Source organism: Catenibacterium sp. GCM10023432, assembly GCF_042651925.1.
Lineage (GTDB): Bacteria > Bacillota_I > Bacilli_A > Erysipelotrichales > Coprobacillaceae > Catenibacterium > Catenibacterium mitsuoka.
Genome location: NZ_JBHSEB010000094.1, coordinates 1 through 47,528 on the forward strand (window position 1 = coordinate 1; position 47,528 = coordinate 47,528).

The following is a 47,528-nucleotide window of genomic DNA, read 5'->3' on the forward strand; positions in this document are numbered from 1 at the left end:
AAGTCAGAATAATATATCTGCTGATATATCATCTGACTTAAATTCTAGCATTATTAACTTAATGACATTGTCGAAAGCCTTTTTTATTTTTTTCTTACAATTTTATAATATGTACGACTTGTACAGAAATAAACAATAGTATAACAAATAGTAAGTACTATCACTGATACAACAGTACATGTAATAAATGTCTGAGGGGCACTAAGAATCATTACCTTAAACATCTTTAAGATCATATTATATGCCATGGACATATGAATCACAGCAACTACAAGAGGAAGAAAGAAGAAAATCAATACCTGTGAAGATACAGCCTGTCTGACTTCTTTTTTACTCAATCCTACGTTCTGCAGTATTTCATATCTTTTCTGATCTTCATAGCCTTCAGATAACTGCTTATAATACATAATCAATACTGCTGCCATCATAAAGAGTACACCTAGAAAGATTCCTAAGAATAATAATGAACCATACATCTGACTAAATTCCTGGTAGTTTTCATAGCGAGTCATATTAGAACAACTGATTTCACCATCATTCTTTTCACTGACTTTCAAAGTGAAGTTCTGTGTTGTTTTACGCATGACTTCTTCAGCCTTTGAATTGAAATAACCACCTTTATAATCCACTAATATTTCATAAACATAAGAAGGGGAAGAACGATGTTCAAATGTAAGTGCCTGTTTTAAGGCTGCATCATCCTTGAATACAAATGTGATACTATCTGAATCTACATTCGCAATATCATCCTTTACAAACCAAGGATCATTCTTAACCATCTTCAATGAATACAATTGATTATTCAACATCATTGAATCATGATTAAAATGATAATTAGAATTATAAAGCACTTCATGATCATTTAAAGTGACATGATGATTATAAATACGATTGTAATCAGCTAATGTCATTCCAAGAATTGTAAGAATCTTATTATTACCACCTTCTCCTGGCGCAGTGAAGACTGTACCATTTTGAGAAGCCAATACATGACAATACTTTAAAGAAGCCATTCGAGAAATATCGATATTTTTAGAAGCAAGAGATGTTTTAATGTCCTTTTCAAGGTTGATGATTTCTTCATCCATGTTCACCTTTTCCATATCCCCTACTTTATAACTATAGTCAGCACGAACACTTTTTTTCGCAGTATCAAAAATGCCACTATAAAGAGTATGTGTAGAAGAAATCATGACAAGAATACATGTACATAAAATACAGATACTAGCGAGTCCCACTGCATTCTGCTTCATACGATACATCATCTGAGACACACTGATGAAGTGATTTGTCTGATAGTAATACTTCTTATTCTTCTTTAATAGTTTTAAAATCACAATAGAACCAGCAGTAAAGAGTGCATATGTACCAATAATAACAAGTACAACTGCCACAAAGAATAAGACAAGTGCTGTGATTGGATCTTTAATTGTCAAAGCAATCGCATAACCAGCACCTAGTGTGATAACACCTATTAAAGTCATCAACCACTTTATCTTTGGTTCCTTTTCTCCAACCTGTCCACCCTTTAATAACTGGATTGGATTAGAGAAACGAATAGATGCTGCATTGATCATAAATGAGACAAAGAAAATAACACTAAAGAGAAGAGTTGTGTTCAAAATCGCATTCATATCAATACTAAATACAATCGATGTATGAATAGCCAATATCTTCACTAAAATAAGCATCATCAGCTTACTGAATAGAACACCTGTTAATACACCAAATCCTAAAGAAATCAAATAAACAATCAATGTTTCAAAAAAGATGATCAACATCACATGACGCTTTTCCATTCCTAATATATTATAGAGTCCAAGTTCCTTCTTACGATTCTTCATGAGGAAGCTATTTATATATAATAGGAATATGACTGAGAATATAATCACAACATACACGCCAAGACCCATCATCATGGCTGCTGATTCACTGTCTTTTCTTAGGCCATTATCTCCACCTAAGAATTTTACACAATAAAACATCATGACAGTAAAGATACTTGTAATAAGATATGGGAAATAGATTTTTCCATTCTTTTTAATATTTGTCAGAGCAAGTTTTAAATAAAACATAATTACTTACCTCCTGTCTGGAGTAGTGTAAGTGTATCACTGATTGCCTGATACATTTCTTCGTTTGTCTTATCTCCTTTATAGATCTGATGATAGACCTGTCCATCACGTATAAATAAGACACGTTTCGCAAAACTGGCTGCTTTGGTACTATGAGTAACCATCACAATGGTCTGTCCTTCTTTATTTACATGATCAAAGATATTCAATAAATCATCTGTTGATTTAGAATCCAAAGCACCTGTAGGTTCATCTGCTAAGATAATCTGAGGATGAGTAATTAAAGCTCTTGCAACAGCCGCTCTTTGTTTCTGTCCTCCTGATACTTCATAAGGGTATTTATCCAGTAGTGATTCAATACCTAGCTGTGGTGCTAAGTGATTCAATTTAGTTTCCATCACATCATAGTTTTCTTTAGACAAAACTAAAGGTAAAAAGATATTATCACGTAAAGAGAATGTATCTAATAAGTTGAAATCCTGAAATACAAATCCAAGATTTTTTCTTCTAAACTGTGAAATATGCTTTTCACTGATTTTAGTAATATCTTCTCCATTGAGTAATACTTCTCCACTTGTTGGTGTATCTAGAGATGCTAGAATATTTAAAAGTGTTGTCTTACCACTTCCTGATTCCCCCATAATCGCTACATACTCCCCTTCTTCTACTGAAAAAGAGACATTAGACAGAGCAGTGACCTGCTGAGATGAAAAACGTGTTGTATAGACTTTTTTCAAGTTTTTAACTTCTAATAATGACATATATGTTTTCCTCCTTCGTTACAACTATAGTTTAATTATTTTGAAACATATCTGCCATTGATTCACCTTACAGAATAAGTCTCTTATCTTACATTTCTGTAAGTTACTCTACGATAAGAGGTTTCTTCTCAAAACAGATGGAAACAGTGGTTCCTTGGTTGATTATAGATTCTATATGAATAGGATAACCTAGAGTATCACATATATTCTTAACAAGATATAAGCCTAATCCACTGGCCTTCTTATCAATACGTCCATTTGTACCGGTAAAGCCTTTTTCAAAGACACGAGGCAAGTCCTCTTTCTTGATACCAATTCCTGTATCTTCTATATATAATGTATATCCCTTCATATAAATATGAATAGAACCTTCTTTAGTATACTTCAAGGCATTGGATAAGATCTGTTCAATAATAAAAGAAGTCCACTTCTCATCCGTAACTATTTCTTCATCTAGCTCTTCTAGATTCAAAGATATTTTCTTATGAATAAAGAATAAAGATTGTTTCTTAACAACTCCATTTACTATATCCCCTATTTTATAATGACCAATCTTCAAATCCTGATTCATATGTCCCATCTTGACATAGTACATCATCATATCCACATACTGTTCAATACGTAATATCTGCATGGATAGTAGATGTGGTGATGACTCACCTGATTGTATGAGTAGTCGAAGTCCTGCAATGGGTGTCTTAATCTGATGAACCCAGAGTGTCATATAATCAGATAACTCATGATAATTTGTATCCTTTTGATTATTAAGGACAATATTAGCCTGGATAATCTTCTCTATAAGAGAATAATAAGAGTCTTCTAAAGCATTCTCTGGAGTCGAAATATTTTCCAAATAAATATGATCTAGATGCAAGGCATACTTAAGTGCTTTGATCTTGTTATTATATTTGTAATAGTCATAACTAAAATAAACAATCACAAAAAAGAAACATAAACAGGTAGGATAATAAAGCAATGAAATAGAAACATCGCATAATAAGAGAATCAGATCAAATAAGAAGATCATGACTAAATAGACAAGATAGAAACGATAATGGTCTTTAATATATGTCTTCATAATATAACTGATACCCTATCCCTTTCTTTGTATGAATAAGCTGTGGTAAAGAAAAAGTATCTAATTTCTTTCTTAAGCGATTAATATTTACACTTAATGTATTATCATCTACAAAAGCTTCACTTTGCCAAAGAGCTTCCATGATTGTATCTCTTGATACAATCTGCCCTGCATGTTCAAATAATATCTGCATGATCTTAAGTTCTGTTTTAGTGAGTTCTATAGAGTCTTCATGATAGCTAATGACACCTTTTAATAAATCAAGAGTCAGTGAGTGATAGTTCAAGACATTCTGTGTTTTATTAAATGAATAGGTACGTCTAAGTATTGCCTGTAACTTAGCCGTGAGTACCATTAAGTCAAAAGGCTTATTAATAAAATCATCTGCACCCATATTCATCGCCATAACGATATTCATATTCTCACTTGTAGAAGAAATAAAGATAATAGGTACTTCTGATTCTTTTCTTATTTCCTGACACCAATAATAACCATTATAGTAAGGCAGTGAGATATCTAATAAGATAAGTAATGGTTCATAGAGTCTAAAGTCTTCTAAGACATTTTCAAAATTATTGACTACAAACACATCATAATTCCACTTTTCTAGATGTTTCTTAATAGAAGATGCAATGATGTCATCATCTTCTACAATCATTATTTTCTGCATATATGACCACCTCTAGTTCATTATACACAAAAAAGAGACAAAATGTCTCTTTATAGTTGTTTGATCCATTCTTCAATTGTATCAAGAGAAGTAATAAGAGTATCTCCTCCATTTGAATCAAATTGAACTTCTATTGATGTAGGAATAATAGAATCCTTTAATTCTTTTTTCATATCCTTAATAACTTTTCCTGGCCATCCTCCATGAGTCATAAAAGGAATAACAGTTTTCCCTTTGAAATCATGCATATGAATAAATGTCTTCATCGCAGGAGCCATCGTATACCACCATGTAGGTGTTCCTAGAAAAATACGATCATAGTCTTCAATAGAGATTTCTTTAATAGGTGGTTCATAGCCTTTCTTTACTTCTTTAAGGCCTAAATCTACCACTTCATCATAATCATCACTATAAGGTTGAATTGTTTCTATTACCTTTAGATCAGCCCCAGTTTTCTTTTGAATCATTTTTGCAATATGTATTGTATTACCATGAGAATAACTGAATACAACGATTAAATCTTTCATAAAGTCCTCCTAAATAACACTAAATTGCGTCCATTTATCTGATTTATAACGAAGATGAAATATGATAGCACGCATTGACCAGTCAGCGCACATTGCTAAGGCAATACCAATCACACCTAGATTGAATGTGATACCAAATATAATAGAAAGTATTCCTCTTACGACGACTGTACTCAAGATTGATACAATCATTGTATATTTAACATCTCCAGTGGCGCGTAATCCATTAGAGAGTGGTCCAGAGAATGGAAACGCAATTGTATTAAAAATATTATGAATAATAACCAAAACAAAGACTAGATGCTTAGTTTCTGATGATAATTGATAATATTGCAGAAATAGAGGTGTAATAAGAAGAATGAATACATTCCATATAATAGAGAAGATAACTGTGATCTTCATCAGCTTCTTAAAGTAATAATGTGCATTATCTATATCCTTAGCTCCCATGCACTGTCCTATAACTGTAATAAAGACGGGTCCCATTGTAACACCCACTAGGGCTGCAAGTGACCAGATACTTTGGGCCACACCATTAGCTGCAATCTGATAAGTACCAAATAAAGCAACAACTGAACTCAAGGCTACTTTAACTAACTGAAAGATTCCTTGTTCAATCCCATTAGGAACCGCAATATTCAATACTCTTTTCAACATCTTAGCATCAAATACAAATATATGCTTCTTTTCATAATAAGTAGTCAGCGTCTTATTGAAGCATAAGAATGTGATCACTACTGCAGAAAAAACTCTAGCAATCAGAGAAGGATAAGCAACACCTGCGACACCAGCGTGTAAAACAAAGACACCTATGCAATTTCCAATACAGTTAATAATATTAGATGCAATAGAAATATACATAGTTGTAGATGTTTTAGCCATAGAGCGATATAAAGCAGCACCTGCATTATAAATAGCGAGGGCTGGATAAGAATAGGCTGATATCCTTAAATAAGTGATACAAGCCTGCATTACTGAGTTTTCTACACGGCCAAATAAGAGTCTTAAAAGTGATTCATTGAAAATCAAGACAAGAATCATCAGAACAAATGAAAAGATAATAGAAAACATCAATAATTGTCCTGATGCACGATTTGTATCATCATTTTCTTTACGTCCAATATATTGGCTGATAACAACTGCCCCACCTGATGCAAGAGCTGTAAACAAATAAATAAAGATTGTATTAAATGAGTTCACAAGAGAAACCCCTGATACCGCACTTTCTCCCACAAAGCTCACAATAAAAGTATCTATAATACCTACTAACATGACTAATAATTGTTCAAAGAACAATGGGATAATCATATTTTTTAAATCCTTGTTTGTGAATGTCATAATTTACCTCCATGACATCATTCTAAATAACAAAGAAATAAAAGTAAAATACCAATACTGGAGGGCACTATAACTAAATTGCATACTAAAAGGCAGTATTTCTACTGCCACATAGTTATTCTTCGTTATGTAATCCTAATTCTTCCATTCTCTTAGGTGCATAGTTTTCATACTTAGGATGAGGATGCTGATGATCCTTCCAATATTCTTCTGCAATAGGCGCCCATTCTTTTGCATAGTCTTCACACTTATCACATAAGTGGTCTGCTGTTTCAGGAGATTCCATATTTGTATCATGCGCACCTGTACGTTTCACCATTTCTCTTAATAATGATGGGTTTTCCAGCATTGGACAAGGTCTTAAATGATTTTCATTAAATGGCTGTCCTTCATGATAAGCCATGAATAAAGGTGACTGCAACATTTCAAGAATTGAGTTTTCATGAATATTTGTATTTGAATAATGAATAAATACACATGGTTCAGCATCACCATTAGAGTTGATATGGAAGTAGTTTCTACCACCTGCAATACATCCACCAACATATTCACCATCATTCTGGAAATCCATTGGATAGAAGTTAATATTACATTCATTAGATCGGATATATCTAATACGATCAATCATATATTTTCTCTGTTGGATTGTAGGAAGTAAGTCAGTGACTGCATTGTTTCCTACTGGCATATAGTGGAAGTAGAAACCAAAACGAGCCCCTTTATCAGTAATCATCTTAAAGAATTCATCACTTGTGACTGCTTCTACATTATATTTTGTATAACAGATAGATGTGCCAAAGACGATACCATATTTCTTTAATAGATCCATAGCCTTCATAACGGCTGCAAAATGACCATCACCACGTCTTGCATCATTTGTTTCTGGAGTTCCTTCAATAGATAATAAGAAAGTAATATTTCCAAGTCTAACTAACTCTTTACAGAATGCGTCATCAATCAAAGTAGAATTTGAGAAGATGGCGAATTCTACATCATTATGCTTTTCAGCCAGCTTAATGATTTCTTTCTTCTTTACAAGTGGTTCACCACCAGTTAATAAGTAAAGATAGACGCCTAATTCCTTACCCTGTGTAACAATCTTATCCATATCTTCAAAAGTTAAGTTGCTCTTATGTCCATAAGTACCACTCCAGCATCCTTCACAATGCATATTGCAGGCACTTGTTGGATCAAAAAGAATGAGCCAAGGAATATTACAGTTATATTTCTTTCTGTTTTCACGAATTGTTTTTGTACCTCTAAAGAATGCTTCATAACCTAAATTTAGAGCTGTCTTTTTAATGAATTCTGGATTTGCTTCATCAATCACACTATTAATATAGTTAACCCATTTATTGTTGGGATCCTGTACAGCAATTCTCGCAGCATCATAGCTTTCCTTAGTAAATCCTTTACCATAGAACTTTTCAGCCAAGTCAATGAGCTTCAAATATTCTCCTGTACGATCCTTATCCAAACCTTTCACAATATGGTCAATCACAACTTCCATTGCTTTTCTTTCAGCAGCATGTGATACTTTATCTAATGTATTCATAATAACATCCTCTCTCTTTCACTAAATCTCATTTTAGAATGTTACGGATAAAAGTCAATGAAACTGACCACTGTTCATTTAGGCATTTTTCTAAATTTGTACAAAAAATAAACTATATATCTTACAAAAGATATGAAATGAACAAATTTTACACTATCTTCACACAAACTTTATTCAAACTAAATCACACTATTATTAGTATAATGCTAGAATTAACGCTATAATGAATATATACGGGAGGATTAAGTGTGAAAATAAAATTTGTTATTAATCGAAAAAAATAAAGACATAGTAGATATTGCTTATGAAAAAAGTAAATCAAATAGTAATATCCTAAAAATATTTAGGTTAATGATAAATTAAAATTTTTATTGTATGTTTGTGTCCGACCGACGAAGGCGGACGGAAATGGAGGAAATTATGAATATATATAAAGATAACCGAGAATTATCTTGGTTAAAGTTTAATGACCGTGTTCTTATGCAGGCCAAAGATGAAAGCGTGCCGTTAGGTGAACGTCTGACTTTTATTTCTATTTTCCAGACGAACCTAGATGAATTCTTTAGAGTGCGTATGGGATTCTTATTTGATCAGGCTTTGTTTTATCCTGCTTTAAAAGAAAATAAGACAAATATGACTTCTTCTGAGCAGATTAAAGCCTGTGAGAGAAAAGTGAAGTACTTATATAAGAAAAGAGATAAGATCTATGCAACTAACCTTGAAAAAATGAAGGAATATGGTGTAGAAATTGTAAATTATAATGATATTAAGGATAAGGAAAATAAGAAATTCCTCGAACATTATTTCACTCAAGAAATGCTTCCACTTGTATCACCACAAGTTGTTTCTAAAAGACAGCCATTCCCTTTCCTTAATAACGGTGAACTCTATATAGTTACCCAGTTAGAAAGTAAAAAGGGGAAGAGAAAGATGGGGATTGTTTCATGTTCTGCTGCTTTTGATGAAAGATTAATTGCCCTACCAAGTACCCCTGGTAAATTCATTTTAGCGGAAGAAATTGTGAAAAAGTATCTTCCTGTGATTTTTCATGGACAAACAGTAAAGAATGCTTCTATAATTCGTATTATAAGAAGTGCTGATATTGAAGAGGATGATTATTCTTTACAGGAACATGAAGATTATCGTGAAATGATGGAAACTCTTATCAAACAGAGAAGAAAACTCGCTCCATTAAGAATGGAAATGTCTCCCGGTCTAGAAGAGATAGAAGTGGATATGTTGAGACATTTCTTGGATCTTTCTAGTAGTCAGGTGTTTGAAGTAGAGAGCCCATTAGAGTTCTCATTTGTATTTACTTTACAGGATTATTTAAAGTCAAGACATCCAGAATTATTCTATAAGCGATTAGAAGCGCGTAATTCTCCACTTGTAGAAAATACTGTACCAATGATTAAACAGGTATTAAAGCATGATATACTGCTTTCTTATCCATTTGAATCTATGGCACCATTCTTAAGATTCTTAGATGAAGCAAGTCGTGATCCACAGGTGATCAGTATTAAGATGACTCTTTATCGTGTTGCAAAGAATTCTAAGGTTGTTAAGAGTCTGATTCGTGCTGCAGAGAATGGCAAGGATGTCACAGTTCTTGTAGAACTTCGTGCACGTTTTGATGAGGAAAACAATATAGCCTGGTCTAAGCAATTAGAAAGTGCTGGATGTCATGTTATTTATGGTTTAAGTGAATTAAAGGTACACTCTAAATTATGTCTTGTCACTTATCGTACTGATGAAGGTATCAAGTATCTCACTCAGATTGGTACAGGTAACTATAATGAAAAGACTTCTAAGCTTTATACAGATTTCTGTTTGATGACTTCAGAACATGCTTTTGGTGAAGAAGCCAATGAACTTTTCACTCATTTATGCTTAGGTGAAACAGATCATAATGCGAATGTATTATTAGTTGCACCACATTGTATGATTTCAAGAATCTTTGAAAAGATTGATGACCAGATTGCCCTTGCGAAAGCTGGTAAACCTGCTTATGTAGGATTTAAGTGTAATGCAGTTACAAGTAAGAAGATGATTGAAAAGCTTGTAGAAGCCAGTCAGGCTGGTGTAAAAATTCAATTAATTGTGAGAGGTATATGCTGTATCATTCCTGGTATTAAGGGTTACACAGAAAATATACAAGTTATATCTATTGTAGGACGTTATTTGGAACATTCTCGTATTTATATCTTCGGCGATAAGAATCCAGATGTATATATTTCTTCTGCCGACCTAATGACACGTAACCTAGAAAGACGTGTAGAAGTGGGTGCACCAATTCATGATCCTCGTATTAAGAAGACTATTCTTAATATGTTTGATATTATGCTTCATGATAATGTAAAGGCATCACGTTTATTAAATGATGGTACCTATAAACGTGTAAAGAATAAACAGGAGAAAATCAATAGTCAGGAATACTTCTTTAAGAAAAAAAGTATAAAGGAGGCATAATATGCGCGTTGGTATTTTAACAAGCGGAGGAGACTGTCAGGCCCTTAACGCAACTATGCGTGGGTTGGCTTTAACTCTTTATAGAAATGTAAAAGATGTTGAAATCATCGGCTTCATCGATGGTTATAAAGGATTGATGTATGAAAAATACAAAAAAATGAAGCCTAAAGATTTTTATGATATTTTAAACGTAGGTGGTTCTATTCTTGGAAATTCAAGATGTCCTTTCAAGCGTATGCGTATTATTGAAAACGGTTTTGATAAAGTCAAAGCGATGAAGAATACTTATAAGAAACTTGAATTGGACTGCTTAGTTGTACTAGGTGGTAATGGTTCTATTAAAAGTGCTAATATGTTATCACAGGAAGGACTAAATGTAATTGCATTACCTAAGACAATTGATAATGATGCCTGGGGCACAGATTATACATTTGGTTATTCTTCTGCCACAGCCATTGCAACACGTTACTTAGATGAAATCAAGACAACAGCCGCAAGTCATAGCCGTGTTTTCGTGATTGAAGTTATGGGTCATAAGGTAGGACATATCTGTTTATCTGCCGGTATTGCAGCAGGTGCTGATGTCATCCTCTTACCGGAGATTCCATATGATATTAAAGTTGTTGCGAAAAAGGTTAAAGAAACATTAAAGAACGAAAAGAACTATGCGATTATTGCCTGTGCTGAAGGGGCTATTTCTGAAGCCGATGCCTTAATGAAGCGAAAAGACTATAAAGCAAAAGTACTTGCAAGAAATGGTCGTTCTGTAGCTTATGAAGTAGCTGATGAATTAAGTCAGGAAATTGATGCTGAGATTCGTGTATCATGTATTGGTCATGCACAGCGTGGTGGTAATCCTGATAGTTATGATCGTGAAATCTCTACACGTTTTGGTGTAGAAGGTGCAAGACTCATCATCAAGAAACATTATGGTGAATATGTTGTATTACAAGGAAATCATGTCACACATATTCCATTAGAAGCCACTGCAGGTAAATTAAAATTTGTAGATACTGAAGGAGAAATCGTACAAAGCGCAAAGCTTGTAGGAATCTCATTTGGTGAGTAAACTGTTCGCAAGAACAGTTTTTTTGTGTATAATGTGAGTTAGGTGATACTATGCATAAACTAACATTTTGGAAAAAGATAGGACTTTCTTTTATTGTCCTTGTAGCTATACTTATACTGATCAATCATCAACTCAGTAAAGATACTGATACACCAAACAGACTCACTCTATCTAACCTATTTACTGTAGATATGAAGAAATCCCATGTCCCATGGATTACAACTGCAGATAATAATAAACAGGAGGCACTTGATGTAGTGAATCGTAAGATGGCGTCTACTATTAAGAATTTTATTTACAAAGAAGAAAAGAATGGTGGCTACTATTTTGTGACTCATAAAGTGATTTATAATACAGATCAGCTTTTTACTCTCAAACTTGAATTACATAAAACGCAAGCAGACAGTTATACAAAGAATGTTTATTATACAATCAACAAATCCACAGGAAAGAGTATCCCCCTTTCTGCTTATTTTAAGAATAGTGATTATAAAGATGTGATTTCTAAAGAAATCACAAGACAAATGAAAGAAGAAATGAAAAAAGACACCAATAAAGTATACTGGTGTCAAAAAAATGATAATCCTCGTTTTAAAGGTATTTCTAAGAATCAAAGCTACTATATTAATAAACAAGGTGAACTTGTTATCTGCTTTGATCAATTTGAAGTGGCTCCCGGTTATATGGGAAACCCTACATTCACAATTAAAAATGACTTACTAGACGACTACTTCAAATAGTCGTCTTTTATCTTGTGAAAACAAGATTGTGTTCTCTCTTGTAGAGATATCTTCTAAGTAATTCCTGAGCTAAAGAATCAGGCTTAATGATATTCATTGCATCTTTTAGATCATACCATTTTGCATAATCTATTTCTTCATTACATTGTAATAATTCATCTTCTACAACAACGATATATTTATTAATATATGTATTAGTACGTGCGTAGTATTCATTGTCATTGAATTCATAGGAAGAAATAGTAAGACCTGTTTCTTCTTTTATTTCTCTAAAAAGAGCCTGTTTCGCATTTTCTCCTTTTGTGACATATCCAGCTATTAAGATATTATCCTTATGTCCATATTGTTGGATGAGAAGGATTTTATCTTTTTTGGGATTGAGTACAAGCGCACTGACTGCACTATTAAACATTGGGAATCTGAATTCCTGACAGTTTGGACAATAAGGTACCATACCATCTATTCCATTTTCTTTTTCTATTAATTCATGACCACATTTCACACAATAACTCATTGATTTTCTTTTCTCCACTTCTTAATTTCATCTAATCTATTCTTATATTGTTTCTCTGCACCTTGAGTACCTGGAAGATAGTATTCCCTGTCTTTTAATGAATCGGGTAGACATTGCATATTCGTAATCTTCTCTTTTGTATCATGAGCATATTGATAGCCTTCCCCATAATGTAGTTCCTTCATAAGTTTTGTAGGAGCATTACGAATAACTAATGGTACAGGTTCAGATAATTCTTTTAAGGCATCTTTTTTAGCTGTTTCATAGGCAACATATAAAGAGTTGGATTTAGGTGCCATGGACATATAGACAACAGCCTGCGTTAATATCACTGAACATTCAGGCATACCAATATAATGACAGCTTGTATAAGCATCATTCGCAATAGATAAAGCACGAGGATCCGCTAAACCAATATCTTCACTCGCAAAACGAATCACTCTTCTTGCGACATAAAGAGGATCTTCTCCTGCCTCCAACATTCTAGCAAGCCAATATATAGCGGCATCTGGATCTGAATTACGCATTGATTTATGTAGAGCACTAATGAGATTATAATGTTCCTCACCCTTCTTATCATATAAAAGAGATTTCTTTTGTGTACATTGTTCAATAATGGTCTTAGTAACATGAATGATGCCATCCTGCTCATCACTATTATTAATAACCATTTCTAAAGTAGATAACGCATTTCTTGCATCACCATTACTAAAAGATGCAATAAGGTGTAAACAATCATCGGATATATCAATCTTCATGTTTCCAAATCCCTTAGGACTAGAAATGGCATGTTTGAGTAATGAAACAATATCCTCTTCTTCAAGTGCGTTGAGGACAAATACCTTACAACGTGATAAAAGAGCTCCATTGATTTCAAATGATGGGTTTTCAGTTGTGGCCCCTATAAGTATAATGCTTCCTTTTTCTACAAAAGGCAAAAAAGCATCCTGCTGGGATTTATTGAAACGATGTATTTCATCCACAAATAAAATTGTCTTTTCACCAAAGACACGATTGTTTTCTGCCTGCTTCATCACTTCTCTTATTTCTTTAATACCACTTGTCACAGCTGAGAAATCAATAAAAGAAGAATGTGTATGTGAAGCGATAATTCTTGCAAGTGTCGTTTTACCTACTCCTGGTGGTCCCCAGAAGATCATTGAAGAAATAGAATCAGTTTCTATGAGTCTTCTAAGTATTTTCCCTTTTCCTACTAGATGAGTCTGTCCAACAAATTCATCTAAATTATTAGGTCGCAGTCTTGAAGGAAGAGGTTCATTAAATGTTTCTTCAAAAAGTGATGTCATAAGAGTCCCCCTATGACAAAAATAGTATTACAGGATCAAGAAACTGTCAAATAAAGATATAGTTAACCATCCAATTGCTATAAAAGGACCAAAAGAAATCATCTTCTTTTGTTTTATAAAAGAGAAGATGATTCCTAAGAAACAGGCAATGGATAAGATACTTAATGTTTGATAAATACCTAAAGAAAGACTGCAGACACCTAACATCTTAATATCTCCCCCACCGAGTCCTTCTTTTCCACTTATTTTATAAAATAGATAAACAAATAGTATAAGAAATAATATGAGAATGAGAGATTCTTTGAGATATATAGTCTTAAAGCTACATAACAAGCTAATAAGAAGATATATATCAGGTATTTCATAGATATGTAAGTCAATAATAGAAATGATATAAAAGCATGTAAGAGACACGATATGAGATAAATAAAGAATACTTAACCCATCATGAATATAAAATAAGATAAATAAAAAGCCTGCAGTCAGTTCATGAACAAGCAGACTCTTATTGAGTTTATGATGACAATAACGACATTGCCCTTTAAGTAATATATAAGATAATACTGGAATTAAATCTAATACATGTAATGTATGGCCACAATAATCACAATGACTTCTTCCAAGTATTGATTCATGAGTAATATAACGATGTGACATACAAGATATAAAACTGCCAAAACAAGCACCTATCATAAATATAAGTAGTGGCATAATTTTTCTCCTTAACGATGTATAAGTGATTCAATCAATTTACTAGAGGCAATGCTTTGTGATTTATTAGGATCCTTCACTAAGCAGACCTTACGATGTGGTAATGATTGAAACAACGGGATTTCATAGACTTCTCCCTTATCTAAGTATTGTTGGGCTAGCTTTCTAGGATAGAATGCAATACCTAAATTATGAATAATAAGAGGTATAATCTGATCAGTTGTAGAGACTTCTATATCAGGATGGAAAGAAACGCCATTATCTAAGAAATATTGGTTATAGAAGTTTCTTGTTCCTGTCTGACTTGTAAGCGAAACAAAAGGTGTATCCTTGAATTCATCTAAAGAATGACGTTTTAATGAGAGTTCTTTATACTTCTTCCCACAAATAAGAATATCTTCAAAATGATCAAGTACTGAGACCTGTAATAAATGTGGTAGATCTATTGGTGTTGTAACAACAGAGAAGTCACATAAATCATTTTTTAATGATTCTAATGCTTCTGGTGTAGTATGGTTCGTGATACGCAGGCGAACATGTGGGTATTGTTCATGGAAACGTTCCAGATGATCTAAAAGGAATATACGTAATGCATTCTCACTGACACCTAAAGTGATCAGACCGCTGTTTAATTCCTTTTCTTTCTGTAATTCGCTTTCTCCTAGTCTTAAATGTTCCTGGGCAATTGCCACATGTTCAAATAAGTTTTCTCCCTCCGGTGTTAATTTAACACCTCTATTTGAACGAATAAAAAGCTTGCAGCCTAATTCGCTTTCTAAGTTATTGATATAACGGGTGATATTAGGCTGGTTGTTTCTTAACATTTCTGCTGCCTTTGTGAAGCTCTGGTATTGTGCTACATAGTAGAATATTCTGTAATAATCATAGTTTGCCATAAGCATCCTCCCATATAATAATCATATCATCAGTATATCAAAAATACTTTTTACATATTTCTGTTCATTCAGTATAATGCATTTGATTTAAATTTACAATGGAGTATGTTATGAAAGACAAACTTATTCAATGGTTTTTACGTGAAAGACAGATGTCTGAAGCTTTTATAAATAGTATCTTCCTTGCCATGTCTGGTGGCTTTCAGGATGCTTATACTTATTTTGCGCGTGGTGGTGTTTATTCTAATGCCCAGACAGGCAACGTCGTATTATTAAGCAATCATATCATGAGTGGAGAATGGATGACTGCATTAAAATATTTATTACCTTTAATCGCCTTTGCATCCGGCATCTTTATTGCGGATATTGTGCATTCTCGCTTTAAATATGCACAAAAGATGCATTGGAGACAGGGTATACTTGTACTAGAAATAGTGATTCTATTCTTTGTCGGACTCATTCCCCATCATTTAGATAACTTAGCGACTATTCTCGTCTCATTCTCTTGTGCGCTTCAGGTACAGACATTTAGAAAAGTAAGTGGTTATTCTTATGCTTCTACAATGTGTATTGGGAATATTCGTAATGGGACAAGTGCTTTGGCTGATTATACAGAAACCCATAATAAGGCCTCTTTAAGGCGTGCATTCTACTATTATGGTATCATTTTCTTCTTTGGACTTGGTGCAGGACTAGGTGGTCTATTCTCTAGAGGAATGTCCATTCATGTCATCTGGGTATCAAGTATCCTACTTATTATCAGTTTCTTTATTATGAGCCTAGAAAAACTAAGAGAGTAGGGAGATTAATCTCCCTACTCTTTTTATACGCTTAAATCATCTTATTTTCTCAAACGATTGACTGAAATAAACTGTATACCTCCAGGAATCTCCTCTATCTCTTTAAGATAGTGAGTGATATCCTGTTTACCTACAAGTGGCTTAAGTTCTTCTAGATACTTATTTAATAGTTGTTCAGGATAGTCTAATAATTCATGATAATATTCTTCAAGAATATACAAGCCAGGTGTTTGAATGACAAGATTCAATAACTGATCATACATACCTTCTTCTAAATAAATCTTATCAAGTCTTGCACGAGGAGGTAGATTCTTAAGAAGTTCATCTCTTAAAGATTCCCATTCGTCATTTGAATATTGTCTTTTTAATTCACGGTAAAAATCAATCTGTCCATCCTCTTTCACAAGTGTCCATAAAATATCTAAATAAGATTCTCTATCATTATCTTTTAAGTATAAATCTTTCAAATAAGATTGATACATCTTTTTAATAGAAGGCTTATCTGTCTTTAATGATTTCACAAATGAAATAGCTTTTTTAATATCAAGTGTACTATAGTAATCAATCAAAGATTTAGATACGACCTTATCTTCCAAATAATTTTTAAATGTATGAATAAGTATATCTATATCCATATAATCGTCCATACATTTCACAATATAACCACGAGCTGATTTAACATCAGGATGATTTCTAAAAGCTTCTTCCACACTTTCTTTAATTTCTACTTTCTTTTCCACCTGTGGTAGTTGATCTAAATATTCTGGATGAACTTTTAATATTTTCTTTAATAGTTGTTTAGCCTGCTTCTCACTTAATGCATCAATAATTGTATGTTCATCATAAACAGGATGAGTGTCTAAATAATACAAAACAGCAGCCATATGTTTACAATGCGCTCCCTCTTTAGCATAGGGACAATCACAGAACATATCATTATCATCTATTTTTACATGATAATCCTCTGTCCCATGAACAGTAGCATAGATGACTTCTCCTACTTTACGTACATGATCCACTGCCCCTTCCTGGGCATATTCATAACCTCTTTCTAATATTAAATCATCAAATAATTCTTCTTTCATCCTATCAGCTCCTTACATCAAATTATAACATATCCTTAACATTCTATACAAACATATCATTATCGTATATTATATAGAACTATAATCAGTTCATATCATCTTATAATATCATTATTGTATATTTTGAAGTCTGTTTTTACGTAATGTCACCGTTTACATTTATTAAGTACATCACCTTCACTTGATAATTATTGTATCTTCTTTTATATATATCAATATCGTATATTTTTATTGATTAATACCTATTTTATACTTATAATAATATCACTATCGTTTATAAGGAGTTTTATCATGTTTCCTATCCATACCCAGCATATTGAAAATACAGAAAATGATATGATTTATCATGATCATGATTCTTTAGAGTTCATTTATTGTCTTCATGGAGAAGTATCCTATTTAATTAATGGAGAATCAATTACTATTCATAAAGGTGAAGCCTTTATGATTAATACTCATATTATTCATGCAAGACTTTCTTCTACAGCCCATTTAATGACTGTCTCTATCGAAAGAGAAACTTTTAGTATGCATGAATCACTTTTAAGTTATTTTGATTCTTTCTTTAATCATGAGCATGCTCCTTATCTCATTATTCTTGATCATACAATACATGTATTGATTACTAAGCTCTATGGTTTACTTAATATTCCAGAAATGAATCCCTTTTTAATTCTCTCTTCTGCATCAGAGCTTGTCCATTTAGTTAGTACAATTCTTCCAGAAAGTAAACCACTAGACGATTACGATAAGATGTTAGAAATGATTCATTATTTGAGAGATCATCTATCTCAAAAGATCACCATCCAGGATATGGCAGACGCAGTTTCTATTTGTCGTTCTAGATGCTGTAGTATTTTTTCTCAATACCTTCATACTTCTCCTATGGCTTATTTAAATGAACTGCGTTTAGTACATAGCACTGAATTATTATCTAAAGATTATTCTATTGTATCTATTTCAAAAATGTGTGGCTTTAGTCGTCCTAGCTATTTTAATACACAATTTAAAAAGAGGTATCATATGACACCTCTTGAATATCGTCATTCTTCTTGAATCTTTTTGAAACAATAACTAAAAGTAAATACACAATAGAGTGCTGCAACAATCCAGGATGTCTGATCAGCACAGCATATTGCGGTATAACCAGCTATTGGTACAAATACCAATGATACAAAACATCTCGCAATCATTTCAATGATACCAGAGAATATTGCGAGTCCGGAATAGCCAATTCCCTGAGTTGTCTGGCGGCATACATTGAGAATTGAAAGAACCCAATAAAAATATCCCATATAGGCAATATATTTTGCGGATGCATCAAGGACAGCGCTGTATTTTGATGAAATGAACAACATTGAGAATATTCTACCAAATAAAATCAGTAAGATTCCTACAATCACACCATAGATAATACCTACAACAACAGTTTGTATGACACCTTTTTTGATACGATCATATTTCTTTGCACCATAGTTCTGACTTGCGAAAGTAGAAGCTGCTGTGGCCAATGCATCAAATGGACAGATGGCAAGCTGTTTGATTTTAGCTGCTGCCGCAAAGGCAGACATATAAGTTGCACCTAAAGAGTTATTGGCTCCCTGCATGACCATAGATCCAATCGCAGTAATAGAGTACTGTAATCCCATTGGAAGTCCCATACCAAGTAAATTCTTAACGATGGAAGACTTCATTACTTTATTTTCTTTTTCCAGATGTAATACTGTGAAACGTTTCTTAATGAGTATAAGACATAATATGCCACTGATACATTGCGATACGATAGTCGCAAATGCAGCCCCTGCGACATCGAGTTTTAAAATAATAATACAAAATAAATCTAACACAATATTGAGACAAGCAGAAAAAGCAAGAAATAAGAATGGTGTACGGCTATCCCCTACAGCACGTAATATACTTGAACACAGATTATAGAGTAATGTACATGGTAATCCTATGAATATAATTAATAAATATATATAGGAACGTGATGCAATCTCAGCTGGTATCTGTAATATATGAATAATTGTCATACATAATAAACAGCATCCTACAGTTAATAAAGTACCGATAATAATAGTCAATACAATGCTATGATAGATAAAATCACGCATCTTAGATAAGTTATTTCCACCAAATGACTGCGCAATAGGTATACCGAATCCACAGCATATACCAATACAAAATCCCAATACTAAAAACTGTACACTAGTAGTAGAGCCTACTGCCGCAAGTGCATTGGCGCCTAGTGTCTGACCTACTATTGCAGTATCCACAATATTATAAGTTTGCTGGAATATATTTCCTAATAATAAAGGCAATGCGAACATCATAATGAGTTTTAATGGATGTCCTTCTGTCATATTCTTTGTCATATCGTAATCCCCCCAGTGTTGAAGTATAGCACCTTTGAGCATACAAAAAAATCCATTATAAGGATTTCTTCATATAGTCTACAATTGTTTTTCCTAACTGTTCATGTCCCTTTTGTGTAAGATGGATACCATCAAATGAAAGTTCTGTAATCACATCTTCTACATCAATAAAATCTGCATGAAAGCTATCTGCAAGTACTTTTAACTTCTTATTGAGTTCTTTGCTCCTTTGATATCTTTCTTCATCATTACGTAGATAAGGTGGTGCAAGAAGTAATATATGTTCGGCTTTAGACAGGGCACGTCTTAACATCACATGAAGTCCTACTTTGATATGGTCTATAGGTTCTAAATGATCCACATTATTTGTTCCTAGCATAATAATCAATAAACCAATCGGTGCATATTGTCGTAAAGTGACATCATATAAGAATTGTCTTGGTTCAGCAAGTCTTCCATTGAGTCCTGCATTGACGACAAAATCATCCTTATAATTCTCTCTTACTATATCCACCCAGTTTATTTCATAACGTCCCCCATCAAGAGGGTTAAATCCATAAGTATTAGAATCCCCATAACATACGATATTCATAAATTTATTCCCCTTTTTTCTTATTATACAAAAGCTTTTAAAATAAAAAAACATTGAATTTATAATAATCTCTGTTTATAATGTTTTCTTGTAAAAGAACGGATGATAGTAGCGAAAGAGATTCTTTGTAAGAACACCGAAGGATGGAAGATTTCAGGTAAAAGGATCGCTATTGGACGAATCACTGGAGAGACTCATAATGAGCACCGAAGGAGTAACACTCTCAGGTAAAAGGACAGTGACTTATACTTTTCACTATTAATTCCGTCTAATTTATTAGAAGGAGTTTTTTTATGACCAAATTTTTGACACAAGTCAACAATCTCGTATGGGGTATGCCCCTTATTCTGTTACTACTTGGAACAGGTATTTATTTTACTACTCATTTAAAGTTTATTCAGTTTGTAAGATTAAAGAAGGCTTTCTCTTTGATTTTCAAGAAGAATGAAAATCAGGAAGGCGATGTATCTAGTTTCCAGGCTTTATGTACTGCCTTAAGTTCTACGATTGGAACAGGTAATATTGTAGGGGTAGCGACTGCGATTTCTGCAGGTGGTCCTGGCGCATTATTCTGGATGTGGATTTCTGCTTTCTTTGGAATGGCTACTAAATATGCTGAAGGTGTTCTCGCTATCAAGTATCGTACAAAGGATGAAAACGGACAAATAGCTGGTGGACCGATGTACTATATTGAAAAAGGTTTACACAATAAGTTTCTCGCAAGTCTATTTGCATTCTTTGGTGTAGCTGTCGCTTATTTAGGTATTGGCACATTCACTCAGGTAAGATCTATTTCCGATGCATTGCATCTTTCTTTCCACGTTCCTTATTGGATCAGTGCGATTATTCTTACTCTTCTTGTTGGTTTTATCACAATTGGTGGTATTCATAGAATTGCGGCAGTCGCTGAAAAAGTGATTCCATTTATGTGCGTATTTTATATTGGTGGTGTTGTACTTATCCTAGTAACACATCTTCCAATGATTCCTTATGTATTAAAGATAGTACTTACCTCAGCTTTTGATATTAAAGCAGTCTTTGGTGCGGGAATGGGTGTTGCGATGAAGATGGGTATTAGTAGAGGAATCTTCTCAAACGAAAGTGGTTTAGGAAGTGCTCCTATTGCCGCAGCTGCTGCACAGACTGATTCATGTGTAGAACAGGGACTTGTATCCATGACAGGTACTTTTATTGATACAATGGTCATTTGTACAATGACTGGTCTTGCAATTCTAATCACTGGTGCAAATACAAGTGGCTTAGAAGGAGCTGCAGTTACTTCACTTGCCTTTAATAGAGGACTCATTATTCCATTTATTGGTGAATATATTGTAAATATTGGATTAATCTTCTTTGCGTTTACTACAATTATTGGATGGAACTACTACGGTGAAAGATGCATGTATTATCTTGCAGGTATTCGTTCTATCAAGATTTATAAGATCATCTTCATTATTCTTATTGCGATTGGTCCATTTATGTCATTACAGTTTATCTTTATTCTTGCAGATATCGTGAATGGCTGCATGGCAATCCCTAACCTCATCGGTTTGATTGGACTTAGAAAAGAAGTCATTGCAGAAACAGAAGAATACTTCAAAGAAGAAAACACTTGTAGTATAGAAGAATTAAGCATTTAACCTCTCTATTTGAGAGGTTTTTTCATGCAAAAAAACAGGCCGAAGCCTGTTAATCGAGAGGTTTTTGATAGAATCCACCGACAAAGTTTTCTGTTGGTAATATATTGATGATGACATGAGGGTCAATACTCTTCATGAGATCAACAATATCCTGTACTTCATAGCTTGACACGACAGTATGAATCATAGTAAGAGGATGACCACTATAGCCGCCTTCACCATGAAGCATAGTCAAACCATGACGATATTGTGCAATATAAGCCTGACGTAATTCTTCAGGATGAATTGTAGTGATTTCTAAAGTCACACGTTTATATCGCTTATAGAATGTGTCAATCGTTTTAGTTGAGAGGAATTGGAATAAAATAGAATATCCCGCATGAATCCAGCCAAACATGAATCCAAATACACATAACATCAATGCATTGAAAACAAATATATATTCGAAGATTGATTTATTCATTTTATTAGATACATATAAAGCGATAAAGTCAGTACCAGCAGTACTTGCATTACCTCTTAAGGCAATCGCAATCGCAAAGCCATAAAGGAATCCACCAAAACATACATTCAAGATCACATCATCAAATAATGGATCAAATGATAATACCCTTGTGAAAATACTAAAGAAGATAACTTGTAAGAAAGAGAAGAAAACAAATTTCTTACCTATTGTCTTATAACATACAATTGCGACAGGTAGATTGAGTACAATCACAAGTGTGGAAATAGATAATGAATATCCATAAAGCATGCTGATACGATTAATTAGAATCGCAATACCTGTAAAACCACTTGATAAAAGGTCAGAAGGATTCAAAAATGTCTGAATAACAAATGTCTGTAAGAGTGCCGAAAAGAACACCGCAAAGAAAGTAATAATATATCTTTTATTTGTTTTGTAGGCTGCTGACAAGTTTTTCGACATTTTCCTGGTCCACACTTTCATAATCATTGGCATGTGTGCCAGTATAATAGCTATAAGTGACAGACTTGCCTGAAGTTGTAGGATCTTCTTCATAATCCTTACAAGAAGAATGTACCTGGGAGATACCTGTATGTTCCATTAAAGAGGATGCATTATTATAGTTCACACCACTTCCTGCAAGAACTTCAATATCCTTACCATAATTTTCTTGTAATGATTTGATCTTATCTGCTCCATCTATCGCAGTAGGCTGACCACCGCTTGTCAAAACACGATCAATGCCAAGTTCAACCAATTGAGTCATAGCATGATCTAAATCATCACAGCAGTCAAAAGCACGATGGAATACAGCCGTACGATGGTATTTATGAATAAGTTCTACAAATTCTCTTGTACGCTTGACATCAATTGTATGATCACTCTTTAAGAAACCAAAAGCGAGACCATCTGCACCATTTTCTAATAGATCTTCTGCTTCTAATAACATCTGTTTATATTCTATTTCATCATAAGTAAAACCAGCACCACGAGGTCTAACCATACAAATAATAGTCAATGTTGTTTCTCTTTTTAAGAGTTTTAATGAAGCAACAGAAGGTGTTAAACCTCCTAAATATAGAGCACTGTTTAATTCAATGCGTGTGGCACCACCCTTATAAGCACGTAGGCCATCCTTATAACTTCCACAGCATACTTCAATCATAGTTCTGTTTCCTTTCTAGATAATTGATAAAGTGTTAAAGCATAAATCTTTGCATTGGTAATAAGATCCTCTCTTGTCATCCATTCATTGGGATTATGTCCAATACCTTTCTGTCCTGGGAAAGAAGGTCCAAATGGAACAATATGAGGCATCATTTTCGCATAAGTACCACCTGTTGTAGTAACTGGAGTTCCATCATTACCCGTTACATATTCATATGTCTCTTTCATGATTTCTACCATAGGTACCTTTTTATCAAAATAAACAGGTTTAAAATGAGACACGACTTCATACTCATACCCTTCAATACGATTGAGTTTATCAATTATTTCTTCTAGTGTAATTCCTGCAGGATAACTGATAGAAAAGCTGAAATCTTCTTTAGTCAAATGATAGTTACGGATTTCTAATTGTCCAAACTCATCATTCTTATAATCAATACCAAGTCTTTCACCTTTGTTTTGTGTATTTAAGATATAGTTATTCATAAAAGTAATCAAATGATCTAGATCAGCTTTCACTTTGATAACAGCACGTCCCCTTTCAGCATAAACAACAGGATATTTACAATCTGGTGTAAAGCCGGCAATAGGTGCTTTTTCATGATCTAAATAATATTTTAAATCCTCAAATCCTGATTCTTCATCACAGCCAAAGATGATACGTACTTCTCTTTCAGGCTTTATGCCAAGTCTCTTTAAAGCAGTAAGGGCATAAAGACATGAAAGAATAGGACCCTTGTTATCTAGAATACCACGGCTATAAATCACGCCGTCTTCTTCATAAGCACTAAATGGTGGATGTTTCCAGCCTTCACCTACTGGTACAACATCTAAATGACCACAGGCACATACATAATCATCACTTTTACCATAACGAGCATAACCGATATAATGATCAACATCCACTGTTTCAAATCCAAGATCACGAGATAACTGGAGTGTTTCATCAAGTGCATGGCGTACACCTTCTCCAAAAGGAGCATCATTCACAGCCTCAGATTCTACACTATCAATACGTACAATACGCTTGATGCCTTCAATCATCTCATCTGCAATCTCATCAACAGCCTTTAATATTTCTTCATTCATTATTTTCTTACCAATGGGGCTGTTCTTGTACGCATATAATCATCAAGCCATTCCTGACTTGCTTTTTCAAACACACTATGTTCACCTTCATGCTTTACTACAAATACAGTTGGTTCAAGTTCTGGAGTTGCAACTACAAATGAGAAACCTTCAATATTTGTGGCACATCCCCATTCACCTTTATTATTCATAGCGATTAAAGACATATCTCCTGCTTCACCACGACGTTTGATTAATTCTTTAGAGAATGTATTAACAGCCTTTTCACATGCAGCCTGTGGGTGCATACCTTCCTTCATCATTCTTACGATTTCATAAGAGACACATCCCTTCATTACATCTTCACCAAGTCCTGTTGCACTTGCACCACCGACTTCACTATCAACATAGAAACCTGATCCAGATACGGGTGAGTCACCTACTCTACCAGAACGCTTCATAAATAGACCACTTGTAGAAGTCGCAGAAGTCATCTTGTCATGTTCGTCTAAGCAGACCATACCAACTGTATCATGACCAGAATAAGGTTTAATTTCTTGAGTCATTTCTTTTAATCTATTATGATAATGAATTTCAGCACGTTCAGTGAGCATGTTCTTTCTTTCAAAGCCATTCTTAGATGCATATTTTTCAGCACCTGCACCAACTAAGAAGTTGTTGACCTTTTCATGAGATAATTTTCTTGCGATTTCTACAGGATTGGCAAAGTCTTTGATTGCCCCAACACATCCTACTGAAAGAGTATTTCCGTTCATATAAGCCGCATCTAATTCAACAATCATTTCCTCGTTAGGTAATCCCCCATAACCTACTGATTTATAATATGGGAAATCTTCTACAGCCTTAACAGCTTCAACGATTGCATCTCCTGCATCCCCATGATTCTTTAACATTTCATCTGCTTTTGTAATACCTTCTAAAGCCATTCTCCAAGTAGCAATAATACCGTACATATTAATATCCTCCTTTTATTGAAAGAGGATACGTCCTCACGTATCCTCAAGTTAATTTAGAAACAATATTTAGAAGCAACAATGTCTTCGTCTTTCTGCTCACACATTGCCTTAGAAAGCTGACAGATTCCTTCTAATGATTCATTTAAACCAGTACCACCCTTCTTAGGTGTCTTGATGATATGAACCTTGTCTTTATATTCATTAATTGTCTCTTCATTTTCGATACTCATTGCAGCTATAGCATGTGAATGAGTTTTTTCGTTAATATCATAAGCGACACGTGCAGCCATGCGCCCATAGCCAAGATAGTTGAAACATGGACCACAAACAACAACATCTGGTTTAATTTTTTCTACCATTGCGCAAAGTTTACGGCTGACTTCATCACTATATGCTTCATAGAATCCATCTCCACAATATAAACAACATACAACATGTCCATTTACCTGTTTTAAGAATGGTTCCATCATAATAGCAGGTCCACATGATTCTTTTACGAGTCCTAAAGGTACCATGTGATCATCTTTAATCCCTTTACCAGACTGGATCTGGTCATAAATCATTACGATTTTCATGTTTCATCCTCCTTCTTATAGATCGTCAAAAGATAAGTCGTCTAAATCAATGTCGTCTTCTTCTTTAGCAGCCTGAGCCTGAGCTTCTTCATTTAAGTACTGCTTATCAAGTACCTTGATGAATGGCATATAGATAACAACACCAATAACGATTAAGGCAGCCTGAAGCAGTGCACCTACCCAGTTAGTGGCTAAGAAACCTGAGATAATTGGTGGCATAGTCCAAGGGATGTTGATACCTGAACAGATTGGAACAATCTTAAGAGCCATACAGAAGTATGAGATAATGATGTTTACTGTTGGCACTAACATGAATGGAATAAGCATAGTTGGATTTAATACGATTGGTAAACCGAATACGATTGGTTCGTTGATACCAAAGATACCTGGAACTAAAGCAAGTTTACCTAAGTCTGTAATACGTTTAGATTTACAGAATAATAACATTGCGATTAATAATGATAATGTAGAACCACATCCACCAAATGTAGCGAATAAGTCCTGGAACTGCTGACAGATAATATGTCCTGTACCCTGTCCTTTAGTGAAGAAAAGAATGTTTTCAGCTGATAGAGTCTGAAGAATTGGGTTAAATACAGCACCTACTACAGATCCACCATTGATACCGAAGAACCAGAATAAGTGTAAGAAGATATAAGCAACAACCATTGCCCCTAATGTGTCACCAAGGTTAAGTAATGGTGTCTGTAAGAATTCGAAGATAATCTGGAATACGTTTGTTCCTAAGAAACCAAACATTAAGTTTACTAGGAAGAAGAAAGCCATTACGAATGTTGCTGGAATCAATGCTGAGAAAGATTCTACAACTGTTGGTGGAACACCAGCTGGCATCTTGATTGTCCAGCCTTTACCTTCTACCCAAGCATAGATATGTACGCTTAAGAATGCAGTAATGATACCTACGAAGATACCCTTAGCACCAACCCATCCTAATGGGATACCAGAAAGAGTTGCTTCAATAGTTTTAGATCCTACAGCAACATTACCAGTGATTGAATATGGCATGATTAGGAACCATGACATAAGTGCACAGGCAGCACCGAAGATCTTGTTTGTCTTCATCTGACCAGCAAATGAATAAGCGATACCCATTACCGCAAATACTGCCATGATAGTGAATGTTGCATCAGATGGCTTTGATAAGAATGCAGCAAGTGTCTCACCTGTTTTCTGATTGATAATTGTTGATTCTAAAACTTTTGTCCAAGCTGTAATTGGAAAGTTTGCGATTAATAAGAAAATTGATCCTGCAATAAGTAATGGTGTTGATACTAAGAAACCATCACGAATTGACATTAAGTATTTATTACGCCCAATTTTTTCTGCTAAAGGCATTAAATACTTTTCAAGTTGTTTCATCATACTTTAAGTACTCCCTTTAATTATTATTTATTGTTTTTTTTGATTAATAGAATAGCTTTTTTAAGTACTCTTTCACCGTTCATCATACCGTAATCATCTTGGTCGATCACAGAAATAGGTATGTTTAGGTGCCCGAAGTTAGCTACTGTTTCGTCATAAAGATATTCAACCTGTGGACCAAGTAAAATACAATCAGGACAATCAGAATTAACGATTTCTCCTAATTTGTTATGAGAGAAAGCAGCCACCTTGATTGGTAGGTTATGGCTATTTGCGACTTCCTGCATCTTACTTGCAAGAATACTAGTAGACATACCTGCACTACAGAATAAATAAACCTTTTTCATCCTATTCTCCTCCTTCTAATTTTTTAATTCTTTGAGATAGTTTGATAATCTCTTCAGCCATGATTTTTGTTGTTTCAGCATTCATAAGCTGATCTTCCGCATGCATAAGAAGAATTGTTGGAACTGTCTTTTCACCACATGCTTCCTTCTGGATAAGTGATGCATGTGCTTCGTGACCTTTCACAAAGCTTTCTTCTCCTTCTTTTATTTTTGCGCGAGCTTCATCAAAATCACCCTTCTCAGCAAGATACATTGCCTGTACATAGCGTGACTTTGCGGTACCCACGGCAGAAATAATGTTAAAACTTAATAATTCTAAATCTTCCATGTGATTTCCTCCATCTCACAATTCATAGTATAAACTTATATTTATTTTCAGGTAGTGAATGCGATTTCCTCTATTTAGGAAAAATTCACTACTTTAGTACGTGCTAGATAATCATGTAATGCTAGATGTTCTTTCTTATTCACTAAACATAAAATAGCACTCACGATTGTAATCGCAAAGCCAACATACATCATTGGCTTTACTAAACTAATACCTAAACTGATCTGTAATACCTGATGTAATATTGTACTTGCAGAATATAGAACTCCTTCAATAATAATGGCTCCTAATACTTCTCTTAGTAATAGTTCTTTAAGGCCAACATCTTTACCATCACTCTTTACAATCTTAATATGACATATTCTTTTACCGATTGTCTGTCCCTTATTAATAACTAAAGGAATCACAACATAGTAGATAATGGCGCCTAGTAATGCGAATAACCCACAAATCAGTCCTAATTGATGAGGGTATTCTAATAGATTCTGGTTCTTCATTGTGCCATAAATCTTCTGTGACACAATTGCGATAGGAAATGATGTAAAAAGAGCACCAATATACCAATCTAATAAGTATGCACCAAAACGTCTTGGTAATGATGCAATAGTCTGTTGTTGTTTTTTCATATGTTACCTCACGCTGTCATCAGCTTCATAAATTGTTGATAATTGTCTGCTTCGATAAACTGCATCAGCTGGTTATAATCAATAAGTACATTGGATAACCAGTCAAAGAATGTATGCAGCATCTGATTATCCTGTTCACTAATAGATAATAAGAGAATAAGACGTACTTCATACTTTCCCCACTTAACGGGATTCTTTAAGACCATGACGGATATAGTAGAACGTAATGGCTGTACTGTAATGGCATGAGGTACCGCAAAGCCCTGCACAAAGGCTGTTCCTGCCATCTCTTCTCTTTTAAAAACATCTTCTTTATATTCTTGTGTGGCATAGCCTAACTGAATCAGATTATCACATAAATAGTTAATGGCATCTTCCTTAGATGCGATGTCTTTTTTTATAAAGAATGTTTCTTGTCCAATCAGCTTCTTTACAATATGACAGAACTGATCATGATATTTTTCTCTATCTAATTGATTCAATGCCTGGAAGATCTGACTTTCATCCTCATAGTTCACAAATAAACTGATTGATACTGTCTTAATAGACAATTCATGCTGCAAAGGTACAACAGTCAAAATCAAGTCAGGATGAAGTGATGCAATCATATTATTTTCAAAGAATGGGAATACTTTAATAATTTCCATACGTTCTCTAAAACGTGTTTCAATCTTATCCATACATGCTTTCGCCAGCATCTGATTATGGGGAATAATCATGACTACACGATATTTCTGTGTATTGATATGTCTTTCATAGGCTGTTCCAAAATGTAAAGCAAGATAAGAAATTTCATCTTCTACTAAAGGTTTACCTGTAACTTTAGAAATGACATCACTGGCATGTATCGCCATTTCAAAGACTAGAGGATATTGTCTTTTAATCTCCTTTAAATAAGCTGTTGTATTAGGTTTATCTTCTTTAATACGATCAAGCAATGATTGCATATGAATGACTAAGCTATTGTAAAGTTCTTCATCATCTCTAAAATCAATATCAAAACAATCTTTAATGTCTAATAATACTTCTTCTACTAACTGTTGTGATTCTGCTTTTAAATCTACATGACTGCCTCTTCCTTCCAATAAGAAAGCAAACTTAACGACTTCTTCTTCAACATAAGGAATACCAAACTTTTGTGATAATTCTTCAAAGAAATCCTTTGAGACACGATATTCTAAATCAATACTTGTACAATCACTCTGTGTTTCATATAAATAATTCTTATTCCTGATACGTTCAATCGCAATACCCGCATGCATCATCAACATAGGAAGACTGACATTCTTGAACTTATAATGATTATTTGCGCAGACATTCTTAAAGATTTCTACTACATCAATGAGATTAAAATCCTTCCATAAATGAGACAAGGCACTGATATTTGTGAAGTTTCCTTTGATTTCTGATTCTAATAGATGCTTATATACAGAACGCTTCTCATTTTCATTACCTTCTAAACGAATGTGGTTCTTTACACGTATCACTTTTAAAGAAGGATATTCATTGAGTATACGTCTGATATTTCTTAAGTCATTATCAATCGTATAACCACTGACATAAATACGATCCTGTAATTCAATGAGATTGATTTCCTGTTTAAACAATAATTCCTTAATGATCCAAGATACACGTTCCTGAGATGTCTGAGGAATGACTGACTTTGTCGTAATTCCTTTGACACTTGTCAGCATCTCGTCTAAGTGATAACCTTTACGACGATTGGCTTCTATAAGAGTACATTCATACTCTTTATTAATATGCTCAATATCAGAACGGATTGTACGATCTGATACAGACAACATAGAAGCAAGCTCTTTGCCTGTCACCCATTCATCATAATCATGAAGGATATCTATAATACGCTGCTGTCTATTATTCATCCGTATAACCTCCTGTACCTTCATTGTAATGGTTTACTGTGCTTTATGCATTCAATTTTGCTTCCTAAGTGTTAGGAAATGAAAAAGAACCTTTCGGTTCTTATAAGTCAATAATATCTAGAATATCATAGGCTGCCTTCAACATCTTTGGATGAAAGTCCCCTTCTCCTGATTCATCCACAACTCTTTGAAGTTCTTTAGTAATCTCAATAAAGTCATCTTTCAGGAAAGGACCTCTTGTACATAATAAATCAAATGTCTGATTCCAATAGAATAAATGATACCCACTAGAACGGTAGCCATGACTCGCATAAAACTTAGTACGTCTTAAACGCTGTTCATAGTTATCTGCTTGATCATCTAAAGGTTCCATATCCAATACAATCTGCCTTTGATAAAGATCATCCATCAACTTTAAAGTACGTCCTCCATACCCACGAGAACGAAGTGATGAACAGATTGCAAGATAGAACAAATAAACACATGTATCAGATGTCATTGTCATAAAGAAACCTACAAATGTGTCTTCATCATAAACACCATAAAGATCGGATATACCTGTATGAGATAAATCAATCATTCTTTCTATAGAAACACGTTCTTCCTTAGGAAATGCTTCATTATTAAGATCTTCTAATTCCTTAAAGTTCTCTGTAATTCTTTTAGCCGTTAACGCCATAGATTATCCTCCATTAATATGACTATTCTATGCTGTTTTCTTCTTTTTTTCAAATGATTACGCTATAATGGTTAGAAAAGAAAGGATGTATCTATGCTTACATATAGTTTCGATGAAAATAACCATAAATCTCTCTACCAGCAATTATATACATTTATCAAAAATGATATTCTAGAGGGACATCTGACAGCAGATGAGAAGTTACCTTCTAAGCGTACATTTGCGAAAAATCTAGGTATTAGTATTATTACAATAGAGAATGCCTATGCGCAGTTAATGGCTGAAGGATATATTTATTCTTTACCTAAGAAAGGCTTTTATGTATCTCCTATTAATAATAAGACACCCCTTATTCCTGCCAAGATGATTCATAAACCTTCTATTAAGAAAGAATCCTATTGGTGTGATTTCTCTTCTAATCAGACACCAGCCCATTTGTTTCCTTTCACTACATGGTCTAAACTTATGAAGGACGTATTAAATGAACACCAATCAGAACTAATGGTTAATCCTCCAGTAGGTGGTATTTATGAATTAAGAGAAGCGATTTCTCATCATTTAAAAGAATTCAGAAATATGGATGTTGAACCTGAAAGAATCATTATCGGTGCGGGTACTGAATATTTATATGGACTACTCGTACAATTATTAGGTTTAGATCTTGTCTATGCCGTAGAGAATCCTGGTTATAATAAAATACTAGATGTTTATTCTAGTTTGGGAGCAAAATGTGTTCCTATAGATATGGATGAGCAGGGAATACTAGTTAACCAATTAGAAGATTTAGATGTAGATATTGCGCACATCTCTCCTTCTCATCATTTCCCAACTGGTATTATTATGCCTGTATCTCGACGTTATGAATTACTTGGATGGGCAAATAAGAAGGAACATCGCTATATTATAGAAGATGATTATGACAGTGAATTACGTTTAAGTGGACAGCCTATTCCTGCCCTGCAAAGTATTGATTTAAGTGAAAAAGTCATTTATATGAATACCTTTACTAAGACTCTTGCCTCTACAATTCGTATTAGCTATATGGTGCTTCCTCATCATTTATTAGAACGCTATAATAAGAAGCTCTCTTTTTATGCCTGTACAGTCTCTAACTTCGAACAATATACTCTTGCATCATTTATTAATGAACATTGTTTTGATAAGCATATTACTAAATTACGTAACCATTATCATAATAAGCGTGATGCGATTGTGAAGATGTTAGAAGAAAGTAGTTTAAAGGATATGATTACTATTTCCAAGGAAGATGCAGGTCTTCATTTCCTTATTACGATTCATACACATATGTCTGATGAAACACTTATCAATAAATTAAAAGAAGAAGGAATCCATCTAAGAGCTATTTCTCATTACTATCTTAAGAATATACCTCATACATCACATACCTTCATCATGAACTACTCTTCTATCGATTTAGATAAATTACCACAGGCTATAGAAATATTAGAAAAAATACTTTATTGACATATTTCTTAAAATATATTAAAGTAAGTCATGCAAAAAAAAGAATATTGATTTAGGGTATTATTGGAAACGCACAAGCATAGCTTGATAACGAACAACACTTATATTAAGTGTTGTTTTTTTGTGTAATTTCAAGAAAGGAGCATTTTTCCAATGCCTAAAACATTTAAACAAAATTTATTATTTACTGCGATGATGTCATTCTTAATGGTGTATGTCATGATTCTCTTCAACATCTCATTAAATATCGGAGTAATGACAAACCGGGTCTTTTTACTTGCCTTCCGCGAAATGATTATCATGCGGCCTGTCGCTTTCTTTTTAGAACTACTTGTTGTAGATTCTTTAGCTCATAAGCTTGCTTTCTGTTTTGTACAGCCTACAGATCGTCCTATTGTGATTACTCTTGCAATTTCATGTATGATTGTTTGTATCATGTGTCCATGCATGAGTCTAATCGCAACTGTATTATTCAAGAACATCAATGCTTCAGTCTATTTCCAGACAACATTCGTCAACTACCCACGACCTAAAGGTCATGGGCTTGTAACTGCCCAGTCGTACTAACGGTTTACACCTCCGACCTTTACCCCCAATAGATATTACTATCTAAAGTGGCGTTACATCATAGGGTGGTTGACAGCACCCTTTGCAGCAGAGTTTACTCTGCTACAACTGTATTAGGTACTTGGCTATCTGCAAGATAGTCTATTCCCATACGATACAGATTCATAGCTCCAATGCGGTCATCATTAGATTTATAGCCACATTTTTTGCAGGTAAACAGATGTATCTTCTTATTGCGGTTAGACTTTTCAACATGTCCACAGCAAGGGCAGCACTGGCTTGTATAGCGAGGGTCTACCTTAATAACAGAAGACTGATTCTGTTTTGCTTTGTAGATTAGTTTCTGCTCAAGGTCATAGAAAGACCATGACACAGAAACATAACGATATTTTGTTTTGACACGTTCTGTAGCATTACGAATACCTGACAAATCTTCCAATACAAAGAGAGTGTGCTTTGGGTTGTTTTCAACGAGTGCCTTCGATACCTGATGGTTAATATCCTGCATCCAACGGTTTTCTCGCTGATCGATAGCTTTTAGTCTTCGTCTTGAGGATGGCGTATGTCGCATTTGGAGTTCTTTACGAAGCTTGGAATAGTTAGCACGTTTCTGTTTAATAGCTTTGCCACTAACAAATCCAGACTTATGCTTGCTGTCATAAGTTGCAACAACAAAGTTAATACCTAGTCAATACCTACAACGTTGCAGATATCAGAAATATTACTTTCTTCAACCTCATAGGTAACTGGTATGTGCAGATAGTATTTACCATGCTTACTTATAAGTCTGGCAGTACCAAACTTATAAATCGTATGATCGAAATACTTAGACATTCCATCTGAAAAATAAGATAACTTTACACGACCATTAAGCGTATTGATTGAAAAACGGTTTTGTGTTAAGGAATAATCTCTGTTCCATACCAGGTCGTACTGAGGCTTTTTGAACGATGGTTTAATCCACTCATTCTGATTTTCAAGAATGGTCCTATATCTGGCGATAACAGTCTTCAGAACAGACTGCGCCATCTGCGATTTAAGGTTAAACTTTTCTCGTAAAGTAGAATACAAAGCTTTATTGAGTGAAAACTGCTTTAAGTCATGAGTGCGGAATACATAGTCTGAAACATAATTACAGGCATTACGATAAGCAGACATAGTCTCATCAAGCAAAAACTTATCTGTTTCAGCTGCGATTATTTGAATTTTAGCTGTAATAGTCATCTGTTCCATAGATGTACTCCTTTCATAGATATTTCACTATATGTTATATCTAAATTATATCTAATTTACAGCGAAATATCTATATTTTGAGGTGAACTGTGGATAGTAGATACAATCGTCATAACAGACGAAAATACAGTCTGAAAGTACATATAGTTCTAGTAACCAAATACCGTAAACAATTACTCAACGATTCTATCGCCGATGATATTAAACAAGAGATTCTCGATATAGCTAATACTCGTGGATACGAAATTATTGCGATAGAAACTGACAAAGACCATATACATTTCTTATTAAGTTACGATACAGCAGATAGAGTTTGCAATATTGTCAAAATTGTAAAGCAGGAAACAACATACCACTTATGGCAAAGGTATAGTTCGGTCTTATCAAAACAGTATTGGAAGGAAAAAACATTTTGGTCAGATGGTTATTTTGCTTGTAGCATTGGAGAAGTGACATCAGCAACTATAAAAAAATATATTGAAAGTCAGGGATAATAGATAACGATTTACGAAAGGATTTATTTATGAATAAGGTCAGTTTTAAAACTGACCTTATTTTTTTAGTCGATAACTGAGTATTTATATAATGTCAGAATGTATGTATAGTGTTATTCATCAAAGGGGGAATTTTATATGAAAGAAAATAAAACATTACAAATTGCAGTAACAGGATTGATGGCGGCTTTAGCTTATATCGCCTTCACATTCCTACAGATCAAGATTCCAACACCAGGAGGAACTACTTCATTCCATTTAGGGAATACATTCTGTGTATTGGCTGCATTATTATTAGGTGGTGTTCCTGGTGGAATTGCAGGCGCAGCTGGTATGGGTATTGGTGATTTACTTGATCCAACTTATGTAATAGTTGCACCAAAGACATTTATCTTAAAGTTTGGTATTGGGGTTATTACAGGTCTAGTTGCACATAGAGTATTCAAGATTCAAAAACTAGAAGGTAAGCAGTTAGTGATTGGTGTAGTCGCTTCTACATTTGCAGGTTTATTATTTAATGTGATTGCTGAACCACTATTCTCTTATTTCTATACTTCAGTATTACTTGGTGCACCTTCTAAAGCGGCTTTAGCTCTTGCATCTTGGAATGCAGTGACTACTATCACTAATGCAGTAATTGCGATTGTGATTTCTTCAGCACTTTATTTAGCTTTAGCACCTACATTTAAAAAGAGTGGTTTATTAGATAAATTACATACAGTTAAAAAAGATTAATTAAAAAAGGACTCCTATGAGTCCTTATTTTAGTTTAAGGCCATCTTTAAAAGCACGCCCAACAATCTTTCCTAAACCTACATATTGATTATTGAATGGATCAAATGTGATAGGCTTTACTTTAGATACATCTACTCTTCCTGTTTCATCTAAGACACGTTCATCTACAGATACATTAACAATTTCACCCTTCATAATTTCTGTATCTAAATCATAGTCCTTGAGACGACATTCTAGACATATAGGTAATTCATTGATAATAGGTGCATGTACTTTACTGGATGGCGTATAAGTAAAACCTGCTTTTTCTAGTTTATTGGGTTCCTTATGCCCTGATACAACGCCCACATAATCACACTCTACTACATGATCTTCATCTGCAATACTGACAGTAAAAGCCTGTGTTTTTAAGATGTTCTGGACTGTTTTATGTCCGCTAGAAAGACTCAATGAAATTTCCATTGTATCGCTAATACCACCCCATGCTGCATTCATTAAATCAGGATGATCATTCTTATCAAAACTCCCAATCATATAGACAGGCTGTGGATAAGTAAGTGCACGTGCACCAAAATCTTTTCTCATTTCTTTTTCCTCCTTTTTAATATTTTCATAGCAGTTTGATAAAGTGCATCATCAGAAAGATTATTGATTCTTTCAGCTTTTATATAAGTAGGATAATCATCAATATCAGGATCATCACCGCATATATCAATCCCAATTACTTCACAGTTTTTTAAGAAGTGAGCTAATACATCCTCTAACATCCCCAGTGACATCTCTCCTTGATTCCAGTTCGTCATAGCATATCTTTCATCTAAGACATCCTTATCTATAGAAATATAAACAGGATATTTCGTTTCAAGAGGAATAGTAACACCTTGCTCAAGTTCTTCTATACTGAAACTTAATACTTTATTCCGTTCCATTGATTTCAAATCATGTTTACTTGGTCCTATTAAATATAAACGATGAAGAGAAGGGTTTTGTAAAGCTTTTTTAGCCCAGTTTCCACAGCTGAGCATATCTCCTACAATAGAAGACTGCATGTCTGTATGGTGATCAATCAAAACAAGATCAAAAGGTTCATGAATAAAATCAGTCATCAATTTAGTGATGTAATGATAATCGCCTGAATCAATAAAATGAATACCAGAAATACCATTCTTGCTTATCATCTCTTTTAATTGTTTTTCTGCATGTTGATCACAGAATAAACGTGTTCCTTCAATGTCACTACAATCATAATAAGTTAACTGTGGATAATCCCCTTTATAGGAATGAGTAAAATCAAATACATAGTTATGCATCTTTATCACCTGTAGGTAATTATAATCTTTATTTAGCACTTGTCAAATCCGACTGCTAAAAAAGAGATAGCTGCAGCTATCTCTTGAGTATTATAATTCTTCACCGTTTGTTTCAATAACGTGTTTATACCAATAAAATGATTTCTTCTTACTTCTAGAGAAGTCCCCTTCATGGTTATTATTATAGTTAACATAGATGAAACCATAACGTTTATCATATTCACCAGTAGAAGCAGATACAATATCAAATGGAGACCACATAGTATAACCTAATAGGTCAACACCATCATAAGTGACTGCATCTCTCATTGCTTCAATATGTGCCTTTAAGTAATCAATACGATACTGGTCATCTATAGTACCATCTTCTTCTTTCTTATCATAAGCACCAAAACCGTTTTCTACAATCATCATTGGAAGTTCATAACGATCATAGAACCAGTTTAAGCACCAGCGTAATCCTAATGGGTCAATCTGCCATCCCCAGTCAGAAGCCTTTAAGTATTCATTTCTTACAAAGTCTTCACTAAAGTAATCAAATGTCTTTTCATTACGTCCCTGATACTTAGTTGCGAATGACATGTAATAAGAGAATCCAATGTAATCTACTTTACCTTCACTTAAGATCTTCTTATCCTCTTCAGTAATGAAATCATATCCTTTTCTTTCAAACTTCTTTAAGATATAGTTTGGATAATGTCCTCTTGCATGCACATCAGCAAACCAATATTTCTGATGCATAGCACCTAAGGCATTCATCATATCTTCTGGTTTTGGAGAAGCTGGATAAACACCATTCATACCAATCATACAACCAACCTTTAAGTCAGGATTGATTTCATGAGCCGCCTTAACTGCAAGTGCTGAAGCGACTAATTCATGATGTGCTGATAAATACATTAAATATTCAGCATCATCACCTTCTTTTAATAATACAGCACCTTCCTGGATTAAGTTATGCTGAGTCGGATCAGCCTGGTTATTGATTTCATTAAATGTCATCCAGTATTTTACTTTATGCTGATATCTTTCAAAACATACCTTTGCGAACTTCACAAACATATCAATGGCTTTACGATTTCTAAATCCTCCATATTCTTTTGCGAGTGCCCAAGGTAATTCAAAATGTGATAATGTGATGATTGGTTCAATACCATATTTTAATAATTCATCAAATACATCATCATAGAACTTTAAACCTTCTTCATTAGGTGTTTCTTCATCTCCTCTTGGGAAGATTCTTGTCCAGGCAATAGAAGTTCTAAATGCCTTGAATCCCATTTCAGCAAGTAATGCGATATCTTCCTTATAATGATGATAGAAGTCTACACCTACATGGTTTGGATAATCTTCTCCAGGAAGAACACCATCTGTTAAACGTCTAGGTGCTCCTGTTAAGTTGTCCCCCGCTGTTTCTACATCTGTACAGCTGATTCCTTTTCCGCCTTCCTGCCAGGCACCTTCACACTGATGAGCAGCTACTGCGCCACCCCATAAAAAGTCGTCTCTAAACATTGTCTTATCTCCTTTTCTCTTTCTAATAATTATAAATAGAAATGAAAATGATTTCTATAATTTTCAGAAATAGAGAACAAACTTTCGTAAAAATGTTTCATCTTTACATTGTTTGTTCAAAAATTCACAATAATTTTGTAACATTTTTTATGAAAGCGTTGCATTTTATTTATATAAGATGTAATATAGCACTATCAACCAAATAAAAAAAGGGGAGCTGACGCGACGGCTGAGAAGAAATACGATCGGATTTCGACCCATAAAACCTGATACGGATAATGCCGGCGTAGGAATTTTGTTTTTTTTAGGTATACATGCTCAGGTATACCTTTTTTTATTGTCAAAAGGAGGACTTATATGAGTTACACAACACAAATGGATGCTGCTAGACAGGGTATTATTACACCTGAAATGGAAATTGTAGCCGCAAAAGAATCTATGGATTTAGAAGTATTACGTGAACATATTGCGAAAGGACATGCTATTATTCCATGTAATAAGAATCATACTTCTATTGATCCGAGTGGTATTGGTTCAATGTTGAAGACTAAGATCAATGTGAACCTAGGTATTTCTAGAGACTGTAAAGACATGGATGTAGAAATTGAAAAAGTGAATAATGCAGTAAAGATGGGTGCTGAATCTATCATGGACTTAAGTTCTTATGGTGATACACGTACTTTTAGAAAGAGATTAACTAAAGAATGTCCTGCCATTATTGGTACTGTCCCTATTTATGATGCTGTTGTTTATTATCATAAGGCTTTAAAAGATATTACTGCAAAAGAATGGTTAGATATTGTTAGAATGCATGCTGAAGATGGTGTGGATTTCATGACTATTCATTGTGGTATTAATAGAGCTATGTATGAACGTTTTAAGAATAATAAGCGTTTAATGAATATTGTTTCTCGTGGTGGTTCTATTATGTTTGCCTGGATGGCTATGACTGGAGAAGAAAATCCATTTTATGAATATTATGATGAAGTCTTAGATATCTGCCGTGAGTATGATATTACTATGAGTTTAGGTGATGCATGTCGTGCTGGATGTTTGGCTGATGCAACTGATGTGGCTCAGATTGGTGAATTAGTGACTTTAGGAGAATTAACACAGCGTGCATGGGATAAAGATGTGCAGGTGATGATTGAAGGTCCTGGGCATATGCCTTTAAATCAGATTGCCGCTAATATGGAAATCCAGAAGACAATCTGTAAAGGTGCACCTTTCTACGTATTAGGCCCTTTAGTTACTGATATTGCCCCTGGTTATGATCATATTACTGCCGCCATCGGTGGTGCTATTGCAGCCACTTATGGTGCATCATTCTTATGCTATGTCACTCCTGCAGAACATCTTCGTCTGCCTAATCTAGACGATGTTAAAGAAGGTATTATTGCATCTAAGATTGCCGCACATGCGGCAGATATTGCGAAAGGTATTCCTGGTGCCATGGAATTAGATAATAAGATGGCATGTGCAAGAAAGAAGCTGGACTGGGAAGAAACATTTAAATACTCAATTGATCCAGAAAAAGCAAGACGTTATCGTGCTGAAGCAGCACCTGAAAAAGAAGATACATGTTCTATGTGTGGTAACTTCTGTGCTGTTAAGAATATGAATCGTATTCTTGATGGTGAAATTGTAAATATCTTTGATGAATAAGAAAAAAGGCGTAACTCGTATATATGAGCTACGTCTTTTATATTAGTCTAAATCAGCACCATTAGATTCGCAGACTTTCTTATACCAGAAGAATGAATCTTTCTTGCTTCTAGAGAAGTCCCCAGTTCCATCATCATGTCTATCTACATAGATGAAACCATAACGTTTTGCATACTGTCCAGTACCTGCAGATACTAAGTCGATTGGTCCCCAAGTTGTATAACCGATTAGTGGTACACCATCTTCGATAGCTTCATCCATTGCTTTAATATGATCTCTGAAGTAATCAATTCTATAAGTATCGTGTACAGAGCCATCTTCTTCTACCTTATCGAATGCACCAAAACCATTTTCTACAACCATTAATGGTGTATGAGGATAACGGTCATGTAGGATATTTAATGTATATCTTAATCCATCAGGGTCAATCTGCCATCCCCAGTCAGAAGCCTTTAAGTAAGGGTTCTTAGCACCTGTTGCAAGGTTACCATTTGTCTTTTCAGCATTTTCATCAACTGTTACACAGTTAGACATATAGTAAGAGAATGTATAGAAGTCTATGACACCTTCTTTAATGATCTTCTTATCTTCTTCAGTAATAAATGAAGTATCAATACCATGATCCTTGAAATATCTGAACATATATGTTGGATATTCACCACGAACTTGTACATCCCCACAGAAGTTATTCTTGAAGTTATCTTCATTAAATGCTGCAAGAATATCTTTTGGATTTGGTGTTAATGGATATAAAGTTGTATGAGCAATCATGTTACCAATCATGAAATCAGGATTGATCTTATGACCTTCTGTCACAACTAATGCACTTGCAACGAACTGATTATGTAATGCTTCAAATGTCTTCTGAGGGTTAGATTTTAATTTGTTTAATGGAATACGTTCATCAGAGTTAACATCTTCTGGATCCATGATACCTAAACCATAAAGGTCACCTATTCCACCTTCACCCATACATGCGATATTGATTTCGTTGAATGTTAACCAGTATTTAACCTTATCCTTATAACGTTTCATACAAGTAGTTGCATACTTAACGAACATATCAATCACTCTTCTATCAGAGAAACCATTGTATTTAGTCACAATGTTCCAAGGAATTTCATAATGACATAATGTAACTAAAGGTTCAATATTGTGTTTCTTACATTCGTCAAATACCTTGTCATAGAAAGCTAAACCTTCTTCATTAGGTGTTTCATCATCACCATTAGGGAAAATTCTACCCCAGTTGATTGATAATCTGAATACATTCCATCCCATTTCTGCAAATAAAGCAATATCTTCAGCATAATGATGATAGAAATCAATTGCTTCATGGCTTGGATAGAACGCAGTCTTATCAGTCTTTGGTAAGAATGTTCTTGGAGTATTTACATCTCCACCAAGTAACATATCTGGTACTGATAAACCTTTACCATCTTCTAAATAAGCACCTTCACACTGATTGGCAGCAACTGCGCCACCCCATAAAAATCCTTTTGGAAAACCCATTTCCTTTACCTCCGTTCATCTTTTCTGTATGTATTATATACATAATAAAAATCATTATAATTAATTTTCATCAAATGAAAACGATTTACACCATATGAAAATTATCAAAAGTTATTATTTAGAATAAATCCCCTCTTTTATGTTCTCCCATATTAGACATAATACACTCTTGATGTTGCTTATGAACAATATCCCATACATACTCCATGCCTGTTGCAAGTGGCTGATTTAGAAAATCTTCTTTATTAATCCAATAAACCTCTCCTTCATCACTTGAATGAAGAACTCCTTCATACTCACTTGCCTTATAGACTAGAATAATATTATGAATAGAATGCTTATACCAATGATATAAACCACATAAATATGGATTCTTAATTGTAAGACCTGTTTCTTCTTTCACTTCTCTAATCATAGCATCTTTGAATGTTTCTTCTTTTTCTACATGACCACCAGGAAAAGTAATACCTGTGTAGGAATCATTGACTTTATTCTGAACTAAGACATGTCCTTTATCATCTTCAATCATACACATATTCATTAAACAGACATTTTCCTTACGACGCTTCTTTACACCTTTAAACTCAATTGCCTGTGCTGGGCATATTTCTAAACAGGTCCCACAATGAAGACATTGTGCGACATCTATTACTTCATTATGAATACAACATTGAGGACAAATAGTCTCACATTTGCCACAATGAATACAGCAATCAGTAATGGTATAACAAACAGCATGTTCCTTACTATTAATAGTAATAGGTGCTCTTTTAATATGTACTGGATCACTGATATCAAAATATTCGCCAGATGCTTCATATAAACAAAAGACATCCAATGCCTTTCTTGTATCTTCTGGATAGATAGACTGCATATAAGTATTCTTTAAGAAGATCTCATCTAGCTTATGAGACCCAATATTCTTAACCTTACCACTTAAACTAAAAGAAACTTTTCCTTTAAGTCCTGTTAAGGAAATATACTCCTGGTCCATCAGTTCCTGATAGAAACTCTTTCCTCTTGCAGTTAAGAAGTAAATCCCTTCTTTATCATACAACATTAAGTCGATGATTCGAGTGATAGGTCTACCCTCACTATTAATAGTTGCCATTGTGACTGAATGAATATCTTCAACAAGTAATTTGATATAATCCATAAAAATACCTCCAGATATTATTTTATAACATAAAGAAAAGAGAGTCTATTACAGGCTCTCTACATACTCTTCTAAACATAGATTTTTCTGATGCATCTTTAAGGCATCTTTCTTACCTACATAACGATAATGCCATGGTTCATGCTTAATATGTGTTATAGATGTTTTGCTCTTAGGATACCGTTTCACAAAACCATATTTATATGCATTTCTTTCTAACCATCTATAAGCAGACTGATTGGTTGTATAACGGTAATCCCCTACTATATCCACTGCAAGCCCTAATTGATGTTCACTTGTACCTGGGGCTGATACATAATTTAATGCATATCTTCTTGCAAGAATCGTAAATAATCCTTTACTCTTATAATAATCTGTACGATTATCTAAGATTTTCTGTTGCGAATGAGATGATCGATATCCTTCATTCACCTGCATATAAATATCATCTTTTCTTGCAGCTCTAAACATTTGTGATAATTCAAGCACAATACGTGAATCTACTTCTTTCCCATTATCTAGCTTTGTAAGAATCACCTTATAGTTATCTGGTATTCTATTTGTATGATTAACAAGCATAAGATTCCAGCCATGATTTGTAGAAGCATCATCTATAAAAGTATCTGAACGAAATATAATATATCCTGATAATATGAGTAATAGAATTCCTAGAACTAAAAGACATTTCTTGAATAATCGCATTTCTTTTCACCTCACAATAGTTATATCGTGAAATGTTGAAAAGAAACATCTCAAATTCCTTACAAAAATATTAAGATTTACTTACATGATTATAGTTTTTGGTGACAAAAAGCCGCCTAGAAAGATGGCTTATTTCTTACGTTCATGAAGATCACTTAGATCATATGGTGTTTCCTGGTAAACATAATAGTTCAACCAGTTAGAGAATAAGAGATAGGCATGTGAACGCCATTTTACTTGTATTTCCTGAGACGGATCATCATCAAGATAATAGTTTTTAGGTAGTTCTGCAATGACATCTGGTTTCTCTTTGTCACGCTTATATTCTTTATCTAATGTATCTGGATCATATTCAGGATGTCCTGTCACAAAGAACTGAGAACCATCCTTAGAAGCCACTAAATAGACACCTGCATCATCACTTTCTGCAAGTATATCTAAGTTAGAATTACTTGCAACATCTTCCTTTAAAACAGTTGTATAACGTGAATGTGGTGCATAGAACTGATAATCAAAACCTCTTAAAATCTTTCTTCTCATCTTTCTTTGATTAGTATGATGACGATATACACCAGTTAATTTATGCTTCAATAAGTACTTATCAATACCATAATAATAATGTAAAGCAGCCTGTGAAGCCCAGCAGATAAAGAAAGAACTAAAGACATGTGTCTTGGCCCATTCAAGGATTTCACATAGTTCATTCCAATAGTCTACTTCTTCAAAAGGCATCTGTTCTACAGGAGCACCTGTAATAATCATACCATCATAAGAATTCTCTTTAATATCTTTAAATGTCTTATAGAAAGTAAGTAAATGTTCCTTAGGGACATTCTTAGAATCATGTGTAGACATATGAATAAGTTCTACTTCAAGCTGTAATGGTGTATTAGATAATAATCTTAATAATTGTGTTTCAGTTGTAATCTTTAAAGGCATGATATTTACAATCAAGATCTTTAAAGGTCTAATACGCTGCGTAGTCGCACGCGTCTGGTTCATCACAAAGATGTTTTCAGCTGTTAAAACTTTATATGCTGGTAAATCATCTGGTATATTAATTGGCATAAAAATTCCCCCTATCTATATGCAAGTAATTCATCAAATGCATCAATAATAAAATGATCTGTCATCCCTGATAAATAATCAATAATACTCTTTTCTAAAGCAAGTGAATCATTCTCAAAGTCATAGACTATATGATTTTGATAACGTTCATCATGAAGTAATGTACTATAGCGTATCAACCATTTAATATAATGATTAATAATGAGTGGATAACGTTCTGCATCTTTTTTTAAGTCTAAAACAAAATTGTCATGTTGTCCATACTCATATAAGAAAGAAAAGAGACTCTCTAAAATCAATTGTACATATTGCGTATGAATCTTAACCTTCTTTATTTCATAGATCTTTTGATAATTAAATTTCATAAATATCTTCATGATTTCAAAAGCTTCATCCGATAAACCAATATATTCCTCCGTACTATTATGAATCACATCTTGAATAAAGTAATTGACCACTGTTCCATTATTGATTGCTTTAAATAAACCTGGAACAACTGTATTAATTTCTTCTATTAAGCTTTTCATATCTTCTTCATTAAGTATATGTAAGTTCCATGCATCCTCTATATCTCTCGCCAGATAAGCTATCTTATCACTGATTTTTACAACACACCCTTCTAGAGTATAAGGTTGATAGAGTCCTGGTGATTTGAAGTCTTTTAAATCGATTTTTTCATCTCTAGGTTTAATTCTTCTTTGATTCACTTCGCCACAATGGGCTATAATGCCATCTCTCACTGCATAAGTCAGATCAAGATTATGTTCAATATGTTGATCATCCTCTAATAAACATAAATCATCTATGAGATGAAGGCTATTCTTTTCATGCCAGAAAGGCTCTAAACCATGTTTTATAGACAAAGAAGATAGAATCTTTTCTCCTCCATGACCAAAAGGGGCATGTCCTAAATCATGTCCAGCGCTTATAGCACGTGTAAGTTCAGTATTAAGACCTAATTGATAGGCGATTGTATAGCTAATAGATTCTACTAGATTCACATGTTCAGCACGTGTACATATATGATCATTATCAGGTGCAAAAAAGACCTGTGTCTTATGTTTTAAACGTCTATAGGCTGTAGTGAATATTATACGATTATAATCTCTCATAAATGGTGTTCTAAAATCACCTTTTCTTTCATATAACTGTGACTTTCTTTCTGTGCAGTCATTATATTTTGGATTTTCTTTATTCATCGCTTTCATGAAATCACCTCAAAAAAATTATAGCACAAAAAAAAGGCGCCTAAGCGCCTTAAGAAATTATTTAGATAATAATGATGCAGCTGCTTCATCAACGATGATGATTGCATCTTCATGTTTCTGAAGAATAGAAGCTGGTAGATCTTCTGTTACTGGTCCTTCAACTAAGCCTTTAACTGCTTTAGCTTTTCTTTCACCAGTCGCAATTAATAAGACCTTCTTAGCTTCCATGATATTAGAAATACCCATAGTTATTGCATGAGTAGGAACAGCACTTAAATCACCATTGAAGAATAGTTTAGCGTTATCTTCGATTGTGCTCTGCTTTAATGCAATGTAGTGAGTCACTGAATCAAATGATGTACCTGGTTCATTGAAACCAACATGTCCATTAGAACCTAATCCTAATAACTGGATATCTCTTGGATTTTCAGCTAATAATGCATTGTATTCATCACATACTTCTTCGATTGAACCCTTACCCTTAGGAACATTGATATTATTCTTATCGATATCTAATTCATTGAATAACTGATGGCACATGAAATAGTAATAACTCTGTGGATGATCCTGTGCTAAACCATAATATTCATCTAGGTTGAATGATTTGATATCTTTGTAGCTTGTTCCATTATTCTTATGATCTTCTCTCATTAATTCATAAAGACGGATTGGTGTAGAACCAGTAGCTAGGCCAAGGTTTGCGTTTGGTTTATTTTTGATAACATCAAGCATGATTTCTGCTGCTTTCTGACTTGCTTCTTCATAATCTTTAGTAACAATAACTTTCATATTATTATCCTCCTGTTTACACTTATATATTATACTCGTTATCCCTATTTGTAAAGCAATATTTTCATTTTGTGAAATTTTCTTTATTTATTTTAAAATATATTAGCATAAATTATCTGATAGCGAAACAGAGATTAAAGAGTGATCTGGTAACTAGAATAAATCTATTTTTCACTATTAAAAAAGTGAATAAATGACCCTAATTGGCTTCTTTCAACACTTGTAAACATATATAGAAAGAGTCAGATTAATCTATACGCTCAAAATTGTGTAAATTTGTCAAAAAAATATATATGAAAGAGCTTCTTTCCTTTATTTCCTCAATTGTAAAATGAAACTGGAATTAAGGAATTGGGATAAAGGGGCATGCCCCTTTATCCCAATTGAC

The 47,528-nt window shown here is 34.0% G+C and carries 47 protein-coding genes and 2 riboswitches; of the genes, 11 read left to right on the forward strand and 36 right to left on the reverse strand.

The window, feature by feature from the left end; translation table 11 throughout:
• Nucleotides 1-83: 83 nt before the first annotated feature.
• From ACFOZZ_RS11855 to ACFOZZ_RS11885, 7 genes are all read right to left on the reverse strand, one after another.
• Nucleotides 84-2,075, reverse strand: a complete 1,992-nt coding sequence (locus ACFOZZ_RS11855; RefSeq protein ID WP_376815304.1) for an FtsX-like permease family protein — start codon at nucleotides 2,073-2,075, stop codon at nucleotides 84-86.
• 2 nt (nucleotides 2,076-2,077) lie between these two features.
• Entirely contained in the window at nucleotides 2,078-2,836 is a 759-nt protein-coding gene (locus ACFOZZ_RS11860; protein ID WP_006505584.1) for an ABC transporter ATP-binding protein, read from the reverse strand.
• Between the two features lie 103 nt (nucleotides 2,837-2,939).
• Nucleotides 2,940-3,914: a sensor histidine kinase gene (locus ACFOZZ_RS11865; RefSeq protein WP_147556590.1), complete on the reverse strand. Its 975-nt coding sequence runs from the start codon at nucleotides 3,912-3,914 to the stop codon at nucleotides 2,940-2,942.
• Nucleotides 3,898-4,584, reverse strand: coding sequence for a response regulator transcription factor (locus tag ACFOZZ_RS11870; RefSeq protein WP_376815305.1), 687 nt, complete (start codon nucleotides 4,582-4,584; stop codon nucleotides 3,898-3,900). The genes ACFOZZ_RS11865 and ACFOZZ_RS11870 overlap by 17 nt, the downstream gene beginning before the upstream one ends.
• A 50-nt stretch (nucleotides 4,585-4,634) precedes the next feature.
• Nucleotides 4,635-5,111 (reverse strand): flavodoxin, encoded by a 477-nt coding sequence (locus ACFOZZ_RS11875; protein ID WP_055289050.1) that lies wholly within the window; start codon nucleotides 5,109-5,111, stop codon nucleotides 4,635-4,637.
• A 9-nt stretch (nucleotides 5,112-5,120) separates the two neighbouring features.
• A complete protein-coding gene (locus ACFOZZ_RS11880) occupies nucleotides 5,121-6,449 on the reverse strand; it encodes an MATE family efflux transporter (RefSeq protein ID WP_278860519.1) in 1,329 nt (442 codons plus the stop codon).
• Between the two features lie 115 nt (nucleotides 6,450-6,564).
• On the reverse strand, nucleotides 6,565-8,004 hold the full coding sequence (locus ACFOZZ_RS11885; protein ID WP_278779067.1) for a radical SAM protein: 1,440 nt from the start codon (nucleotides 8,002-8,004) through the stop codon (nucleotides 6,565-6,567).
• A 420-nt stretch (nucleotides 8,005-8,424) separates the two neighbouring features.
• Between ACFOZZ_RS11885 and ppk1 the strand changes: the two genes are divergently transcribed.
• The 3 genes from ppk1 to ACFOZZ_RS11900 are packed head-to-tail and all read left to right on the forward strand — an operon-like array spanning nucleotide 8,425 to nucleotide 12,282.
• The gene (gene ppk1, locus ACFOZZ_RS11890) at nucleotides 8,425-10,473 is read left to right on the forward strand and encodes a polyphosphate kinase 1 (RefSeq protein WP_376815306.1); all 2,049 of its coding nucleotides are present in this window, start codon (nucleotides 8,425-8,427) and stop codon (nucleotides 10,471-10,473) included.
• A gap of 1 nt (nucleotide 10,474) precedes the next feature.
• Nucleotides 10,475-11,542: a 6-phosphofructokinase gene (locus ACFOZZ_RS11895; protein ID WP_055233531.1), complete on the forward strand. Its 1,068-nt coding sequence runs from the start codon at nucleotides 10,475-10,477 to the stop codon at nucleotides 11,540-11,542.
• Nucleotides 11,543-11,592: 50 nt separating this feature from the next.
• Complete coding sequence (locus ACFOZZ_RS11900) at nucleotides 11,593-12,282, forward strand: RsiV family protein (protein ID WP_376815307.1); 690 nt, start codon at nucleotides 11,593-11,595, stop codon at nucleotides 12,280-12,282.
• 7 nt (nucleotides 12,283-12,289) lie between these two features.
• Here ACFOZZ_RS11900 and ACFOZZ_RS11905 read toward each other — a convergent pair whose 3' ends face one another.
• From ACFOZZ_RS11905 to ACFOZZ_RS11920, 4 genes are read right to left on the reverse strand one after another with little or no spacing between them, the layout of a single operon-like run.
• Complete coding sequence (locus ACFOZZ_RS11905; RefSeq protein ID WP_376815308.1) at nucleotides 12,290-12,796, reverse strand: NAD(+) diphosphatase; 507 nt, start codon at nucleotides 12,794-12,796, stop codon at nucleotides 12,290-12,292.
• Entirely contained in the window at nucleotides 12,793-14,103 is a 1,311-nt protein-coding gene (locus ACFOZZ_RS11910) for a replication-associated recombination protein A (RefSeq protein ID WP_376815309.1), read from the reverse strand. The genes ACFOZZ_RS11905 and ACFOZZ_RS11910 overlap by 4 nt, the downstream gene beginning before the upstream one ends.
• 27 nt (nucleotides 14,104-14,130) lie before the next feature.
• Entirely contained in the window at nucleotides 14,131-14,814 is a 684-nt protein-coding gene (locus tag ACFOZZ_RS11915; protein ID WP_376815310.1) for a prepilin peptidase, read from the reverse strand.
• Nucleotides 14,815-14,825: 11 nt separating this feature from the next.
• Complete coding sequence (locus ACFOZZ_RS11920; protein ID WP_278780111.1) at nucleotides 14,826-15,710, reverse strand: LysR family transcriptional regulator; 885 nt, start codon at nucleotides 15,708-15,710, stop codon at nucleotides 14,826-14,828.
• Nucleotides 15,711-15,820: 110 nt separating this feature from the next.
• Here ACFOZZ_RS11920 and ACFOZZ_RS11925 point away from each other — a divergent pair, with 110 nt between their 5' ends.
• Nucleotides 15,821-16,510 carry a YoaK family protein gene (locus ACFOZZ_RS11925; protein WP_320803524.1) on the forward strand — a complete coding sequence of 230 codons (690 nt, stop codon included), beginning with the start codon at nucleotides 15,821-15,823 and terminating at the stop codon, nucleotides 16,508-16,510.
• A gap of 41 nt (nucleotides 16,511-16,551) precedes the next feature.
• On the opposite strand, the gene ACFOZZ_RS11930 is transcribed toward ACFOZZ_RS11925, so the two are convergent.
• Nucleotides 16,552-17,595, reverse strand: coding sequence for an SWIM zinc finger family protein (locus ACFOZZ_RS11930; RefSeq protein WP_376815311.1), 1,044 nt, complete (start codon nucleotides 17,593-17,595; stop codon nucleotides 16,552-16,554).
• A gap of 291 nt (nucleotides 17,596-17,886) precedes the next feature.
• On the opposite strand from ACFOZZ_RS11930, the gene ACFOZZ_RS11935 reads away from it, so the two are divergent.
• Nucleotides 17,887-18,651 carry a helix-turn-helix transcriptional regulator gene (locus ACFOZZ_RS11935; RefSeq protein ID WP_279068651.1) on the forward strand — a complete coding sequence of 255 codons (765 nt, stop codon included), beginning with the start codon at nucleotides 17,887-17,889 and terminating at the stop codon, nucleotides 18,649-18,651.
• Here ACFOZZ_RS11935 and ACFOZZ_RS11940 read toward each other — a convergent pair.
• Nucleotides 18,639-19,970 carry an MATE family efflux transporter gene (locus tag ACFOZZ_RS11940; protein ID WP_376815312.1) on the reverse strand — a complete coding sequence of 444 codons (1,332 nt, stop codon included), beginning with the start codon at nucleotides 19,968-19,970 and terminating at the stop codon, nucleotides 18,639-18,641. The two genes, ACFOZZ_RS11935 and ACFOZZ_RS11940, sit on opposite strands and share 13 nt — an antisense overlap.
• 55 nt (nucleotides 19,971-20,025) lie before the next feature.
• Nucleotides 20,026-20,562, reverse strand: a complete 537-nt coding sequence (locus tag ACFOZZ_RS11945) for a GDSL-type esterase/lipase family protein (RefSeq protein ID WP_055289037.1) — start codon at nucleotides 20,560-20,562, stop codon at nucleotides 20,026-20,028.
• 174 nt (nucleotides 20,563-20,736) lie between these two features.
• Nucleotides 20,737-20,811: riboswitch (glycine riboswitch) on the forward strand.
• A gap of 44 nt (nucleotides 20,812-20,855) precedes the next feature.
• Between ACFOZZ_RS11945 and ACFOZZ_RS11950 the strand changes: the two genes are divergently transcribed.
• A complete protein-coding gene (locus ACFOZZ_RS11950; protein WP_279147529.1) occupies nucleotides 20,856-22,202 on the forward strand; it encodes an alanine/glycine:cation symporter family protein in 1,347 nt (448 codons plus the stop codon).
• A 49-nt stretch (nucleotides 22,203-22,251) separates the two neighbouring features.
• On the opposite strand, the gene ACFOZZ_RS11955 is transcribed toward ACFOZZ_RS11950, so the two are convergent.
• From ACFOZZ_RS11955 to ACFOZZ_RS12005, 11 genes are all read right to left on the reverse strand, one after another.
• The gene (locus ACFOZZ_RS11955; RefSeq protein WP_376815313.1) at nucleotides 22,252-23,130 is read right to left on the reverse strand and encodes a YitT family protein; all 879 of its coding nucleotides are present in this window, start codon (nucleotides 23,128-23,130) and stop codon (nucleotides 22,252-22,254) included.
• On the reverse strand, nucleotides 23,093-23,833 hold the full coding sequence (locus tag ACFOZZ_RS11960) for a copper homeostasis protein CutC (protein WP_055289033.1): 741 nt from the start codon (nucleotides 23,831-23,833) through the stop codon (nucleotides 23,093-23,095). The genes ACFOZZ_RS11955 and ACFOZZ_RS11960 overlap by 38 nt, the downstream gene beginning before the upstream one ends.
• Nucleotides 23,830-24,924, reverse strand: a complete 1,095-nt coding sequence (locus ACFOZZ_RS11965) for a Sapep family Mn(2+)-dependent dipeptidase (protein WP_376815314.1) — start codon at nucleotides 24,922-24,924, stop codon at nucleotides 23,830-23,832. Before ACFOZZ_RS11965 ends, ACFOZZ_RS11960 begins: the two co-directional genes overlap by 4 nt.
• The gene (locus ACFOZZ_RS11970; RefSeq protein WP_055289029.1) at nucleotides 24,924-25,877 is read right to left on the reverse strand and encodes a N(4)-(beta-N-acetylglucosaminyl)-L-asparaginase; all 954 of its coding nucleotides are present in this window, start codon (nucleotides 25,875-25,877) and stop codon (nucleotides 24,924-24,926) included. The genes ACFOZZ_RS11965 and ACFOZZ_RS11970 overlap by 1 nt, the downstream gene beginning before the upstream one ends.
• A 56-nt stretch (nucleotides 25,878-25,933) precedes the next feature.
• Nucleotides 25,934-26,455 (reverse strand): GrdB-related putative oxidoreductase, encoded by a 522-nt coding sequence (locus ACFOZZ_RS11975; RefSeq protein WP_376815315.1) that lies wholly within the window; start codon nucleotides 26,453-26,455, stop codon nucleotides 25,934-25,936.
• A 15-nt stretch (nucleotides 26,456-26,470) separates the two neighbouring features.
• A complete protein-coding gene (locus ACFOZZ_RS11980) occupies nucleotides 26,471-27,838 on the reverse strand; it encodes a PTS sugar transporter subunit IIC (protein WP_278860605.1) in 1,368 nt (455 codons plus the stop codon).
• Between the two features lie 23 nt (nucleotides 27,839-27,861).
• Nucleotides 27,862-28,185 (reverse strand): PTS sugar transporter subunit IIB, encoded by a 324-nt coding sequence (locus ACFOZZ_RS11985; RefSeq protein WP_055289024.1) that lies wholly within the window; start codon nucleotides 28,183-28,185, stop codon nucleotides 27,862-27,864.
• Nucleotide 28,186: 1 nt separating this feature from the next.
• Nucleotides 28,187-28,513 (reverse strand): PTS lactose/cellobiose transporter subunit IIA, encoded by a 327-nt coding sequence (locus ACFOZZ_RS11990; RefSeq protein WP_006504762.1) that lies wholly within the window; start codon nucleotides 28,511-28,513, stop codon nucleotides 28,187-28,189.
• Between the two features lie 74 nt (nucleotides 28,514-28,587).
• The gene (locus ACFOZZ_RS11995; RefSeq protein ID WP_278779862.1) at nucleotides 28,588-29,139 is read right to left on the reverse strand and encodes an RDD family protein; all 552 of its coding nucleotides are present in this window, start codon (nucleotides 29,137-29,139) and stop codon (nucleotides 28,588-28,590) included.
• A gap of 8 nt (nucleotides 29,140-29,147) precedes the next feature.
• Entirely contained in the window at nucleotides 29,148-31,022 is a 1,875-nt protein-coding gene (locus ACFOZZ_RS12000; RefSeq protein WP_329966222.1) for a BglG family transcription antiterminator, read from the reverse strand.
• 100 nt (nucleotides 31,023-31,122) lie between these two features.
• Nucleotides 31,123-31,701 (reverse strand): GNAT family N-acetyltransferase, encoded by a 579-nt coding sequence (locus ACFOZZ_RS12005; RefSeq protein ID WP_055289923.1) that lies wholly within the window; start codon nucleotides 31,699-31,701, stop codon nucleotides 31,123-31,125.
• A 93-nt stretch (nucleotides 31,702-31,794) separates the two neighbouring features.
• Here ACFOZZ_RS12005 and ACFOZZ_RS12010 point away from each other — a divergent pair, with 93 nt between their 5' ends.
• Complete coding sequence (locus ACFOZZ_RS12010; RefSeq protein WP_055289925.1) at nucleotides 31,795-33,186, forward strand: PLP-dependent aminotransferase family protein; 1,392 nt, start codon at nucleotides 31,795-31,797, stop codon at nucleotides 33,184-33,186.
• A 153-nt stretch (nucleotides 33,187-33,339) separates the two neighbouring features.
• Complete coding sequence (locus tag ACFOZZ_RS12015; protein ID WP_376815316.1) at nucleotides 33,340-33,753, forward strand: DUF2798 domain-containing protein; 414 nt, start codon at nucleotides 33,340-33,342, stop codon at nucleotides 33,751-33,753.
• 94 nt (nucleotides 33,754-33,847) lie between these two features.
• Here ACFOZZ_RS12015 and ACFOZZ_RS12020 read toward each other — a convergent pair whose 3' ends face one another.
• Entirely contained in the window at nucleotides 33,848-34,435 is a 588-nt protein-coding gene (locus tag ACFOZZ_RS12020) for an RNA-guided endonuclease TnpB family protein (RefSeq protein ID WP_376815320.1), read from the reverse strand.
• Between the two features lie 2 nt (nucleotides 34,436-34,437).
• On the reverse strand, nucleotides 34,438-34,986 hold the full coding sequence (locus ACFOZZ_RS12025; RefSeq protein ID WP_376815317.1) for a hypothetical protein: 549 nt from the start codon (nucleotides 34,984-34,986) through the stop codon (nucleotides 34,438-34,440).
• 89 nt (nucleotides 34,987-35,075) lie between these two features.
• Between ACFOZZ_RS12025 and tnpA the strand changes: the two genes are divergently transcribed.
• The gene (gene tnpA, locus ACFOZZ_RS12030) at nucleotides 35,076-35,480 is read left to right on the forward strand and encodes an IS200/IS605 family transposase (RefSeq protein WP_376815318.1); all 405 of its coding nucleotides are present in this window, start codon (nucleotides 35,076-35,078) and stop codon (nucleotides 35,478-35,480) included.
• Nucleotides 35,481-35,618: 138 nt separating this feature from the next.
• Nucleotides 35,619-36,215 carry an ECF transporter S component gene (locus tag ACFOZZ_RS12035; RefSeq protein ID WP_376815319.1) on the forward strand — a complete coding sequence of 199 codons (597 nt, stop codon included), beginning with the start codon at nucleotides 35,619-35,621 and terminating at the stop codon, nucleotides 36,213-36,215.
• A gap of 24 nt (nucleotides 36,216-36,239) precedes the next feature.
• Here the strand turns inward: ACFOZZ_RS12035 and ACFOZZ_RS12040 are convergent, their stop codons facing one another.
• From ACFOZZ_RS12040 to ACFOZZ_RS12050, 3 genes are all read right to left on the reverse strand, one after another.
• Nucleotides 36,240-36,800, reverse strand: a complete 561-nt coding sequence (locus ACFOZZ_RS12040; protein WP_055232406.1) for a flavin reductase family protein — start codon at nucleotides 36,798-36,800, stop codon at nucleotides 36,240-36,242.
• A complete protein-coding gene (locus tag ACFOZZ_RS12045) occupies nucleotides 36,797-37,525 on the reverse strand; it encodes an arginase family protein (RefSeq protein ID WP_278778552.1) in 729 nt (242 codons plus the stop codon). The genes ACFOZZ_RS12040 and ACFOZZ_RS12045 overlap by 4 nt, the downstream gene beginning before the upstream one ends.
• A gap of 90 nt (nucleotides 37,526-37,615) precedes the next feature.
• On the reverse strand, nucleotides 37,616-39,040 hold the full coding sequence (locus ACFOZZ_RS12050; protein WP_279068694.1) for a 6-phospho-beta-glucosidase: 1,425 nt from the start codon (nucleotides 39,038-39,040) through the stop codon (nucleotides 37,616-37,618).
• A gap of 200 nt (nucleotides 39,041-39,240) precedes the next feature.
• A riboswitch (TPP riboswitch) is annotated at nucleotides 39,241-39,350 on the forward strand.
• Nucleotides 39,351-39,397: 47 nt separating this feature from the next.
• Here ACFOZZ_RS12050 and thiC point away from each other — a divergent pair.
• Nucleotides 39,398-40,705, forward strand: a complete 1,308-nt coding sequence (gene thiC, locus ACFOZZ_RS12055; protein WP_278780677.1) for a phosphomethylpyrimidine synthase ThiC — start codon at nucleotides 39,398-39,400, stop codon at nucleotides 40,703-40,705.
• A 42-nt stretch (nucleotides 40,706-40,747) separates the two neighbouring features.
• Here thiC and ACFOZZ_RS12060 read toward each other — a convergent pair whose 3' ends face one another.
• From ACFOZZ_RS12060 to nagB, 6 genes are all read right to left on the reverse strand, one after another.
• A complete protein-coding gene (locus tag ACFOZZ_RS12060; RefSeq protein ID WP_278780678.1) occupies nucleotides 40,748-42,217 on the reverse strand; it encodes a glycoside hydrolase family 1 protein in 1,470 nt (489 codons plus the stop codon).
• A gap of 118 nt (nucleotides 42,218-42,335) precedes the next feature.
• Nucleotides 42,336-43,373 carry an NUDIX domain-containing protein gene (locus tag ACFOZZ_RS12065; RefSeq protein ID WP_070104168.1) on the reverse strand — a complete coding sequence of 346 codons (1,038 nt, stop codon included), beginning with the start codon at nucleotides 43,371-43,373 and terminating at the stop codon, nucleotides 42,336-42,338.
• A 48-nt stretch (nucleotides 43,374-43,421) separates the two neighbouring features.
• Nucleotides 43,422-44,075: a M15 family metallopeptidase gene (locus tag ACFOZZ_RS12070; RefSeq protein ID WP_286696549.1), complete on the reverse strand. Its 654-nt coding sequence runs from the start codon at nucleotides 44,073-44,075 to the stop codon at nucleotides 43,422-43,424.
• A gap of 129 nt (nucleotides 44,076-44,204) precedes the next feature.
• Nucleotides 44,205-45,143, reverse strand: coding sequence for a homoserine O-acetyltransferase MetA (gene metA / locus ACFOZZ_RS12075; protein WP_055232298.1), 939 nt, complete (start codon nucleotides 45,141-45,143; stop codon nucleotides 44,205-44,207).
• Nucleotides 45,144-45,154: 11 nt separating this feature from the next.
• Nucleotides 45,155-46,351 (reverse strand): deoxyguanosinetriphosphate triphosphohydrolase family protein, encoded by a 1,197-nt coding sequence (locus ACFOZZ_RS12080; RefSeq protein WP_279078598.1) that lies wholly within the window; start codon nucleotides 46,349-46,351, stop codon nucleotides 45,155-45,157.
• 57 nt (nucleotides 46,352-46,408) lie between these two features.
• Entirely contained in the window at nucleotides 46,409-47,140 is a 732-nt protein-coding gene (gene nagB, locus ACFOZZ_RS12085; protein ID WP_278861143.1) for a glucosamine-6-phosphate deaminase, read from the reverse strand.
• Between the last annotated feature and the right edge of the window lie 388 nt (nucleotides 47,141-47,528).

Excerpts from the sequence above, each read along its gene's own strand:
- ACFOZZ_RS11980 (WP_278860605.1), bottom strand. The coding sequence starts at position 27,838 with ATGATGAAACAACTTGAAAAGTATTTAATGCCTTTAGCAGAAAAAATT.
- thiC (WP_278780677.1), top strand. The coding sequence starts at position 39,398 with ATGAGTTACACAACACAAATGGATGCTGCTAGACAGGGTATTATTACA.
- ACFOZZ_RS11955 (WP_376815313.1), bottom strand. The coding sequence starts at position 23,130 with ATGTCGAAAAACTTGTCAGCAGCCTACAAAACAAATAAAAGATATATT.
- ACFOZZ_RS12080 (WP_279078598.1), bottom strand. The coding sequence starts at position 46,351 with ATGAAAGCGATGAATAAAGAAAATCCAAAATATAATGACTGCACAGAA.
- ACFOZZ_RS11860 (WP_006505584.1), bottom strand. The coding sequence starts at position 2,836 with ATGTCATTATTAGAAGTTAAAAACTTGAAAAAAGTCTATACAACACGT.
- ACFOZZ_RS11935 (WP_279068651.1), top strand. The coding sequence starts at position 17,887 with ATGTTTCCTATCCATACCCAGCATATTGAAAATACAGAAAATGATATG.
- ACFOZZ_RS11895 (WP_055233531.1), top strand. The coding sequence starts at position 10,475 with ATGCGCGTTGGTATTTTAACAAGCGGAGGAGACTGTCAGGCCCTTAAC.
- ACFOZZ_RS11875 (WP_055289050.1), bottom strand. The coding sequence starts at position 5,111 with ATGAAAGATTTAATCGTTGTATTCAGTTATTCTCATGGTAATACAATA.
- ACFOZZ_RS11900 (WP_376815307.1), top strand. The coding sequence starts at position 11,593 with ATGCATAAACTAACATTTTGGAAAAAGATAGGACTTTCTTTTATTGTC.
- ACFOZZ_RS11945 (WP_055289037.1), bottom strand. The coding sequence starts at position 20,562 with ATGAATATCGTATGTTATGGGGATTCTAATACTTATGGATTTAACCCT.
- ACFOZZ_RS11950 (WP_279147529.1), top strand. The coding sequence starts at position 20,856 with ATGACCAAATTTTTGACACAAGTCAACAATCTCGTATGGGGTATGCCC.
- ACFOZZ_RS12060 (WP_278780678.1), bottom strand. The coding sequence starts at position 42,217 with ATGGGTTTTCCAAAAGGATTTTTATGGGGTGGCGCAGTTGCTGCCAAT.
- ACFOZZ_RS11960 (WP_055289033.1), bottom strand. The coding sequence starts at position 23,833 with ATGATTGAAGTATGCTGTGGAAGTTATAAGGATGGCCTACGTGCTTAT.
- ACFOZZ_RS11965 (WP_376815314.1), bottom strand. The coding sequence starts at position 24,924 with ATGAATGAAGAAATATTAAAGGCTGTTGATGAGATTGCAGATGAGATG.
- ACFOZZ_RS11920 (WP_278780111.1), bottom strand. The coding sequence starts at position 15,710 with ATGGCAAACTATGATTATTACAGAATATTCTACTATGTAGCACAATAC.
- ACFOZZ_RS12070 (WP_286696549.1), bottom strand. The coding sequence starts at position 44,075 with ATGCGATTATTCAAGAAATGTCTTTTAGTTCTAGGAATTCTATTACTC.
- ACFOZZ_RS11985 (WP_055289024.1), bottom strand. The coding sequence starts at position 28,185 with ATGAAAAAGGTTTATTTATTCTGTAGTGCAGGTATGTCTACTAGTATT.
- ACFOZZ_RS11865 (WP_147556590.1), bottom strand. The coding sequence starts at position 3,914 with ATGAAGACATATATTAAAGACCATTATCGTTTCTATCTTGTCTATTTA.
- ACFOZZ_RS12010 (WP_055289925.1), top strand. The coding sequence starts at position 31,795 with ATGCTTACATATAGTTTCGATGAAAATAACCATAAATCTCTCTACCAG.
- ACFOZZ_RS11995 (WP_278779862.1), bottom strand. The coding sequence starts at position 29,139 with ATGAAAAAACAACAACAGACTATTGCATCATTACCAAGACGTTTTGGT.
- ACFOZZ_RS11990 (WP_006504762.1), bottom strand. The coding sequence starts at position 28,513 with ATGGAAGATTTAGAATTATTAAGTTTTAACATTATTTCTGCCGTGGGT.
- ACFOZZ_RS11940 (WP_376815312.1), bottom strand. The coding sequence starts at position 19,970 with ATGACAAAGAATATGACAGAAGGACATCCATTAAAACTCATTATGATG.
- ACFOZZ_RS12000 (WP_329966222.1), bottom strand. The coding sequence starts at position 31,022 with ATGAATAATAGACAGCAGCGTATTATAGATATCCTTCATGATTATGAT.
- ACFOZZ_RS12045 (WP_278778552.1), bottom strand. The coding sequence starts at position 37,525 with ATGCATAACTATGTATTTGATTTTACTCATTCCTATAAAGGGGATTAT.
- ACFOZZ_RS11930 (WP_376815311.1), bottom strand. The coding sequence starts at position 17,595 with ATGAAAGAAGAATTATTTGATGATTTAATATTAGAAAGAGGTTATGAA.
- ACFOZZ_RS12050 (WP_279068694.1), bottom strand. The coding sequence starts at position 39,040 with ATGTTTAGAGACGACTTTTTATGGGGTGGCGCAGTAGCTGCTCATCAG.
- metA (WP_055232298.1), bottom strand. The coding sequence starts at position 45,143 with ATGCCAATTAATATACCAGATGATTTACCAGCATATAAAGTTTTAACA.
- ACFOZZ_RS11910 (WP_376815309.1), bottom strand. The coding sequence starts at position 14,103 with ATGACATCACTTTTTGAAGAAACATTTAATGAACCTCTTCCTTCAAGA.
- ACFOZZ_RS12065 (WP_070104168.1), bottom strand. The coding sequence starts at position 43,373 with ATGGATTATATCAAATTACTTGTTGAAGATATTCATTCAGTCACAATG.
- ACFOZZ_RS12005 (WP_055289923.1), bottom strand. The coding sequence starts at position 31,701 with ATGGCGTTAACGGCTAAAAGAATTACAGAGAACTTTAAGGAATTAGAA.
- ACFOZZ_RS11925 (WP_320803524.1), top strand. The coding sequence starts at position 15,821 with ATGAAAGACAAACTTATTCAATGGTTTTTACGTGAAAGACAGATGTCT.
- nagB (WP_278861143.1), bottom strand. The coding sequence starts at position 47,140 with ATGAAAGTTATTGTTACTAAAGATTATGAAGAAGCAAGTCAGAAAGCA.
- ACFOZZ_RS11970 (WP_055289029.1), bottom strand. The coding sequence starts at position 25,877 with ATGTACGGTATTATTGCTACTTGGAGAATGGCTTTAGAAGGTATTACA.
- ACFOZZ_RS11855 (WP_376815304.1), bottom strand. The coding sequence starts at position 2,075 with ATGTTTTATTTAAAACTTGCTCTGACAAATATTAAAAAGAATGGAAAA.
- ACFOZZ_RS12040 (WP_055232406.1), bottom strand. The coding sequence starts at position 36,800 with ATGAGAAAAGATTTTGGTGCACGTGCACTTACTTATCCACAGCCTGTC.
- ACFOZZ_RS12015 (WP_376815316.1), top strand. The coding sequence starts at position 33,340 with ATGCCTAAAACATTTAAACAAAATTTATTATTTACTGCGATGATGTCA.
- ACFOZZ_RS11915 (WP_376815310.1), bottom strand. The coding sequence starts at position 14,814 with ATGCCACTACTTATATTTATGATAGGTGCTTGTTTTGGCAGTTTTATA.
- ACFOZZ_RS11880 (WP_278860519.1), bottom strand. The coding sequence starts at position 6,449 with ATGACATTCACAAACAAGGATTTAAAAAATATGATTATCCCATTGTTC.
- ppk1 (WP_376815306.1), top strand. The coding sequence starts at position 8,425 with ATGAATATATATAAAGATAACCGAGAATTATCTTGGTTAAAGTTTAAT.
- ACFOZZ_RS11905 (WP_376815308.1), bottom strand. The coding sequence starts at position 12,796 with ATGAGTTATTGTGTGAAATGTGGTCATGAATTAATAGAAAAAGAAAAT.
- ACFOZZ_RS12035 (WP_376815319.1), top strand. The coding sequence starts at position 35,619 with ATGAAAGAAAATAAAACATTACAAATTGCAGTAACAGGATTGATGGCG.
- ACFOZZ_RS12025 (WP_376815317.1), bottom strand. The coding sequence starts at position 34,986 with ATGGAACAGATGACTATTACAGCTAAAATTCAAATAATCGCAGCTGAA.
- ACFOZZ_RS11975 (WP_376815315.1), bottom strand. The coding sequence starts at position 26,455 with ATGAAAATCGTAATGATTTATGACCAGATCCAGTCTGGTAAAGGGATT.
- ACFOZZ_RS11870 (WP_376815305.1), bottom strand. The coding sequence starts at position 4,584 with ATGCAGAAAATAATGATTGTAGAAGATGATGACATCATTGCATCTTCT.
- ACFOZZ_RS11885 (WP_278779067.1), bottom strand. The coding sequence starts at position 8,004 with ATGAATACATTAGATAAAGTATCACATGCTGCTGAAAGAAAAGCAATG.